The organism is Streptomyces sp. NPDC056452 (assembly GCF_042796085.1).
Taxonomy (GTDB): domain Bacteria; phylum Actinomycetota; class Actinomycetes; order Streptomycetales; family Streptomycetaceae; genus Streptomyces.
On record NZ_JBHTRI010000051.1, the window covers coordinates 1 to 40,557 of the forward strand.

Sequence of the window (40,557 nt, forward strand, 5' to 3'; positions counted from 1 at the left end):
GTGGGCGGGGTACGGGTTGGAGGTGGCGCTTTTGGCGGGGGGGGGGGACGGGGGGCCTGTGGCGGGTGTCCCCGCCCGCCTCGGCGTGTGGGGCTGCGCCGGGGACGGGAGAGACTCCGGAAGCCCGGCATTCTCGTAACGGCTGCAGGTTCTGCCCAGGTCATGGGCTTCGTCGTGACGGAGGGCCGCCCGGCACCCGGCCACCACCCGGGGGATGGACAGTGCTCAGCGGTAGTACCCCTCGACCACGGCCCGTACCTCGTCGAGCAGCGCGGGACCGTGCTGTGGCACGGGAGGCTGGCCACTCCCCGGCCTGATGTCCAGGAGCTGGTCGTTGGACAGGGCGTACACCACCCTCCGTAGCCCGGCCCGCTGGATGGCTGCCTCGCACATCCCGCACGGCTGACAGCTGGTGTACATCGTGGTGCCCGCCGCCGTGGCCGGGTCCAGCTCCCGCGCGGCCCACCTCGCGAGCTTCAGCTCCGGGTGCGCCGTGATGTCCTTGTCGGTCAGGGTCGTGTTGTGTTCCTCGGCCAACACGGTGCCGTCCGGGCCCGCCAGCAGCGACCCGAACGGCGGGTCACCGCCCTCGCGTGCCGTGGCCGCGAGCGCGATGGCCTGTCTCAGGAGGGCGTGGTCGTCGGGTGTGGTCATGACTGCTCCGTCGCAGGGAGGGGTCGGTGGAAGTGCGCGGCCACTGTGGCGAGTGCTTGTCGCGCCGCCTGCGGGTGGCAGGTCTCGCGGGGGTCGCCGTTGTAGGGGTCGAGGACAACGGTCTCGGCTCCCAGCAACCGCAGCTGTTCGAGGTCGTCCATGATCTGGTCGATCGTGCCCTCCCCGGCGAGTCGTTGCGGTCCGCTGACCGGAGCCGCAGTGGGTCTGAGAGCAATCCGGGGTGCCAGGGCGGGCACGGGAAGGTTCTGCTCCTCGGCTGACGCCTTCAGCCTGACCGCGGCTTCGGACAGCCACGGCATGGTGCAGCGCAGCGGGTGCCATGCGTCCCCGAGTTGCACGGCGCGGCGCAGTCCCGCGTCGCTGTTGCCGCCTACCCACACCGGGATCCTCCGCTTCCCGTAGTCGGCGGTGTCCGCCCAGGCCGCCCGCATGTCCCGTAGGTGACTGTCGGTCAGTCGCCCACGGCGTTCGAAGGGAATCCCGAGGGCGGCGAACTCCTGCCGTGCCCAGCCCACCCCCATGCCGAGGACCAGACGGCCACCGCTCAGTTCGTCCAGGTTGGCCGCCATCCGGGCGGTGAGCAGCGGATGCCGGTAAGGAGCGATGAGGACTGTCGTACCGAGCCGCACCCGGGTGGTGAGGCCGGCCAGCCAGGACAAGGTGGTGAAGGGCTCGTAGAAGGGCGCCGGATACTGCGCGGCGACGTCGGGCGTGATGGCGATGTGGTCAGAGACCATCAGCAGGTCGAAGCCCAGGCCCTCCACGGTCTGAGCCCAGTTCCGCAGGGCTCCCGGGTCGGTACCGGGCCCGAAATTGAGGACGTTGACCCCGATCTTCATGCAGATCAGCCTAGCCAGGCCACCGGGGCCGCCAGAAGAGATTCCTGCCTGTTCAGGGACAGTTGGCCCGTGGATACGCCGGTAATCTGGACGGATGACCGAGAATCTTGACTCCACGGACTGGGCGATCCTGGATGAGCTTCAGCGGGACGGCCGGATCGCGTTCACGGAGCTGGCCCGGCGGGTGAACCTCAGCGCGTCGGCGACGACGGAGCGGGTGCGGCGCCTGGAGGCGACCGAGGTGATCACGGGCTACCGGGCGCAGGTGCACCTGGAGAGGGCCGGCTATGCGGTGCTGGCAGTGGTACGGCTGAAGTACCCGGGGAACCGCCACGAACCGCTACGCAGGCTGCTCGGGGAGCGCCAGGAGATCCTGGAGTGCCTGCGCACCACCGGGGACGACTGCTACGTCCTGAAGGTGGCAGCCACGTCGATGGCCCACCTCGAGGAGATCGTCGACGCGCTGGCCGAGTTCGGGAGCACGACCACCAACCTCGTCCTCAGCCGGACGCTGGAGGCCCGCGGCCCGCATGAGCCTCGGGCGAGTATCCAGGCCATCCTTTGAGCGATCACCATCCGTCCGGCCTCGCTGGTTAGTGACCGCCTGGAACAGACGCCGAACGGCGGCCCTCCGTCGGCCACGCTCAGCCGCTGCCCACCGGGCGGCGAAGCTGCCCGAGGCGCCCGGAGTTCCTGACCGGCCGGGCCTGGATACCTCTCTGCACCGCACCGGCAGTGGCCGTGGCAGTGGCCGTGGCAGTGGCAGTGGCCTCACGACACAGGTCAGGGTGGGCACCTCCCGTGCGTGCCCACCCTGACCTGTTTGTTCTCTGCTGCGAGTCCTACTCGAAGTTGGCCCGCGCCCGCTTGTCACCGGCCTGGTAGGCGGTACCGGCGTCGCGCACCTTGCGGGAGATCTCGGCCAGGGCCGTCTGAATCCCGGTGGCGTCGCGGTCCCAGCCGGCCTGCGCGGTGTCGTACGCCGACTTGGCCTCGCCCACCCAGAGCTCGGAAACGCTGGCAACCATCCGCTTGATGGAGGCAAGGTCTTCCTGAAGCTGCCTGCCCTGCCTGTCGATGTCCGACGCGGCCAGTTCCAGGCTCGCGTAAGTGACAACCATCGTGCCGTCGTTGGTCGACATACGGTCCTCCAGTTCAATCTAGTTAGGTGTGATGGCCCGTACGCGGTACGGGTAAGAAGGCTTAGAAGTTGTTCATTGCCGAGGTCCTGGCCTCGGTACCCCCGGAGTGGCCGGCGACGACGTCCACGCCCTGGAGGGCCTGCTTGATCTCGTCTTCGGTGTTGCCCGAGATGGTCCGGGCCGCCTTGATCGCTTCCTGGAAGTTGACCAACCGGGTGGCGATGTTGCCCATCTTGAGGTTGATGTCAGCCTGCTTGGCGTTGAAGGCGGTGGCGCCGATTCCCTTCCACGCGCCTTCCAGGCTGTCGATCGTCGCCTGCAGCGTCTTCAGCTGGCCCCTGACGGACTCGAACCGCTTGGTGAGCTCGCCCTCGAGCTTGAGGAGGCTGTCATCTGAAAGCTTCTGATCTGCCATAGTTCTGGCTTCCTTCCTGGTTCTCTTGTTCGACCCGGCAATCTCACCGGGCGGTGCGTATGAGGAACTACGGTCAGTCAGGCGGTACGGCGCTTGCGCACGAGCGCGAAGGCGCCGCCGCCGAGCACGAGCACGACCGCCACTCCGCCGAGGATCAGGCCCAGTTGGCTGTCGTCGTTCTCGGAGCTGGAGCCTGCCAGGGCAGCGTCGTCAGCCTTCTTTTTCTTGTCAGGCTGTGACGAAGCTGGTGCAGACGGGGCGGCTGAGCCCGCGGAACCGGACGTCTTCTCCTTGGTGAGAGGGCTGATGTCCGGGGCGCCGGGAGTTCCCTTGCCCTTCAGGATGTTCATGGAGGGGCGGATCAGGCCGTGACCGAGGTACTTGCTGAGCGTGCCCTTTTCCCAGTCCCGGCCAGCGGTGTCAAAAAGTACATTGAGGACCTGGTTTGCAGTCCAGTCCGGGTGGGCGGACCACACCAGGGCTGCGGAAGCGGAAGCGATGGCGGTCGCTGCACTCGTTCCGCCGTCTCCGTCGCAGTATTTCCGGAAGGTCTCGTCGCACCAGTACGGGATGTCGTTACCTGGGGCAGCGATATCTACGATGTTCCCGTTTTGGGAGTACTCGGCGACCTTGCCATCCCGATCTGCCGAGGAGACACCAACAACCTGCGGGTACGCGGCTGGATATTGATCCTTATTACTTTCCTCGGCGTTGTTCCCCACGCCCGCAAAAAACAACTTCCCCTTGCCCTGCGCGTACTCGACAGCTTCTCGTTCTTTTCGGCCTGCAAAATCACTGGCGAATGACATATTAATGATCTGCGCATCACTATCTGCTGCAGCTCGGATAGCATCTGCAGTGTCATTCGCATTCACCGAATGCTCATTCTGGAATTCGGTATCGGTGATCCGCACCGGAATAATCTTCACATCTGGAGCGAGGCCTCGAAGGCCCCCGCCTGCTCCTGTTCCAGCAATCAGCTCAGCCATGGTGGTGCCATGCCCGCGATAGTCGTCGTACTCGTCACCCTCAGCGCCTGTAGCGTCAAATCCCTTGAGGACCTGACCCTTCAGGGACGCCGTCGACGAGTTCACGCCGGAGTCAATGACAGCAACTTTCACGCCTTCGCCCGTGGAGATCTTCCACATCTCCTCGGCCTGCATTGCGCTGAGGTACCACTGCTTGGACTGCGCGTCTGCGGCGACAGCAGATGGAGCAGCCCCCGCGAATCCCACACCCCAGACGGCGGCCACAGCCATCGTGCCGAGCAGGCGTCCTCTCGTTCCGAGAGGCGTACGGCGCTTCCGGGTCTGGCTCATTCCTGCTGTCATCCTGACTTCCGAACCTTCCCTGTACCTACTCGATCACCGGCGGTGCGACTCCACGCCGGCCGGCCTCCCACGTCTCTCTGTCTTCCGTCAGGTAGTCCGGGCGCGGGGTGCCCCCGTCCTGGTCCTCATCCTCGGAATCCCTCCGACCCGCCGGGCCACGCACGAGGCCCGCGCCACCGGCCGTGAAGCCCTTCGAACCTGCACCAGATCCCACAGCGCCGCCGCGGGGTGTACCCACAACTCCGTTGGTGCTGGGAGTACCTCGCCCACCAGGGCGGGAGGCGCTGCTCGACCCACCGGCTCCGACGACACCACGCTGGCCGACGCCGCCGACCGGACCGCCCGGTCGTGGCGCACCCCCGGCTCCGATGACCGTGCCGCGCGGGACACCACGAGCGCCCCCTGGCGTAGCACCGCCCGGGACGGCGCGCTGCGGGGTCCCGCCGACGATGCCGGTCGCTGCCCGGCCGACACGCGGTCCGGTAGCTCCGGACGTACCCCCATGGCCTGCAGCCATGGGCCTGCCGCCAGTGACACCGGACCGACCGGCAGTGGGGGGCTGCGGCCCTCCACGTCCGGAGGCTGGGCCCCCGCTCACAGGTGCAGGACGCCCCACCGGAGGCCCGCTACGACCGTTCGTCGCAGGGCCGCCGACCGTGGGGCCACTTGCTCTTGGCCCGCCGAACCCGGTCTGGCCAACGGCTTTGGGCGCGCCTGTTGCTGCCTGGGGCACCCTGGAGCTGTTGGTCACCGGGTTCACGAAACCGGTCGCCATGGGCGGTGTCAGATTCGGACCTCCCACCGGGCCGACAGGACCCGTGGGAGCAGGAGTTGGAGAGGGACCTGAAGTGGTCACGGGGGCTGGCGGTGTGGCCACACTGTTGATCTCCGTAGAGATGCTGTTGCCAACCACCGGAGACACCGAACCGGGTGCCTCACGAGGCACACCGGCTGAGCTAGAGCCCAGGCCACCGGTAGCCGGACGCTCCGCTACGGCTTGGGCGCTTCCGGAGCCTGAGCCTTCCGAGGAGCTTCCCGATGCCGGGCCGCTTCCCTCACCGACGTAGCCCTGCGGCTTGGGCATCGCAACATCAAGTTGCTTGTCGAACCGCGGCGGTTCCTGTGCCGCCAGCGTCTCCTCCGAGACCGCGTAGTACGAGGCCAGCCGGTTCGCCTGGTTGATGGCCTCCTGGCGGTCCTTCTCGACCTTCAGCGCCGCCGCGTACTCCGGGTTGCCATCGATCCGCTTCGGGGTCTCGATCTCGTCGGGGGACTTGCGGTTCAGGCGGGTGTCGCGGGGCGGGAGGGAGTTGCGTACCGAGGCGAGGCCCGTGCCCGCGACCGTGATCTGCGTGCCGGCCGTCTGCGCGAACTCGCCCAGCTTCGTGGCGTGGGCGACCAGGCCGTTGCCCCAGTCGCGGAAGGCGGTTCCCGACTCGCCCTCCCAGTCGACGGCCTTGATGAAGTCGCTCAGCTCCTTGGCCGCGTCGTTGATCGCGGTCCTTGCCTTCAGGAGTGCCTGACCCGCCTCCTCGAGGTGCTCCGGGTTGGAGTTCTCGATCAGGTCGATCATCGCGTTGAGCTCATGGCCCTCGAAGGAGGTCCGGCCTGAGGAGCCGGAGCCCCCGAAGCCGAACGCCTCCATCACGCCCTGCATCTGGCGCGTCACGTCCGTGACGATCAACTGCCCCTGGACGCGCTCCTGGTCCTGCTGCGCCTGCTCCGCGGGAGTCAGTTCCGGCTTTGCCTCGGAACCCGGTTCCGGCTTCTTCGGTTCGCTCATTCGGCTGCCCATCCCGCGTCGTACTGCTTGTCGGCGTTCTGCTCAGGCTTGGCCGTCTTCTCGGCCGCGGCCTTCTCGCGCTCCGTGTCCAGGCGTGTCTGGATCTCGTAGAACCGCCGCCGCGTGTCATCGTCCACGTTGTCGAAGCCCACGGCCGCCGCGTGCACGCCGAGGCTCAGGTACTCGATCTGGTCGCCCAGCGACTTCGAGAGCGTGACGAGCGACTCGTGGACGCGGTTGTACTGGCTGTAGAGCCCATCCGCCTCCGCGAAGCATGCGTTCTGGCCACTCAAGGAGGTACGCGACACCGTCTGTGCCGCAACCTTCGACTTGCCGGCCGCCGAGCCTTCCAGGTCCGTCAGCAACGCGTTCACACGCTTCTGGAACTGCTCGAGGGCTCCTACTCCACGCCGGAGGTCCCCGTTGCCTTCGCTCACGTTGCTGCCCTTCCCCGATTCCCCGTTTGCTCAGTCCGTTTCGCGTTGCTATCGCACCCACGTGAACAGCACTGGCCCCACAACATCACTCTAACCAATGGCACTGACAGGTCCAACTGTCTTGTCCATCACGTAACTTCCCTCACGTAACCGGCCGCCCGGACGTCACACGGCGCCCGGTCGGCCCTGCCGTCGTCGTCTGTCGCGTACGGCAACTGCGGCACCCGCGATGGCCGCGACCAGGACTCCTCCGCCCACCACGACATAGGTCGCCAGCCGGGCGTTGCGTTCGTCCGCCGTCTCGCCCAGGTGGAGTGCGGCAGGGACGGGTGCCTCGCCCTTGCTCACGCCCTCGTGTGCCACCGGCTGCTCGATGGGCTTGTCGTCCTCGGTCAGGGCGCGCACCGGGTCGACGACGCCCCAGCCGACCAGGCGGTCGTGGCCCGCGATCGAGCGTTCCGCCGTCTGCTCGATCTGGGCGACGATTTGCTCCTGCGTCCAGTCCTGGTGCTTGGCCTTGATGAGGGCCGCGACTCCGGCGACGTACGGGGCCGAGAAGCTGGTGCCGTTGTCGGCGCAGTGTCCGCCGCCGGGAACCGTCGAGATCATGTCGACGCCGGGGGCCGCGATGCCCACGAACTCTCCGGACTGGGAGAAGGCGGCCCGTTCGTTGTTGCGGTCCGAGGCGGCCACGGCCAGGACACCGTCGTAGGAGGCCGGGTAGGTCTCCTTGACGTTGCCGCCCAGTCCGTCGTTGCCCGCGGAGGCGACGATCACGATCTCCTTGGCGAGGGCGGCGTTCACCGCCTGTTCGAGGAGGGCTGTCGGCTTCACCGCGTTGGCGGTGTCCTGGGAGATGTTGATGACGTCCGCGTTCGCCTCGTCGGCCGCGTAACGGATGGCGGCAGCCAGGGTTTCCGCGGTCCCGTGGCCCTCGGCGTCGTTCTGCTGGATCGGGATGATCGTCGCGTCCGGGGCCAGGCCGGTGAAGCCCGTACCCTTCGCCTCGCGTGCGGCGATGATGCCGGCGACCTTGGTGCCGTGGCCGACGATGTCGGTGGTGCCGTTCTCCTTGCCGCGCTCGAGCTTGTTGCCGCTCTCGTCCTTGAGGTTCTTGTCCAGCAGGTTGCGGCCGCTCCCGGTGTCCACGGCCTTCGTGAGCTGGGGGTTCTTGACGTCGACGCCCGTGTCGATGACCGCCACCCGTACGCCCTTGCCGGTGGACTGCTCCCACAGTTCGTCCATCAGCACGCGTTGCAGTGCCCAGGGACGGCCCACGTACTTCTTCGCGGGGAAGGTGCACTGGGTGGAGTCGTCCGCGGCGGCGGGCAGCGCCGGCAGTGTGACGAGGAGTACGGCAGTGGCGGCCGCGGCTGTCAGCAGGCGCCGGCGGCAGGAGGGGTGCGTGGTCACGTGGTCGCTCCTCACGAACCCTGCGGCTGGCGGGCGGCACCGGTCGACAACCGGGGGCCCGTCGGCAGGAAGGTGGACCAGGCGGCGGGAACGGGGGCGGGATCGACGTCCTTGTACCCGAGCCGGTTCTGCGCCTGCTGTGCCTCCTGCTGCCTCTGCTTCTCCTCCTTCGTACCGGACTCACCGATGCCGGAGTCGTCCTGCACGCTGTCGCCGTTGGACTGCATGGCGTAGCGCAGACCGGTGTCGGTCACCAGGAAGAGGGGCCCGGAGTCGGGGCTGGAGCCCTTGAACTGCCGGAAGAGCAGGCCGGATCCGGGGGTGACGTAGGCGCTGCTGGAGCCGGAGGGGAGCGTGGCGGGAAAGCCCGTGCCCGCCCAGGTGCTGAGCGTGCTGGCACCGTCCTTGTCCGAGACGCCGCGCAGCACGTTGCACACGGTGTTGCGGCTTCCGCTCTCCGTGCTCGCGGAGTTGACGGGTGTCGGCTCGCTCGTGGGCCAGTTCCTCTCCTGCCCGAACGCCGCTCCGGGCTCGAACGCGCCGGCGCTGACGTGCTTCGCCTTGCCGTCCTGACCGAGGTTGACCAGGGCACGGCTGCTGAGCAGGAGCTTGGCGACGAAGTCGGACACCGGGGCGACCCGGCCCCGCAGGACCACGTACTGCTGGGTCCTCGTGCCGGACGTCGCCGCGAGGACCATGCCCACCTTGTTGTCCTCGGGCTGCAGCTTCCCCGGAACACCCGCGTCGGTACCGGGAGTTCCCTCGATGGCCGGGAAGGTGACCTCGTCCCCCTTGTGCAGGGTCTCCAGCCAGTCGGCGGACACCCGCTGGGGGTCGCGGTCCTGGCCGACGAGGGTGCGCAGCAGCAGCTCGTCCTTCTCCACCGCGTACGCGGTGCCCGTGGCGTCGGCGATGTAGCGGGTCCTGTCCGGTCCCGGGCCCTCGACGTACATCAGCTCGCCGCCCTGCAGCTTGCCCGCGCCCTCGGTCTTCTTCTGCTCGCGCTCCGCGAAGAGGAACGCCGCCTTCTGGATGGCCCTGCCGCCCTCTCCGGGCCGCTCGCAGACCGCCCAGCGCTTCATGGAGCCGGCTTCGGCCTTGTCGGGCAGCCGGTCCGGGGCGTACGGGATGCCGAGGGTCGCCCCGTGCGGGATCTTGCCGCTGTCGAGGACCGATTCGTCGACGTTGATGACGGTGCCCTTGTCCGGGGCGAGGAGGAGCTTGGCGCTGGACATGTTCAGCACGGGGTGGAGCTGTGTCTTGCCGTCGGTCTTCAACACCACATAGCGGGTGGTGGACTTGCTGGCGATGATGACGTTCTCGTAAGGGGTGTCCCATTTCTGGGGGGCCACGGGCTTGAACATCCCCCAGGCCCCGAACACCGCAAGGGTGACCGCGCCGACGATCACTCCGGGCACCACCGCGCGAAGAGGGCGAGGTGCACCCTCCTCCGAGCCGGACGGGTGGGGCTGCAGGAACTGTGCGACCAACCTCCGCTTCGCGAAGGTGTAGGCATTGAGTTCGTCCCGCCGTGATGCCATGTGCGCGCTGCCCCTTCTCCCCAGTGGGCGACCAGGTTCCCACACCCGCCGTGGACCGCTGCCGCCGACCGGGACCCCTACTATGCCTGTTGGTACTTGGCTCTCACTGCTCAGGTAGGGTGATCGCCCGATCAACGCCCGTGAAAAAAACGGTAAATACGGACACGAGGGGGCAACGCGGCGATGGGTGCAGCGACGGGGGAGCGCACGAGGCGGTCTGCCCACCGAACGCCCGGCCCTTCCCGGCGGCAACGCAGCAACGGGTCGGACGGCACAGCTCCCCATCAGTCGGCGGACGCCCCCGCTGCGGCCACACTCCACTCGATCTCGAGGACCAGCCGAGTCGGGCCCGCGCTGCGGCAGATGGTCCTCGTCGAGGCAGCCCTGGCCGTCGCCGTCGTGGGTGCCGCGCTCGGCGGCGCGTGGCTGATCCCCGCCGGCGTGATCGCCTGTCTGCTGATCCTTCTCGCGGTGGTACGCCGCCGGGGCCGGGCCGTGCAGGACTGGCTGTCGACCGTGTCGTCCCTCCGCCGACGCAGGCGGACCGCCGCGGCGCCCCCCGCCGAGACGGAGCCGCAGCTGGCTCCGGTCGCGGAGAACGTGCCGGGATTCGCTCCGTACATCTATGTGGACGGCGCACGCCGCACGGTGGGCATGGTCGGGGACGGCACGTTCCTGACCGCGGTCGTACGGGTCGAGGCGAGCGGTGAATCGCTCCGCCAGGCGATGGGCGCGCGAGCGCTGCCGCTGTCCCTCCTGGGCGACGCGCTCTCGGTGGACGACATCGTGCTGGAGTCCGCGCAGCTCGTGCAGCAGGTGCGCCCCGCTCCGGCGCCGCACCTGCCGGAGCGGTCGGTGGCCAGGCTCTCGTACGGCCCCCTCCAGGACCGGACCGGGGCGCCCGCGCTGCGGATGACCTGGGTGGCGGTGAAGCTGGATCCGGAGCTGTGCCGGGAGGCCGTGGAGGCACGCGGTGGCGGGATCGGAGGAGCGCAGCGCTGCCTGGTGCGGGCCGCGGACCACGTGGCGAGCCGTATCACCGGCGCCGGGTTCCGGGCCTCGGTACTGGACCAGGACGAGCTCAACTCCGCCGTGGCGACGTCCGCTTGTGCCAGCCCCATCCTGTCGGCCCGTGCGGGCCGCCCGGACGTGCAGGCGCAGCGGCGGACGATGGAGACCCCACGGGTCTGGCGCTGCGACGACCGCTGGCACACCACGTACGCCGTGGACCGGTGGCCCGAACTGGGCCGCGGAGCCACTCCGCTGCCGCGGCTGGTCTCGCTGCTGACCTCGGTCCCGGCGTATGCGACGACGTTCAGCCTGACGGTGCGCCGCGGTACGCACCAGGGGCATGTGTCCGTACGCGGCCACGTACGGATCACCGGCGGCTCCGACACCGAACTGGTCGGGGTCCGAAGGACATTGGAGCAAGCCGCCCGGCATGCCGGGGTCGGCCTCGTACGGCTGGACCGCGAACAGCTGCCGGGCGTCCTGGCCACGCTCCCGCTGGGAGGCGCGCAGTGACGAAGCACATCGCTCCGAGGCGCGGGCTGCTGGGTCCCCGTCATGCCGGCCACACCCTTGCGGCGGACCACCTGGGCGCGCTGTCGTTGCCGGTGGGCGACGACGGGGTGATCATCGGCGACGACGCCGAGGGCCGCCCGCAGATGATCGGGTTCCATCGGCCGGCACCGTACGACGTCCTGCTGATCGGCGGTCTGTGGACCGCGCAGGTGCTGGCACTTCGCGCTGCCGGTACGGGTGCGCGGGTGGCGGTCGAGACGGGGCGTACCCAGGCGTGGACCACGCTGGCGCAGGCCGCGGGTGCCGGTCTCGAGTGCATCTCCCTTCATGACGTGGGCCAGGTCCCGCCGACCGGAGCGACCGTGGGCAGCCCGGTGCTCGTCGTGCGGGACTGCGGTATGCGCCCGCCCCGTGGCCGTGTGGTGTCCTCGCCGTGGCAGTCGGTGCTGACGCTGCTGCCCTATCTGAGCCCCGTGGCACCCCGGTTGCTGCGTGCGTCCACGCTCGTGGGCATCCAGCGGGTCTCGCCGGCCGAGGCGGAGCAGATCGGCAGGATTCTGGGGCTCGCACGCGCCGAGAGCGAGGCCCTGCCCACCCTGGCGGACGGTGTCACGCTCTGGGTGGCGGGCCGCGAGCGCCACTGGGTGATGACCAGCGCGACGGACGTGGAGAGCGGACTGCTGGGCTCTGCTCGCAGGATGGACTGATTCCTGGCTCGTTCGCACCCCCTGCTCGCCGCTTTTCAGGATCATGGCGAGGGAACGACACAGTTCGACCGAAGGGACGTGCGCATGGGCACCCAGCAGGAAAAGGACGAGCTCTACGCTCTCGACATCTCGGATGTGGAGTGGCTGAGCGCACCCGGCACCGAGGACGTCGAGGAACGGGTCGAGATCGCGCACCTCCCGAAGGGTGCGGTCGCGATGCGCTCCTCGCTGGATCCGGACACCGTGCTGCGGTACACGGAAGCCGAGTGGCGTGCTTTCGTACTGGGCGCACGGGACGGTGAGTTCGACCTCACGTAGGCGATGGCGCGGGTGGAGGGAGGCTGTCCGCACCGGGCCGCCACCCTCTCGCCAGGTCGCTCCGTGTCCTGTTGTGTGACGAATCGACCGCTTCTTCCTTCGCTTTCCGCCGTACTTGTTTCACTTGATGGCGGGGCGTGACCTACCGGACAGTTCTTCCCGTGCGGTACGGCCTGCCGTAGTGCGCCCGATGGCGATTAGGGTGGGTGGGGGCGTGACAGAGGAACCTGAGGGCAGGCACTGCGCGTCGCAAGGGGGAGAGCCGGGCGGATCGGACAACGGGAACGGTCGCCCCCACCCCCACGGCACAAGGGTGCTCGACCACACCAGGAGGCAAAGTGAACGGCGATCGGGACGAGATCCGCGGGGGATGGAACACACCCGTCGACGAGTCGTCCGACGCGGAGCCCGCCGAGATGACGGGTGAGTTCACCATCGACTACACCCCGCCCGCCTGGTACACCCAGAACGCGGCGGGTGACTCGTCCGGCGGGGCGGGGTCGCACCTTGCGCCGCCTCCCCCGCCGCAGGGGGCGCCGGTGTCCGTGCCCGGACTGCCGTCCGGCGGCGGATTCGAGCCCAACTGGTCGCCGGGTCCGCCCGCGCCGGCCGAGCCCGCGCCGGCCACGGCGCCCGCACCGTCCTCCTCACCCTCCGAGCCCGGTCCGGTGGCTTCCGCCTCCGCTTCGGCGGGCCCCGAGGGTACGGACGGCGCGAGCGGTGCCCCCGACCCGTTCGGGGGCGGCGACCTGGAGAGCGGTTCGACGATGCGGTTCTCCGCCGCTTCGCTGAAGCGTGAGATCGCGGAGCGCGAGGCGGCGGCCGAGGCCGAAGCCGCGGCTTCGGGTGCTTCCCATGCCGAGGGCTCCGGCAGTGCGGCGGAGCCCGCGGCTCCTGCCGCCTCGTCGGAATCGGCGGACGCGGCCGGGGACGACTCAGGGCACACCGCCGCTGAACCGTCTTTGGTGAGCGGCACGGGCACGGGGGACTCCGGGGAGTACGTGGAGCCTGGCGCTGACGCGTCCGCCCCGGCTTCCGGCGCCTCGTCCGACCCGGACACCGACCCGGCCCCTGTCGCGGACTCCGCGTCGGCCTCCGACGACGTACAGGCGACGGATCCGACGCAGACCGACGGGCCCTCTGACGCCGTTACGGACGCGGTGCCCGAGGACGCGCCGTCCGCCGCAGCCCTGCCCGCCGCGGAGCCCCAGGACGCGCCGCCGTCGAACGTGCCGGCTCCCTGGTCCCCCGCGCCGCCCCCGCAGGGCGCCCTCCCGCCGCTGCCGCCCGCGTTCCAGCCGGCCACACCGCAGCCCGGTACGCCCCAGCCGGCGTCGCAGTGGCCCGCGCAGGCGTCCGCGCCCGCGCCCACGCCCACGCCCACGCCCACGCCCGCCAACGAGGCGCCCGGCGGATACGGATTCCCGCAGGCGCCCGCGCCCCAGCAGCCCGCTCAACCGGTTCAGCCGCTGCAGCCCAACGCCCCCGCACCACAGGGCGGTTACGGGTTCCCGCAGACGCCGCAGCAGCAGTACCCGGGACAGGGCGCACCCCAACTGCCCCCGGGCCAGGGCGAGGCCCAGGCAGCCCAGGGCGGCTACGGATTCCCGCCCCAGGCCCCTCAGGCACCCCAAGCTCCCCAGCCGCAGCAGTTCCCCGCGCAGGGCGCCCCTCTCCCGCCACAGATCCCTCAGCACCCGCAGATCCCGCAGCAGCCGGTCCAGGGCACGCCGAATCTTCCGGCCCCTGTGGTGACCCCGCAGCCGCCCGAGCCCTACCGGCCGCAGGCCCAGCACCAGGCCTACCCGCCCCAGCAGCCCGGCCCCCAGGCCCCGCCCGTCGACCCGCGCGCCGGAGCCGCCTGGCCCACGCCGGTCACCCACGACCAGCGCGAGCGCTCCGTGCCCGGCGCCCCGCTCGGTTACACGGCCGCCGTGGAGCTCTCCTCCGACCGGCTGGTCCGGGGCAAGCAGAAGGCCAAGAGCAGCCGCAACCCCTCCAGCGCCGCCCGCTTCAAGCTGGGCGGCAAGAAGGAGGAGCTGGAGCGTCAGCGCAAGCTGGACCTGATCCGCACACCGGTGCTCTCCTGCTACCGGATCGCGGTCATCAGCCTCAAGGGCGGTGTCGGCAAGACCACGACGACCACCGCGCTCGGCTCGACCCTGGCCACCGAGCGGCAGGACAAGATCCTCGCCATCGACGCCAACCCGGACGCCGGTACGCTCGGCCGCCGGGTGCGCCGCGAGACCGGGGCCACGATCCGCGACCTGGTCCAGGCGATCCCGTACCTCAACTCGTACATGGACATCCGCCGCTTCACGTCGCAGGCGCCCTCCGGCCTGGAGATCATCGCCAACGACGTGGACCCGGCCGTCTCCACCGCCTTCAACGACGAGGACTACCGCCGGGCGATCGAGGTCCTCGGCAAGCAGTACCCGATCATCCTCACCGACTCGGGCACCGGCCTGCTCTACAGCGCGATGCGCGGTGTGCTGGACCTCGCCGATCAGCTGATCATCATTTCGACGCCGTCCGTCGACGGCGCGTCCAGCGCGTCCACCACGCTGGACTGGCTCTCGGCGCACGGATACGCGGACCTGGTGCAGCGGTCCCTCACGGTCATCTCCGGGGTCCGCGAGACCGGAAAGATGATCAAGGTCGATGACATCGTGCAGCACTTCGAGACGCGCTGCCGCGGTGTCGTGGTCGTGCCCTTCGACGAGCACCTGTCGGCGGGCGCCGAGGTCGACCTCGACATGATGCGTCCGAAGACCCGCGAGGCGTACTTCCACCTCTCCGCGCTCGTCGCGGAGGACTTCCAGCGGGCCCAGCAGCAGCAGGGGCTGTGGACGTCGGACGGCAGCAACCCGCCGCCGCAGTACGCCCCGCCGATGCCCGGTCACCAGACGCCCGGTCAGCAGGCGCCGGGACAGCAGCAGTACGCACCCCAGCAGCCCCAGCAGCCGTACCCCGGACAGCCGTATCCCGGACAGTCCGCACAGCCGTACCCCGCGCAGCCCCAGCCCGGCCAGTCCCAGCCGCCCTACCCCCAGCAGCCGTACGGCGGCCAGCAGCCTCCGCACCAGCAGAGCGCCGCGCCCCAGCAGCCGTACCCGCCGCAGCCCGGCCCGGCCGTGCAGCAGAACGGCTGGCAGCAGTCGCTGCCGTCCCAGGCGCAGTCGGGGGCGAACCCGGCCGGCCCGCCTCCGGCACCCGCGCACGCCGATGGCCAGGCAAGTCAGCCCGGTCAGCCCGAACTGCAAGGTCCCGTTCCACCGGCCGGCTGGCAGCAGTACCCGCCGCAGCCTCCGCCAGCGCCTCAGCAGTAAGGCAGTAGAGGTCTAAACCAATGAGGGCTCGCACCGTTCCCACGGTGCGGGCCCTTCTTGCATTCCCGCAGCCCACACGCGGTTTGACCCACCGTTGACGCGACTCGACCGCCGCTGATAAACCTTCGCTTCACCAGCTGGCGAACCAGAGATCTGCCCGCCTTCACCGTGCGAGTCATGACGCGAGGTCCACGTCCATGGTCACAAGATTCCCACCACGCTCCTCCCGCCCACGCGGCCGCCTGCGTATCCTTCTCGCCTCCGGGGCCGCCGCCTTCGCGCTGGCCGCCGGATCGGTCGTCCCCGGTAACCCGCTCGGCCTCGCCCCGCAGGAGGCGCAGGCCGCCGACGGCAACTCGACCCTCACGGTCGCGGTCGCACAGAGCGTCGACTCCCTGAGCCCGTTCCTCGCTCAGCGGCTGCTCTCCACGAGCATCCACCGGCTGATGTACGACTACCTCACCAACTACGACGCCAAGGACAGCCACACGATCCCCGGGCTCGCCACCAAGTGGGAGGCCTCGGCGGACAAGCTGACGTGGACGTACACCATCCGGGACGACTCGAAGTGGTCGGACGGCAAGAAGGCGACCGCCGAGGACGCGGCCTGGACCTTCAACAAGATGATGACCGACGAGGGCGCCGCCACCTCGAACGGCAGCTTCGTCGGCAACTTCAAGACGGTGACCGCACCGAGTCCGGACAAGCTGGTCATAGAGCTGAAGCAGCCTCAGGCCACGATGACGGCGCTGGATGTGCCGATCGTCCCCAAGCACGTCTGGGAGAAGGTCGGCGACTTCTCGAAGTTCAACAACGACACGAAGTTCCCGATCGTCGGCAACGGGCCGTTCATCCTGACGGACTACAAGGTCGACAGCTATGTGAAGCTGAAGGCCAACAAGGACTTCTGGCGGGGCGCGCCCAAGTTCGACGAGCTCGTCTTCCGGTACTACAAGGACCAGGACGCAGCCGTCGCCGCCCTCCGAAAGGGTGAAGTTTCCTTCGTCGCCGGCAGCCCGAGCCTGACGCCCGCGCAGGCCGACTCGCTGAAGACCGCCGAGAACATCAAGGTGAACGACGCCCCCGGCCGACGCTTCTACGCACTGGCCACCAACCCCGGCGCGCAGACCAAGGACGGCAAGAAGTTCGGCGACGGGCATCCGGCGCTGCTGGACCAGAAGGTCCGTCAGGCGCTCTTCATGGCCGTCGACCGCACGACCATCATCGACAAGGTCTTCCAGGGCCACGCCATAGAGGGTGAGGGCTACATCCCGCCCCGCTACGGCTCCTACTTCTGGAAGCCGACGGCCGAGCAGAAGCTCGCCTACGACCCGGCGAAGGCCGGTGCCCTCCTCGACCAGGCGGGCTACAAGAAGAACAAGGCGGGCAAGCGGGCCGGCAAGGACGGCAAGCCGCTCGACTTCCGCATCCTGTGCCACGCCACGGACCCGAACGACAAGGCGATCGGCAAGTACCTCCAGGAGTGGTGGGGCGACCTCGGGGTCGGTCTGAAGGTCGACTGCCGCGACAACGTCTCCGACCCCTGGTACGCGGGCGAGTACGACCTCGCCTTCGACGGCTGGTCCGTCAACCCGGACCCCGACTTCGTGATGTCGATCCACACCTGCGCGGCGCTCCCGTCCAAGGCGAAGGAGTCGGCGGCGACCGACAACTTCATCTGCGACAAGCAGTACGACGCGCTCTACGCGAAGCAGCTCGCGGAGTACGACCCCGCCAAACGGGCTGACCTCGTCAAGCAGATGGAGTCGCGGCTGTACGACACGGGGTACATGAATGTCATGGCGTACCCGAATGCTGTCGAGGCCTACCGCACCGACCAGATCAAGTCCATCACGACGATGCCCTCCGACGCGGGGAACATCTTCGGCCAGGACGGTTACTGGAGCTGGTGGTCGGCGGTCCCGGCCTCCGGTGCGTCGGGCGATTCGTCCGGCGACAGCGGCAGCTCCACCGGAGTCCTCATCGGTGTCGGAATCGCCGTAGTCGTCCTCGCCGGTGGCGGGCTGCTGTTCGCCATGCGTCGTCGTTCCACCGCGGAAGACCGTGAATAGTCCATGAGCACAGAAAGCACTCCCGCGCTCCTGAAGAGCGCGGCGGGCGTGGACGCTGTGCAGACCGACGGCCCGGCTCCGGCCGGGCCGTCGGCCCGCAGTCCGCGTGCCCGCAGCACGACCGCCTATCTCCGTTATGCGGCGGGCAAGCTGGCCGGTGCGGCCGTTTCGCTGTTCGCCGTGCTCGTCACCAGCTTCTTCCTCTTCCGTCTGATTCCCGGCGACCCCGTCAAGCAGATGACGGGCGGCCGGCAGGTCTCCACCGAGCAGATCGCCGCGATGCGCCGGGAATTCGGGCTGGACCTGCCGCTCTGGCAGCAGTTCACCGAATACTGCGGCAAGGCCCTGACCGGGGACTTCGGCACGTCCTACCAGTTCCGCGCGCCCGTCATGGACAAGATCTCCGAGGCGCTGCCCGCGACGCTGCTGCTCACCGGCACCGCCTTCGTGATCTACACGGCGATCGGCATCTGGCTGGGCGCCAGATCCGCCTGGCGCAACGGCTCGGCCGGGGACCGCTTCCACACCGCCTTCGCCCTGACGCTGTACTCGGTGCCCTCGTTCTGGCTCGGCCTGCTCCTGATCGTCACCCTGTCGGTGGGTATCGGCCCGATCCCGGGCCTCTTCCCGACGGGCGGCATGGAATCGGGCAACTCGAGCGGCTTCGGCTACGTCCTCGACGTGGCCCACCACCTGGTGCTGCCGGTCGTCACCCTCGTCGCCGTCGAGTACGCGCGCACCCTGCTGGTGATGCGCTCCTCGCTGCTCGACGAGATGGGCAGCGACTACCTGACGACGGCACGGGCGAAGGGGCTGCGCGACGATCTCGTACGCCGCCGTCATGCCGTGCCGAACGCAATGCTGCCGACCGTGACCCTGCTCTTCGTCAACCTGGGCAACACGGTGGCGGGAGCGATCCTGGTGGAGACGGTGTTCTCCTGGCCCGGCCTCGGCGGGCTCTTCTACCAGGCGCTGAGCGTGCCCGACCTGCCACTGGTGCAGGCGCTGTTCTTCGTCTTCGCCGCCGCGGTGATCCTGATGAACACGCTCGCCGATGTGATCTATCCGCTCCTCGATCCCCGGGTGGGCCGATGACGACCACGACCGACGCGGTGAAGACCATCAGCCCGCGCGCCCTCACCTGGACCCGCAGGCGTGTCGCCACCGCCCGCTTCTGGCGCGAGTACCGCAGCCACCGGGCGGGCCTCGCCGGCCTTGCCGTACTCGCGGTCATCGCGCTCATCGCACTGTTCGCCCCGCTGCTGGTGGGAGCGGACTCGCAGAGCGTCACCCAGGCACCGGGCGGTCCTCTGGAGTCGCCGAGCGCCGAGTTCCCGCTCGGCACCGACCAGTTCGGCCGCAGTCTGCTGGCCCTGCTCGTATGGGGGACGCGGGTCTCGCTGACCGTCGGCCTCCTCGCGGCGTTCCTCTCGGTGGCCATCGGGACCCTGGTGGGCATCACGGCCGGTCACTTCAAGGGCTGGTACGGGAACGTCGTCATGCGGATCACCGACTGGTTCCTGGTGATGCCGACCCTGGTGCTGGCCATCGCGCTGGCCACGGTGCTGTCGCGGTCGGTCTGGACGACGATCCTCGCCATCGGCGTGACGACCTGGCCGACGACCGCGCGGCTGGTCCGTGCGCAGACGCTGTCCGTGGAGTCCCGTCCCTACATCGAGCGCTCCAAGGCGCTCGGCGGGGGCCACGGCCACATCATGTCCCGTCATGTCCTGCCCAACGTGATGCCGCTGGTGCTCGCACAGACCACGCTGGTGATCTCCACGGCCATCCTCACCGAGGCGACCCTCGCCTTCCTCGGGCTCGGCGATCCGACGATCGTCTCCTGGGGCGGGCTGCTCCAGGACGCCCGTGAGGCCGGAGCGGTCAGCTCCGGCAACTGGTGGTACCTCGCTCCGCCCGGACTCGCCATCGCGGTCGTCGCCCTCGCGTTCACGCTGTGCGGCCGCACGATCGAGACCGTGCTCAACCCCAAGCTGGGGGTGACCCGTTGACCGCTGTGAAGACAGAGACCGTTACGGAGCCGGAGACCCGGCAGCCGTTGCTCGACGTCAGGAACCTCCACATCACCTACGGCACGGGAGACTCGGCCGTCCCCGCCGTACGCGGCGTCGACCTGCGGGTCGAGGCGGGCCAGAAACTCGGCATCGCCGGGGAGTCCGGCTGCGGGAAGTCGACGCTGGCGCTCGCGCTGCTGCGGCTGCTGCCGGCGTCCGCGACCCTGAGCGGTGAGATCCTGCTGGACGGCGAGGACATCCTCACCATGAAGTGGGGCCGGCTGCGCGCCGTGCGCTGGGCGGGGGCGTCGATCGTCTTCCAGGGCGCGATGCACTCGCTGAACGCCGTGCACCGGATCGGGGACCAGATCGCCGAGCCGATCCTGCTGCACAAGAAGGCCACCCCGGCCGCCGCGCACAAGCGGGCGGGCGAACTGCTGGAGCAGGTGGGGCTTCCCGCCGCGCGGGCCGACGCCTACCCCCACGAGCTGTCCGGCGGGCAGCGCCAGCGCGTGATGATCGCCATGGCACTGGCCTGCGACCCGCGGCTGATCATCGCCGACGAGCCGACCACCGCACTCGACGTGATGATCCAGGCGCAGATCCTGCGGCTGATCGAGCAGCTCGTCGCCGACCAGGACCTCGGGCTCATCATGATCAGCCATGACCTGGCGGTGCTCTCCGACACCTGCGACCGCCTGTCGGTGATGTACGCGGGCCGGATCGTCGAGGAGGGGCCCGCCAAGCAGGTGTACGAGAACGCCAGGCACCCCTACGGCAACGCGCTGTCGGCCGCCTTCCCGCGCATCGGCGACCTCTCCTCCCGGCACGCGCCGCGCGGTCTGCCGGGCGACCCGCCGGACCCGTCGGCGCTGCCGTCCGGCTGTACGTTCCATCCGCGCTGCCCGGTGGCACTGGACTCCTGCGCCACCGAGGACCAGGAGCTGCGGGACGCCGGGCAGGACCGGCGTGCGGCCTGTGTGCTGGTGGAGCCGGGTGCCGTCACGGCGCCCGGTCCGCAGGACGGCGCCGACAAGGCAAGGAGCACGTCATGACCACCACTCCCCCGGCTCCGCTGCTCAGTGCGGAGGCCCTGAAGGTCACCTTCCCGGGCCGGCGCGGGGCGGCGACGGCACGCGCCGTCGACGGGGTCGACCTCGACATCCGGCCCGGCGAGATCGTCGCCCTGGTCGGCGAGTCGGGCTGCGGCAAGACGACGCTGGCCCGCTCACTGCTGGGCCTCGTACCGCCCACGTCGGGCCGGGTCACGTTCGGCGGCAAGCCGCTGGACTACGCGGGCCGCGCCCTCAAGGCGTACCGCAAGCGGGTGCAGCTGGTGCTGCAGGATCCCAGCGGCTCCCTCAATCCGCGCCACACGGTGTACGACGCGGTGGCGGAGGGCCTGCGCATCCACGGGTACGCGGGGGACGAACAGGCGGCCGTGGCAGGGGCGCTGGCCCGGGCGGGGCTGCGGCCCCCGGAGCGGTTCTTCCTCCGCTACCCGCACGAACTGTCCGGCGGCCAGCGCCAGCGCGTCGTGATCGCGGGCGCACTGGTGCTGGAGCCGGAGCTCATCGTCGCGGACGAGCCCGTGGCCTCACTGGACGCGTCCGTGCGCGGCGAGATCCTGGCCCTGCTGCTGCGGCTGCGCGACGAGCTGGGTCTGTCGGCGCTGGTGGTCACGCACGATCTGGGTCTGGCGTGGAACATCGCGGACCGGGTGGCGGTGATGTATCTGGGCCGCATCGTCGAGACGGGCGACGTGGAGCAGATCCTCACGGCACCCCGGCACCCGTACACCCAGGCGCTGCTGTCGGTGCTGCCGGAGGCCGACGGCGAGCCGGTGATCCTGACCGGGGAGCCGCCGGACCCGTCGAAGGTCCCCTCGGGCTGCCGGTTCCATGCGCGCTGCCAGGTCCTCGCCTCCGGCGAGGCGGAGCGTGCGGGGGTCGCGGACGCGTGCCGTACGAAGGATCTGCCGGTGCTGGAGGGCGGCGACCGGACGCAGGTCGCGTGCCACTGGGCGGCGGCGACCGCGGCGAGCCCGGCCGGCGTGTGACGGCATGCCCGGGAGCGGGGTCAGGGCCGGTGGTGGTGGATCGTCCCGGTCAGCTCGCCCAGCGGGCGCCCCGTTCCGCCCCAGCGGTGCTGGATGATCTCGGCGGCGATGGAGACGGCCGTCTCCTCCGGCGTACGGGCTCCGAGGTCCAGGCCCACGGGTGAGGCGAGGCGGGCCAGTCCCGCCTCGTCCACCCCGGCCTCGCGCAGCCGGGCGATCCGGTCCTCGTGGGTACGCCTGCTGCCCATCACGCCGATGTACGCGGCGGGCGTGCGCAGCGCCGCGGCCAGCAGGGGCACGTCGAACTTCGGGTCGTGCGTCAGCACGCAGACGACCGTGCGCGCGTCCACGGCGGTCGACTCCAGATAGGTGTGCGGCCAGGCGCAGACGACCTCGTCGGCCGTGGGGAAGCGTTCCCGGGTGGCGAAGGCCGGACGGGCGTCGCACACCGTCACCCGGTAGCCGAGGAAGGAACCGATCCTCGCGGTGGCAGCCGCGTGGTCGATGGCCCCGAAGACGAGCATGCGGGGTGCGGGCGCGTACGTCTGGACGAAGACGGTCACGTCCTCCATGCGGCGCTCGCCGTGCGCGCCGTAGCGGTGGCTTCCCGTGGCTCCCTGGGCGAGCAGTCCGCGCGCGTCGTCGGTGACGGCCGCGTCGAGCCCCTCGCTGCCGAGCGAGCCCGTGACACGGTCGGCCAGGACCACCCGGCGGGCGCCGGTGGGTGCCGCTCCGGACACCACGGTCGCGACCGCGACCCGTTCTCCGGCGGCGACGGTGTCGACGAGCTCGCGCAGCCGGTCCCTGTCGTCCGCCGTGGTGTAGGGCTGGACCAGGACGTCGATCGTGCCGCCGCAGGTCAGTCCGACGCCGAAGGCCTCGTCGTCGCTGATGCCGTAGGTCCGCAGCCGGGGGCTGCCGGTGGCAAGTGTCTCGGTGGCCACCTCGTACACATCGCTCTCGACACACCCGCCGGAGACGCTGCCCACCACTCTTCCGTCGGCGGTGACCGCCATCACCGCGCCGGGGGCACGCGGCGCGCTGCCCCGTACCGCCACGACCGTGGCCAGGGCGAAGGGCGTGCCCGAGTCGTGCCAGTCACGCAGTTCCGACAGCAGTTCACGCACGGTGCGGACGTCCTCCCGGCTCGACGGGTCCTACCCCGACGATGCCTCGGTGGGACGGCGCGCGCACCGCAGGAGGTGGGTCTCAGGCCCGTTCGTACGCTGCGGTCAGCTCGCTGGAGCGCTTCACGTCGGCGGCCATCGCCACGAGCAGGTCGTCGATGGAGTCGAACTTCAGCATGCCGCGTACGTACGCGAGGAAGTCCACCGCCACGTGCAGCCCGTACAGGTCGAGGCCGACCCTGTCGATCGCGTACGCCTCGACGGTCCGCTCCGTGCCGTTGAACTGCGGGTTCGTGCCGACGGAGATCGCGGCGGGCATGGCCTCGCCGTTCACCGTCAGCCAGCCCGCGTAGACGCCGTCGGCGGGGATCGCGGTGTGCGGCAGGGTCTCCACGTTCGCCGTCGGGAAGCCGAGCTCGCGGCCGCGCTGCGCGCCGCGCACGACGATGCCCTCGACACGGTGCGGACGGCCGAGGATCTCGGCGGCCCCCGCCACATCGCCCTCGGCGATCAGCCGGCGGGTCAGGGTCGAGGAGAACGGCTCGCCGCCGCCCGCCTCGCCGCTCACGAAGAGATCGATGACCTCGACGCTGTAGTCGTACGTGGCACCGAGCTCGGTGAGCAGAGCGACGTTGCCGGCCGCCCGGTGTCCGAAGCGGAAGTTCGGGCCCTCGATGACCAGCTGCGCGTGCAGCTTGTCGACGAGGACCTTCACGATGAAGTCGGCGGGTGCCAGCTTCGAGAAGTCGGTGGTGAACGGCAGGATCAGCACCGCGTCCACACCCAGGTCCGCCATCAGCTCGGCACGCCGGTCGTGCGGGGCGAGCAGCGGCGGGTGGCTGCCGGGGCGTACGACCTCGCTGGGATGCGGGTCGAAGGTGACGACGACGGACGGCACGCCGAGCGCGCGCGCCTGCTCCACGGCCCGGCCGATGATCAGCTGGTGTCCGCGGTGCACCCCGTCGTAGGAGCCGATGGTGACGACGCTGCGTCCCCAGTCCTCGGGGATGTCCTCCAAGCCACGCCAGCGCTGCACTGTGACCGCTCCTCGCCCGAACCTGTGTACGTGTGTATGTCCATTACGCAGGTCTAAGACTGCCATGCTCACGTCCCACGGCCTGCATCGGCATCGGCATCCCGGGCTGTGATCTCTCCAGGCCCTCCACCGTCCGCCGGGCGCTGGGTCCCACGACGGCGGCCCACTCCTGGGGGGCGTCGGCCAGCCACCGGGTGACGAGCCCGGCGAATCCGGGCACCTCGCGGGCGAGCTCGACCAGCCCGCGGTCGAAGCGGGCGGCCCCCTCGGGCGTCCGCACCAGGAGCATCCCGGTGCGGTGCACCAGCGCCCTCGTACGGGCCTCGGGGCGCCGGCCGGAACCCGCTGCCGCGGCCCGCAGCAGGGCCTCGAGCACCGCGGGGTCCCTCCCGGTGTCCTGCTCGAAGTCCAGCAGCACCTCCAGCAGCTCGGACCGCAGGGGCCGGGAGCCGGCGCTGCCCGGTGCGGCGAGCACCCGGGCCAGCGCGGCGCGTACCGGCGCGGGCGCGGGGCGGTCCCGCAGCAGCCCGGTCACCAGGGGCAGCAGCAGCGCGCGGGCGGCCGGGCTGTGCTCCAGCCTGCGCTCCACATAGGCGGCGGCCTGTGCCCCGCGTCCGGGGTGGTTGTCGATGTACTGCCGTACGAGGCCGGGGGCGTGCAGGGCGAGGGCAGGGGTGTCCAGGCCGGCCAGCGCTCCCAGGACCTCGTCGGCCGCGTCCCCGGGCACCGCCAGGCGCGCGCGCAGCGCGGCGAGCACCGGCTCCGGATACTCGGGGAACACCTCGGCCAGCAGTGTCACGGGCAGCCTGGGGTCCCCGGCGGCGAAGACCCGCAGGGCCTGTGGCAGGTAGCGGATCCGGGTCTGCGGATCCCTGACGAGCAGGGTGAGCGCCGGAGCGTGCAGGGCGGTGTCGCCCGCGCGGGCGAGCAGGGTGAGCGCGGCTCCGCGCAGCAGGGCCCGGTCGGCGTCCGAGGTGGCCAGGGGGGCGGTGAGCGTGGCGTGGACCGCCGCGGCCGCCCGGCGCGCGGGCCGCTCCTCGTCGCGCGCCCAGCGGTCGACGGCCCTGCAGAGCGAGGACGGCTCGTCCTCGGCGAGGGCGGTGAGCAGTTCGGCGGCGCGCGGGTGGGCGGTGTCCACCAGTGCTTCGGTCAGGTCGTCGACGGCGAGGTCGCGGCGGGCGTACAGAAGGGCCTGTGCGGCCGCGGCCACGGTGAGCCGCATCGGCATGCCCTCCTCGGCGGGCAGCGGGCTCTCGTCGGTGAACCAGCGGCACAGCAGTGCCTGCACCGTCCGCGGGTTCGCGGTGAGCCGCCGGGCCACGGCGTCCAGATACCGTTCGTCCCCGTCGGCGCGCGGGGCGCCGTCGGCCGGTACGAGGCGGCGGAGCAGGTCGATCCGGTCCTCCTCCGGCAGCCGGAGCCTCCGCCAGAACCACGGCCCGAATCCGGCGTAGGTACCTGCGGCCGGGGACCGCCGGGTGATCCGTCCGGTGAGGACGCGCAGCACCCCGAGGTACGGCCGGGCGTCGGGAACTCTGAGCAGGCTCTCCCCGAGCAGGTGGGCCGCCCACCACACGGCGTCGGCATGCCGGGCGGACGCGGCGCCGCCGGGCTCGTTGCCGGCCGTCAGACGGTCCGTCGCCTCGATCAGATCGGCCATCCGGTGCGCCAGCGCCGCGCTCCCCTGGCGGCGTCCCAGCAGGAGCATCGCCTGGATCACCGGGCCGATGCGATGGCGCGGTACGGGGAGGTTGCGGGGTTCGGCGGCCCCGGACGGCTCCGGCGGCGCCGCGGACCGCTGTGCGTCCGCCCGGGAGGGTGCGGGCACCTCCGGAGTGTGCCAGCGGTGGACCAGGGAGCGCAGTGCGGCGTCCAGGTCCAGGTGGGCGCCCTGCACCCAGTCGCCCAGCTCCTCGTGGGCGAAGCGGTACCCCGCGCCCGCCGGTACGAGGAGTCCCTCGGTGAGGACCGCCGAGGCCCACCCCGTTCGCCACGGGAAGATCTCCTCGAACGTGGCACGGTCCAGCTCCCCCTGCCCCGGCCCGAGGCAGCGCCGGGCCGCTTCGTGGACCTGTCCCGCCACCTTCGCGGCCAGCCTGCGGACCGCCGTGCCCCGGAGCCTCGGCTCGGCCTCCGCCCCGATGCGGACGGCGATCCGGACGCAGGCGAGGTCCAGCCAGGCCGCGAAGACCTCTTCGGTGCCGGGCCTGCCCGGTACGTCGGGCGGCAGCGCGCCCCGTACCTCGGCGAGCAGCCGCAGGGTCAGCGGGTGCCGGTCGTGTCCCGGTGCGATCGCGTCCGGCGGGATGTCGTATCGGTCCCTGGCCCGCTCCGCCTGGTCGGCGGTCAGGTCACCCAGCCGGACGGCGGGCGGCAGGCGGCGGGCGGGCCGCTGCGGGCGGTGCAGGACGTCCGGCGGGTACAGCGCGCCTGCGGTCTCCCAGTGCTCGGGGCGGCAGGCGACGACCATCCGCACCCCGTGGCAGCACAGCCAGTCCACCGTCCCGCGGGTCCACTCGGCGAGCCGGTGGGCCAGCAGGGGCGGCATCTCCTCGGGACCGTCCACGACGACCAGCAGCGGGTTGCCGGACGCCCCGGCGAGGCGGGCCACCCGCTCGGGCGTTGCCGTCGTCATGTCGCCCCGGGCCCCGGCCGCCGAGACGATCCGTCCGGAACGCCGGAGCGCGCGGGTGATCGCGTCCGCGACCGAGGTGTCCTCGGCCAGCAGATCGGCGCCGCGCAGCCAGATGGTCAGGGCGGGGACCTGACCGCGGGAACGGCGGGCGGCGAGGGCCGCCAGCTCCGTGGTCCGCCCCGTACCGGGGGCCCCGACGACGCCGAGTACCGGTCCCGTACCGGACTCGAAGGCGGTGAACTCGTCGGTGATGTGCGGACGTTCGACGGCCTCCGTACCGTCCGGACGTCCCGCGGAGCCGAGCGAGGTCGCGGTCAGCTGCAGTGCCCCCGCCAGGTTGAGGTCGCACCCGTATCCGGGGACACCGCTGGCGTTGCGCCGCAGCAGTTCGTCCAGCGGTCCGCCCCGGCCGTGGTCCGGGCCGGGGAGGAGCACCGCGAGCCCCGCCGCCTCGTGCTCGGCCCGCAGCGCGGTGGAGAGCACGCCGAGGACGGCACCGGTGTCCGGGTCGGTGACGGGCCCGCCCACGGCGGCGCCGCCCGACCGCAGGGCGTCGCGCCCGTCCGTGCCGAGGGCCAGCTCCATCGCGGCGGTCAGCCGGTGGCTGCGTCCGCCCTCGTCGTACGTCGCCGGGGTCGTGCCGAGTACGCGCGCCTCCCGCCAGCCGTGGGCGGCGATCCGCACGTAGGTGCCTGTCCCGACGCGGTCGCGTGCGGCGATGGGGAGTGGTTCGACACCGAGGACTTCGGGCCCGCCGGTGCGCAGCAGGGCGAGACCGAGGCCGGGCAGAGAGGTGATGTCGCCGGTGCCTGCGGGGCAGGTCCGGCCGTCCGCCCCGTGCAGCACCAGGGGTTCGCGGGAGGCGACGGCCTGATGTCCGGTGACGACCGTGCCGCGGTCGTCCGCGACGAATCCGGTCCCCCGCGGCCGGCCGGCCTGATCGCAGATTCTTACCAGTTTCGACCGGTCCCCGCTGCCCATGGTCCGACGGTAGGTCTCGGGTGATCAGGACGAGAAGCGCAGGGGGCGAAAGCGCCCCCCTCACACCCCTCAGTCACTCCGAGCGCCCGTCCATTGGGGTGAATCCACGGGTTCGGTTGGACAGGGATGGTCCCTGGAGGGGGATCGTGGAGCGGGCACCGGGGGGCCTGCCCGCTCCACGATGGGACCGACCGGTCCTCATGCCCTGTCACCGGACCTCATGCGCTGTCAGGCGAAGACGGCGAGGCTCTTGGCCTTGCCCTTCTGCTCCTCGACGAGCACCAGGAACGTCCCGTCGGGCCCGAAGACCCCGACCGGACCCGGCGGATACGCGGGCATGTCGACCCGCACGCCGTTGAGCAGCAGCCTGGCCCGCTTCTCGTCCACGTCCCAGCGGGGGAACGCCGAAGCGGCCGCCTCGGCGACCGGCATGACGACCAGTTCCTCCTGGTGCTGGTCGAGCGTCCTGGCCGCGTCGATCCCGTACGGGCCGACCCGGGTGCGCCGCAGCGCCGTCAGGTGCCCGCCGACGCCGAGTCCGGCACCGAGGTCACGCGCCAGGGCCCGGATGTACGTGCCCGAGGAGCAGACGACCGAGACGACCAGGTCGACCACGGGTGTCCCGTCCTCGGCCACCGCCTCGCGCACGTCGTAGACGCGGAAGGACGAGATGGTCACCGGGCGGGCCGGGATCTCGAACTCCTCGCCGCCGCGCACCCGGGCGTACGAGCGCTTGCCGTCGATCTTGATGGCGCTGACCTTGGACGGCACCTGCATGATCGGGCCGCTCAGTGCGGCGACACCGGCGTCGATGCCCTCGCGGGTCACGCCCGAGGCGTCGGTGGACGAGGTGATCTCGCCCTCCGCGTCATCGGTGACGGTGTCCTGGCCGAGCCGGATCGTACCGAGGTACTCCTTCTCGGTCAGTGCGAGATGGCCGAGGAGCTTGGTGGCCTTCTCGACGCCGAGCACGAGGACGCCTGTCGCCATCGGGTCCAGGGTGCCGGCATGGCCGACCCGTCGGGTGCGGGCGATGCCGCGCATCTTGGCCACGACGTCGTGCGAAGTGAAGCCGGACGGCTTGTCGACGATGACAAGGCCGTCCGGCGTTTTGTTCTGCGTCATGCGGAAGGTGAGCCCTCGCCGTTCTCGCCGGACTCGTCGTCCTCGTCCTCCGGCTTGCGGTACGGGTCCGCGTCACCGGCGTACGTGGCGCCGGAGGATGCCTCGCGGACCTTGGCGTCCGAGGCCCGTGCCCGGTCGAGCAGGTCCTCGATCGCCTTGGCGTTGTCCGGCAGGGCGTCGGCCACGAAGGCCAGGGTCGGGGTGAACTTCGTCCCCGCCGCCGCGCCGACCGCCGAGCGAAGGATGCCCTTGGCGCTCTCCAGCCCGGCCGCCGCGGACGCCCGCTCCTCGTCGTCGCCGTAGACCGTGTAGAAGACCGTGGCCTCCCGCAGGTCGCCGGTGACGCGGGTGTCCGTGATGGTCACGTGCGTGCCCAGACGCGGGTCCTTGATACCGCGCTGCAGTTTCTCGGCGACCACCACCTGGATGAGGTCCGCCAGCTTCTTTGCCCGCGCGTTGTCGGCCACTGGTCCGTCTCCTTCTTGAACGTGCTCAATCGTCTTCGTCGTTGTGCAGCCGCCGTCGTACGGACAGCAGCTCCACTTCCGGCCGGCCGGCGACCATGCGCTCGCACCGGTCCAGTACGTCTGTGAGGTGTCCGGTGTCCCCGGAGACCACGGCAAGGCCGATCTCGGCCCTGCGATGGAGGTCCTGGCCGCCCGTCTCCGCGACACTCACCCCGAACTTGCGGTGGATCTCGGCAACGATCGGCCGGACGATGGAGCGTTTCTCCTTCAGCGACCGTACGTCGCCGAGGAGAAGGTCGAAGGACAGTGTCCCCACATACATGTATGTCCGGATGTCCCGCCGGTTCGGGTTCGCGCCCCGCCATCGCTTGGCAGGGACACAAGAACCGTACACGGAACGGCCGGGGCCGATCGACGGAAATACGACCCGTCGACCGGCCCCGACCGTGCGGGATGCCCGGGGGTCTCCCCCCGGGAATCCCTGTGGATCAGCCTCGCGGCTTCTCGCGCATCTCGTACGTCGCGATGACGTCGTCGATCTTGATGTCGTTGAAGTTTCCGAGGTTGATACCGCCCTCGAAGCCTTCGCGGATCTCGGTGACGTCGTCCTTGAAGCGGCGCAGACCGGAGATGTTGAGGCTCTCCGCGATGACCTTGCCATCACGCAGCAGGCGCGCCTTCGTGTTGCGCTTGACCTCGCCGGACCGGACCAGCACACCGGCGATGTTGCCCAGCTTGGACGAGCGGAAGATCTCGCGGATCTCCGCCGTACCGAGCTCGACCTCTTCGTACTCCGGCTTGAGCATGCCCTTGAGGGCCGCTTCGATCTCTTCGATCGCCTGGTAGATGACCGAGTAGTACCGGACGTCCACACCTTCGCGGTCGGCCATCTGCGCGGCACGCCCTGCGGCGCGCACGTTGAAGCCGATCACGATGGCGTCGGAGCCGGTCGCCAGGTCGATGTCCGACTCGGTGACCGCACCCACACCGCGGTGCAGGACCCGGATGTCGACCTCTTCACCGACGTCGAGCTGGAGCAGCGAGGACTCGAGAGCCTCCACCGAACCGGACGCGTCGCCCTTGATGATGAGGTTGAGCTCCTGGACCAGACCGGCCTTGAGCGCCTCGTCCAGGTTCTCCAGGGAGAACCGGACACCCTTGCGGGCGAAGTTGGCGTTGCGCTCACGAGCGGCACGCTTCTCGGCGATCTGACGGGCCGTACGGTCCTCGTCGACGACCAGGAAGTTGTCGCCGGCACCCGGGACATTGGTGAGACCCAGCACGAGGACGGGGGTCGAGGGACCCGCTTCCTCGACGTTCTCGCCCTTGTCGTCGAGCATCGCGCGGACTCGGCCGTACGCGTCGCCGACCACCATCGTGTCGCCGACCCGCAGCGTGCCTCGCTGGACCAGGACGGTCGCAACGGCACCGCGGCCGCGGTCGAGGTGGGACTCGATCGCAATACCCTGCGCGTCCTGCTCCGGGTTGGCCCGCAGGTCGAGCGAGGCGTCGGCGGTGAGGACGACGGCCTCCAGAAGAGCCTCGATGTTGAGGCCCTGCTTGGCGGAGATGTCGACGAACATCGTGTCGCCGCCGTACTCCTCGGCCACCAGACCGAACTCGGTGAGCTGACCGCGCACCTTGGTCGGGTCCGCACCCTCGACGTCGATCTTGTTGACCGCGACCACGATCGGCACGTCGGCCGCCTTGGCGTGGTTCAGCGCCTCGATCGTCTGGGGCATCACACCGTCGTTCGCCGCCACCACGAGGATCGCGATGTCGGTGGACTTCGCACCACGTGCACGCATGGCGGTGAACGCCTCGTGACCCGGGGTGTCGATGAAGGTGATCCTGCGGTCCTCGCCATTGACCTCGGCGCCGACCTGGTACGCACCGATGTGCTGCGTAATGCCGCCGGCCTCGCCCGCAATGACGTTCGTCTTGCGGATCGCGTCCAGCAGTCGGGTCTTACCGTGGTCGACGTGACCCATGACGGTCACGACCGGCGGACGGGAGACCAGGGCCTCTTCGCCGCCCTCGTCCTCGCCGAACTCGATATCGAAGGACTCGAGCAGCTCGCGGTCCTCCTCCTCGGGGCTGACGATCTCCAGGACGAAGTTCATCTCGTCCGCGAGCATCTTCAGCGTCTCGTCGGAGACGGACTGCGTGGCAGTGACCATCTCGCCGAGGTTCATCATCACGCCGACGAGCGACGCCGGGTTGGCGTTGATCTTCTCGGCGAAGTCGGTGAGGGAAGCACCGCGCGACAGCCGGACAGCCTGTCCGTTGCCACGGGGCAGCATGACGCCGCCCACCGACGGGGCCTGCATGGCCTCGTACTCCTGGCGCCTCTGCCTCTTCGACTTACGGCCACGACGCGCGGGACCGCCGGGACGGCCGAACGCACCCTGTGTGCCACCACGGGCACCCGGGCCGCCGGGACGTCCACCGAAGCCGGGACGACCGCCGAAGCCGCCGCCACCACCGGGACGGCCTGCGCCGCCACCGCCACCGGGACCACCGGGACGGCCGGCGAAGCCGCCGCCGCCACCACCGGGACCGGCCGGACGGCCTGCGAAGCCGCCGCCACCGGGACGACCTGCGCCGCCACCGCCACCGGGACGACCGCCACCGGCACCGGGACCACGCCCGCCGCCGCCGGGGCCACCGCCGGGACGCGGTGCGGCAGCGGGACGCTGCGGCATCATGCCCGGGTTCGGACGGTTACCCGCGGGGGCACCGCCGGGACGCGGGGACTGCGGACGGGGCATGCCGCCCGGAGACGGACGGGCACCACCCTGACCCTGCGGGCGCGGTGCGCCACCGGGGCCGCCGGAGCCGCCCTGCGGACGCGGAGCGCCGGGGCGCTCCTGACCGCCGCCGGGACGCGGGGCGCCGCCGGGACGGGGCGCGCCGGGGCGCGCCATGCCGGTGGAGCCACCGGAGGTGAACGGGTTGTTACCCGGACGGGGACCCGCCGGACGCGCGCCACCGGGGCGGGGTGCGCCCTGGCCTGCGGGACGTGCCGGACGGTCGCCGCCGCGCTCGCCGCCACGCTCGCCACCGCGGCCGCCGTCACGCTGACCGCCGGCCGGAGCCGGACGGGCGGGGCGGGGACCGGGGGTGGCACCCGCGGGACGCGGGGCCTGCGGCTGCTGGGGTGCGGCCGGCTGGGCCGGTGCCGGAGCCGAGAACTCGGCGGCGGGCACCGGGGTGACCGGGGCAGCCTTGGGCGCGGGCTTCGGACCCGGACGCGGGCCCGCAGACGGCGCGGAAGGTGCTGCGGGGGTGCTGCTCGCCGGGGCCTCGGCAGCGGCCGGCTTGGGGGCCGGTGCGCCGGGCTTGGGGCCAGCAGGACGTGCCGCAGCGGCCGGGGAGGGCGCTGCGGGCTTCACGGGGGCGGCCTTGCGGGGCGCGCCAGGCTTTGCAGCGGACTTGCCGGCGTTGCCGCCGGGACCCTGCAGTGCGTCAGTCAATTTGCGTACAACCGGCGCCTCGATCGTCGAGGACGCCGAACGGACGAATTCACCGAGTTCTTGGAGCTTGGCCATGACGACCTTGCTCTCAACCCCGAACTCCTTGGCGAGTTCGTATACCCGGACCTTAGCCACTTCGCTCCTTTTAGGTCCGGGTTACCGCCGGACCGTCGCTACTTCATGGGCGTACTCATCGCGTACTCATCGAGTGCTCATCGCAATCTCGACCTACTTCCAACTCGCGAGGTACCTGACCGCACGGGGACCCGTGCCGTTCACTTTTCTTACGGTGTCACCCGCTCGACGAACCGCTGCAGTGCCGCGGAATCGAACGGCCCCTTGGCCTTGAAGGCCCGGGGGAATGCCCGGCGGCGGACCGCCAGGTCGAGACAGACAGAGACCGGGTGCACGTACGCACCCCGGCCGGGCAGCGTACCGCGTGGATCAGGGACAACTTCACCCTCGTCCACCACGATGCGCAGCAGCTCGCTCTTGGCCGCTCGCTCCCGGCATCCCACACAGGTTCGTTCGGGGCAAGCGCGGGCGTGCGTCCGGCCAGACACGTTTAAGTCTACCTCCCCGTACCGACCTCACCCCTTTGGGGCAAAAATCGAACGGATGTTGTCGTGATCTCAGCGACGGAACGCCTTGATCTATTCCTTCGGACCGCCCCGGACCCCCGGGGCGGAACGGATCAGCCGCGCTCGGACCGCTCCCGGGCGCGCTCGGCGCGCTCACGGTCGGCGACGTCCCGCTCGGCGTCGGTCTCGGTGTCCGGACGGATGTCGATGCGCCAGCCGGTGAGGCGTGCCGCCAGGCGGGCGTTCTGCCCCTCCTTGCCGATCGCCAGCGACAGCTGGTAGTCGGGCACGGTGACCCGGGCGGAGCGCGCGGCGAGGTCCACGACCTCGACCTGGCTCACCCGAGCGGGTGACAGCGCGTTGGCGACCATCTCGGCCGGATCGTCCGACCAGTCCACGATGTCGATCTTCTCGCCGTGCAGCTCGGCCATGACATTGCGCACACGGCTGCCCATCGGGCCGATGCAGGCACCCTTGGGGTTCAGCCCGGCCCGGGTGGACCGCACGGCGATCTTGCTGCGGTGACCGGCCTCGCGGGCGATGGCCTCGATGACCACCGAACCGTCCGCGATCTCCGGGACCTCCAGCGCGAAGAGCTTCTTCACCAGGTTGGGGTGGGTCCGCGACAGGGTCACCGACGGACCGCGCACACCCTTGGCCACCCGTACGACGTACGTGCGCAGCCGCAGACCGTGCTTGTACTCCTCGCCCGGCACCTGCTCCTGCACCGGCAGGATCGCTTCCATCTTGCCGATGTCGACGAGGACGTTCTTCGGGTCCTTGCCCTGCTGGACCAGGCCGGTGACGACATCGCCCTCGTGGCCCGCGTACTCGCCGAACGTCTTGTCGTCCTCGGCGTCGCGCAGGCGCTGCAGGATGACCTGCTTGGCGGTGGTCGCCGCGATGCGGCCGAAGCCGGACGGGGTGTCGTCGAACTCCTTGGGCTCCTGGCCCTCTTCGAGGTCGGCCGGGTCCTCCTTGGCCCACACCGTCACGTGGCCGCGCTCGTTCAGCTCGACCCGCGCCCGGCGGTGGCTGCCGTCGGTGCGGTGGTACGCGATGAGGAGGGCCGCCTCGATCGCCCCGACGAGCACGTCGAAGGGGATCTCCTTGTCCTGCGCCAAGCCCTTCAAAAGCTTCACATCGATGTCCACGGCTACGCCTCCTCTTCCTTCTTGTCCTTGCGGTTGAATTCGATCTCCACGCGCGCCTTGGCGATCTCGTCGAAGGCGACACGGCGCGACGTGGGCTTACGGCCCTTGACGCCCGGCACTTCGAGATCGAGCCCCTCGTCGTCGACTGCGAGGATGCGGGCCACCAGCTCTTCGCCGTCGTTCAGGCCCAGCTTCGCCAGCCTGCCGATGGCGCGTACGTAGTGGCGGTGCTCGGTCAACGGGCGGTCGGCGCCCGGAGAGCTCACTTCGAGGACGTACTCGCCCTCACCCATCGCGTCGGTCTCGTCGAGCGTCTCGGAGATCGCGCGGCTCAGCTCGGCGCAGGTGTCGAGCTCCACGCCGTCCTCGGAATCCACGATGACCCGCAGAACCCGGCGGCGGCCGGCCTTGGACACCTCGATCTCCTCGAGGTCCAGCTCCTTGGCGCCGACGAGCGGATCGATCAGTGCGCGCAGCCTATCGCTCTGGGTGGTGCTCATCCGGGTGACTCCTCGGCCGCGTGTGCTGTTGTGGGGATCGTCGCGTGTCTGGTCAAAGGGTATCCGGTCCGCAGGGGTGTTGCCGTCCGCCTCCCGCCTGTGCGCGGGTACGCTCGCCTGCAGTGATCACTTCAGGACAGAATCGGTCACAAACCAGGCCCGAAGGAGACAAGTGCGGCGCACGGGGACGACGCGCAGGAGTGCGCTCACCGCTACCGGAGCGCTCGCACTGGGTGCGGTGCTGACCGGCTGCGGGTCCGACGAGGAGTCCGGCGGGCAACGGGGGAACGCGAGTGCCGACGCCCGGGCCGCGGCGGCCCGGACACAGACGGCGCTGCGGGCGGCTGCCGCCCGCGCCAGTGCCTCGCTGCTCGCCCGGTACGACCAGGTCGTGACCGCCCACCCGGTGACCGCGGCCGGGCTCGCCCCGCTGCGGTCCGCGGTGCAGGAGCACACATCGGCCCTGGGCGGCCCGCCGAAGAGCACCGCCCAGCCGGCACCGACGGCTCCCGCCACCGACGCGAAGGCCGCGCTGCAGGCGCTGGCGGCCGAGGAGCGGCGGGTGGCCGACGCCCACGCCAAGACCCTGCTGACGGCCGGGCCGGAGCTGGCCAGGCTGCTGGCCTCGGTCGCCGCAGCCGGTGCGGCCCACGCGTATCTGCTGACCGAACTGGCCAAGGAGCCCTCGTCATGACCGAAGGGGCCGGGCAGGAAGCCGGGCGGACGGACGAGGCAGGGCAGACTGCCCTGCCGGCGGCGCAGGCCGCGCTCGCAGCCGAGCACGCCGCCGTGTACGGGTACGGGGTGCTGGGCGGCCGGCTGGAGGGCCGCCGCCGTACCGAGGCCACGGCGGCGTACGACGCCCACCGGGCCCGGCGCGACGCGCTGGTACGCAGGGTCCGCGACCTGGGCGGTGCTCCGGTGGCGGCCGACGCCGCGTACGCTCTGCCGTTCGCGGTACGGGATCCGGCGGCGGCGGTGCGCCTCGCCGCCCTGCTGGAGGACCGGATCGCGGGCGTCTACTCCGATCTCGTACGCGCCGCCCTCGGGCCCCTGCGGCAGGAGGCCGCGACCGCTCTGCGGGAGGCCGCAGTGCGGTCGGTGCGCTGGCGCGGCACCGGCGTAGCCTTTCCGGGGCTCGCCGAGAAGGCCGCCGCACGCCCGTCGGACAAGACCGCCGAGGCCGGCGCCGCGGCTGTCACGCACTGAGGAAGCTCTGAAAGGGAACTGGGCACGTATGGGTTTCGAACCGCCGCAGCGGCTGGTGCGAGCGCTCGGCGAGACGTACGGGAAAGCGGCCGCCGCCGAATGGCTCGGGCAGCTTCCCGCACTCACCGAGGAGGCGCTGTCCGCGGCGGGTCACCATGTCTCGCCGGAGCGGGTCGTGGCCCCGGGCGGCCGCAGCAGCCTCGCTCTCCTCGTGCACCGTCCGGACGGCACGCCCGCCGTGCTGAAGATCGCGCCGCCCGGTGCCGAGCCCTCGCTGGAGCGGGCCGCGCTCGCCCATTGGAACGGCTGGGGTGCGGTGGAGCTCCTGGCCCCCGAAGGCGGCGCGGCGGCGGGTGACAGCCTGCTGCTGGAGCGGCTGCACCACGAGGTGTCCCTGCGTTCGCTTCCTGAGGCGAAGGCTCTGCTGGAGGCCTCGGGGACGGTACGGCGGCTGTGGATCGACCCGCCGGCCGGGCACCCCTTCGAGACCGTCGCGGAGCGTACCGCCCGGCAGACGGAACCGATGCGGGCGGCCGCAGCGGCGGAACCGGAGCTCGCGGGGCTGGTCTCCGCGGCACTGGCGGCCCGCGAGGAGCTGGTCGCGCACTCCCCCGAACTCCTTCTGCTGCACGGCAACTTCCGGCAGAGCAAGGTGCTGTCCGGTGAGCGTGCCCCGTGGCTTGCGGTGGGTCCCGAGCCGCTGGTGGGCGAGCGCGCCTACGACCTCGCACGGCTGGTGCGCGACCGGGTCGAGGACCTGATCGCCTCGCCCGGCGGTGCGGTGACGGCCCGTCGGCGGATCAAGAAGCTCGCGGAGTCGCTGGAACTGGACCAGGCACGGCTGCACGGCTGGACGCTGTTCCGGGCCGTGGAGTCGGGCACCCGTGCGCTGACGTCGGGGCGTCGGCAGGACGGCGAGCTGACCCTGGAGTTCGCGGGCTGGCTGTAGGGACCCGAACGCACGCGAGAGGCCCCCACGCGGTGGGGGCCTCTCGTGTGTCTGCGGGGTGCGGTGCGGATCAGCCCTGGTCGGTCAGGCGGGCGATCGCCTCGTCGACGGTGAGCTCCTCGCGCTCGCCCGTGCGGCGGTCCTTCAGCTCCAGGACGCCCTCGGCCGAACGGCGGCCTGCGACAAGGATCTTCGGGACACCGATGAGCTCGGAGTCGGTGAACTTGACGCCGGGCGAGACTCCCGCGCGGTCGTCGACCAGGACGCGCAGACCCGCGGCGTTCAGCTTCTCGGAGACCTCGAGGGCCAGTTCGGTCTGGAGCGCCTTGCCCGCGGCGACGACGTGCACGTCGGCCGGGGCGATCTCGCGGGGCCAGCACAGGCCCTTGTCGTCGGCGGTCTGCTCGGCGAGTGCGGCCACCGCGCGGGAGACGCCGATGCCGTACGAGCCCATCGTGACGCGGACGGGCTTGCCCTGCTGGCCGAGGACGTCGAGGTTGAAGATGTCGGCGTACTTGCGGCCGAGCTGGAAGATGTGGCCGATCTCGATGGCGCGGTCCACCTGGAGGCCGGTGCCGCACTCGGGGCAGGGGTCGCCCGCCTCGACGACGACGACGTCGAGGTAGTCGTCGACCTCGAAGTCGCGGCCCGCGACGACGTTCTTCGCGTGCTTGCCCTCCTTGTTGGCGCCCGTGATCCACGCGGTGCCGGAGGTGATGCGCGGGTCGGCGATGTAGCGGACCTTCTCCAGGCCCTGCGGGCCGACGTAGCCGCGCACCAGGTCGGGGCGGCCCACGAAGTCCTCGGCGGTGACGAGCTCGACGACGGCGGGGGCGAGGTGCTCGCCGAGCTTGCCGAGGTCGACCTCGCGGTCGCCGGGGACGCCCACGGCCACGATCTCGCCGTCGACCTTGACCAGGAGGTTCTTCAGGGTGGCGGAGGCCGGGACGCCGAGGTGGGCGGCGAGGGTCTCGATGGTCGGGGTGTCGGGGGTGTCCAGCTCCTCGACGGGGGCGACCGCGGAACCGTCGCCGGGCGTGGCCTTGAAGGTCACTGCCTCCGTGTTGGCGGCGTAGTCGCAGTTCGGGCAGTCGACGAAGGTGTCCTCGCCGGCCGGGGCGGGCGCCAGGAACTCCTCGGACGCCGAGCCGCCCATGGCTCCGGAGACCGCCGAGACGATGCGGTGGTCGAGGCCGAGGCGCTCGAAGATCCGGATGTACGCGGCGCGGTGGAGCCGGTACGCCTCGGCGAGGCCCTCGTCGGTGGTGTCGAAGGAGTACGAGTCCTTCATCTGGAACTCACGGCCGCGCAGCACACCGGCGCGGGGGCGGGCCTCGTCGCGGTACTTGGTCTGGATCTGGTACAGGATCACGGGCAGGTCCTTGTAGGACGAGCACATGTCCTTGACGATCTGGGTGAAGATCTCCTCGTGGGTGGGGCCGAGGAGGTAGTCGGCACCCTTGCGGTCCTTGAGCCGGAACAGCAGGTCGCCGTACTCGTCGTACCGGCCGCTCGCCTCGTACGCCTCCTTGGGCAGGAGCGCGGGCAGCAGGACCTCCTGGCCGCCGATGGCGTCCATCTCCTCGCGGACGACGCGGGTGATGTTCTCCAGGACCTTCTTGCCGAGCGGGAGCCAGGACCAGATTCCGGCGGCGGTGCGACGTACGTATCCGGCCCGGACGAGGAGCTTGTGGTTGAGCGTCTCGGCGTCGGCCGGGTCATCGCGCAGTGTCTTGATCATCAATCGGGACATGCGCTGGACCTGGGCCATGATGAACTCCTGCTCGGAAGGGTGATGAGGCCGAGGTTAGCGGGGCGGTACGCGCGGGCGGAAATCGATTCGCTATCGGCGGCGCAGCGGAAGGGGCGCGCCCATCACCGCGTAGGGCTTGGGCGCGCTGGGGAAGAGCACCTGCCTGGCCAGGTCCTGGTAGCCGAGGGCGCGGTAGAGGCCGCGTGCGGGGCTCTCCGTGTCGATCGCCGAGAGGATGGAGCGGGGCAGGTCGACGGCGTCCGTGATGGTGGTGATCAGGCTGCGGCCGAGTCCGCGCTGCTGGAACTCCGGGTGGACATGGAGTTCGGTGATCACGAAGGAGTCGTCGAGCCATTCCGAGGAGCCCGTGGCGCGCAGGTACGGCTCGACGACGGTGGACCACCAGTGGGCCCGGTTGTTCGGCAGGCCGTAGACGAATCCGACGAGCCGCCCGGCAGGGGTCGTGGCGCCGAGGGCGCGGGCCTGCGGGTGGTCGAGGTGTCTGAGCACGATGTGGCGGCGTACGTCGATCTCGTCCTGGGAGAGCCCGAAGGCGAGGGCCTGCACGGCCAGGGCCTCATCGACACGTGCGGCGAGGTCGAGCGGTCCGACCACGATGCCGGGGGCCCCGGAGCCCCGGGGGGATGCGGGGTGTGCTGCTGCCATGCGGGAACCCTACTGGCCGTACCGCCCGGTCAGAACAGCACGCTCATGAACGCACCGGTCTCACGGAAGCCGACGCGGCTGTAGGCCCTGCGTGCGGCGGTGTTGTAGTCGTTCACGTACAGGCTGACGATCGGTGCCACGTCGGCCAGCGCGTACCGCAGGACGGCCGCCATGCCTGTCTCGGAGAGACCGCGGCCCCTGAATTCGGGGGCGACCCAGACGCCCTGGATCTGGCAGGCCCGTGAGGTGGCAGCGCCGATCTCCGCCTTGAAGACGACCTTGCCGTCGTCGATACGGGCGTAGGAGCGGCCGGTGGTGATCAGCTCGGCGACGCGTGCCTGGTAGAGCAGCCCGCCGTCACCGGCCAGCGGGGAGATGCCGACCTCCTCGGTGAACATCGCCACGCACGCCGGCATGAGGACGTCGATGTCCTCCTTGTGGATACGGCGCACGAGCGGGTCCGGCGCCACCTCGGCGGACGGGCTCTCGGTGACCATGAGGGGCTGGTTGGGCCGGACTTCCCTGGCGGGACCCCAGCTCGGTTCCAGCAGGCGCCACAGCTGGGCGGTGGGCCCGGCGGGGCCCACGATCGAGGAGCAGCGCCGACCGGCTCTCCGGGCGCGGTCGGCGAAGGCCCTGATGGCCTCGGGAGTCGCGCAGATGGGCACCAGGTTGGCGCCGGAGTAGCAGAGCGAGCGCAGCCTGCCGTCGGCGTACCAGCCCCACATCTCGCCGCCGAGGCGCCAGGGGTCGAGTCCCGCGACCTGGACGCGGGACGTCACGAACGCGTTGTCGACAGGTTCGCTCTCGAGGATGGCGAGCGCGGCAGGGAGCTCGCCGGGGTCGAGGACCCGGGTAGTGGTCTGCGTCAACACTGGGGGCCTCACCATACTGTCTGCTGATTTCCGCACTGTACCCAACAAGGCTGCGGGGCGCCCCCCGCACGGGACGGGACGGCCGGATGCGAGGCCCTGCGGGGCCGGGCGCTGCAAGGGGAGCGGACACGGCTGTGCCCCGCAGGGCGGGCCCTGCGGGGCACAGTGCGAGTGGTGGGGTCAGCCCGCGATGGAGACCTGGGGCTCGCCGGAGGCGATGCCGTCCTTCTCCATCTGCTCGGCGATCTTCATGGCTTCCTCGATGAGGGTCTCCACGATCTTCGACTCCGGGACGGTCTTGATGACCTCGCCCTTCACGAAGATCTGGCCCTTGCCGTTGCCGGACGCCACACCCAGGTCCGCCTCACGCGCCTCACCCGGACCGTTCACCACACAGCCCATCACCGCGACACGCAGCGGAAC

The 40,557-nt window shown here is 70.8% G+C and carries 36 protein-coding genes; 13 read left to right on the forward strand and 23 right to left on the reverse strand.

What is annotated here, in order from left to right; genetic code table 11:
- Positions 1–225: 225 nt before the first annotated feature.
- Together ACFQ6X_RS33390 and ACFQ6X_RS33395 are read right to left on the reverse strand one after the other, a co-directional pair.
- Positions 226–654 carry a nucleoside deaminase gene (locus ACFQ6X_RS33390; protein WP_383187259.1) on the reverse strand — a complete coding sequence of 143 codons (429 nt, stop codon included), beginning with the start codon at positions 652–654 and terminating at the stop codon, positions 226–228.
- A complete protein-coding gene (locus ACFQ6X_RS33395; protein ID WP_383187260.1) occupies positions 651–1,514 on the reverse strand; it encodes a TIGR03619 family F420-dependent LLM class oxidoreductase in 864 nt (287 codons plus the stop codon). The genes ACFQ6X_RS33390 and ACFQ6X_RS33395 overlap by 4 nt, the downstream gene beginning before the upstream one ends.
- A gap of 94 nt (positions 1,515–1,608) precedes the next feature.
- On the opposite strand from ACFQ6X_RS33395, the gene ACFQ6X_RS33400 reads away from it, so the two are divergent.
- Entirely contained in the window at positions 1,609–2,079 is a 471-nt protein-coding gene (locus ACFQ6X_RS33400) for an Lrp/AsnC family transcriptional regulator (RefSeq protein WP_383187263.1), read from the forward strand.
- A 277-nt stretch (positions 2,080–2,356) separates the two neighbouring features.
- Here ACFQ6X_RS33400 and ACFQ6X_RS33405 read toward each other — a convergent pair whose 3' ends face one another.
- The 7 genes from ACFQ6X_RS33405 to eccB all read right to left on the reverse strand — a co-directional run bounded on the left by ACFQ6X_RS33405 (position 2,357) and on the right by eccB (position 9,576).
- Positions 2,357–2,656: a WXG100 family type VII secretion target gene (locus ACFQ6X_RS33405; protein WP_329206812.1), complete on the reverse strand. Its 300-nt coding sequence runs from the start codon at positions 2,654–2,656 to the stop codon at positions 2,357–2,359.
- Between the two features lie 61 nt (positions 2,657–2,717).
- On the reverse strand, positions 2,718–3,071 hold the full coding sequence (locus ACFQ6X_RS33410) for a WXG100 family type VII secretion target (RefSeq protein WP_383187266.1): 354 nt from the start codon (positions 3,069–3,071) through the stop codon (positions 2,718–2,720).
- A 77-nt stretch (positions 3,072–3,148) separates the two neighbouring features.
- Positions 3,149–4,402, reverse strand: a complete 1,254-nt coding sequence (locus tag ACFQ6X_RS33415) for a S8 family serine peptidase (RefSeq protein ID WP_383187269.1) — start codon at positions 4,400–4,402, stop codon at positions 3,149–3,151.
- A 25-nt stretch (positions 4,403–4,427) separates the two neighbouring features.
- Positions 4,428–6,185: a hypothetical protein gene (locus tag ACFQ6X_RS33420; RefSeq protein ID WP_383187271.1), complete on the reverse strand. Its 1,758-nt coding sequence runs from the start codon at positions 6,183–6,185 to the stop codon at positions 4,428–4,430.
- Positions 6,182–6,622, reverse strand: coding sequence for a hypothetical protein (locus ACFQ6X_RS33425; RefSeq protein WP_383187273.1), 441 nt, complete (start codon positions 6,620–6,622; stop codon positions 6,182–6,184). Before ACFQ6X_RS33425 ends, ACFQ6X_RS33420 begins: the two co-directional genes overlap by 4 nt.
- A 165-nt stretch (positions 6,623–6,787) precedes the next feature.
- On the reverse strand, positions 6,788–8,035 hold the full coding sequence (gene mycP, locus ACFQ6X_RS33430; RefSeq protein WP_383187275.1) for a type VII secretion-associated serine protease mycosin: 1,248 nt from the start codon (positions 8,033–8,035) through the stop codon (positions 6,788–6,790).
- An 11-nt stretch (positions 8,036–8,046) separates the two neighbouring features.
- Complete coding sequence (gene eccB / locus ACFQ6X_RS33435; protein ID WP_383187278.1) at positions 8,047–9,576, reverse strand: type VII secretion protein EccB; 1,530 nt, start codon at positions 9,574–9,576, stop codon at positions 8,047–8,049.
- Between the two features lie 183 nt (positions 9,577–9,759).
- On the opposite strand from eccB, the gene eccE reads away from it, so the two are divergent.
- From eccE to ACFQ6X_RS33480, 9 genes are all read left to right on the forward strand, one after another.
- On the forward strand, positions 9,760–11,100 hold the full coding sequence (gene eccE / locus ACFQ6X_RS33440) for a type VII secretion protein EccE (protein WP_383187281.1): 1,341 nt from the start codon (positions 9,760–9,762) through the stop codon (positions 11,098–11,100).
- Positions 11,097–11,807, forward strand: a complete 711-nt coding sequence (locus ACFQ6X_RS33445) for a hypothetical protein (RefSeq protein ID WP_383187283.1) — start codon at positions 11,097–11,099, stop codon at positions 11,805–11,807. The genes eccE and ACFQ6X_RS33445 overlap by 4 nt, the downstream gene beginning before the upstream one ends.
- Positions 11,808–11,891: 84 nt before the next feature.
- Positions 11,892–12,125, forward strand: coding sequence for a DUF397 domain-containing protein (locus tag ACFQ6X_RS33450; protein ID WP_383187286.1), 234 nt, complete (start codon positions 11,892–11,894; stop codon positions 12,123–12,125).
- A gap of 338 nt (positions 12,126–12,463) precedes the next feature.
- Positions 12,464–15,454 carry an SCO5717 family growth-regulating ATPase gene (locus tag ACFQ6X_RS33455; protein ID WP_383187288.1) on the forward strand — a complete coding sequence of 997 codons (2,991 nt, stop codon included), beginning with the start codon at positions 12,464–12,466 and terminating at the stop codon, positions 15,452–15,454.
- 197 nt (positions 15,455–15,651) lie between these two features.
- On the forward strand, positions 15,652–17,526 hold the full coding sequence (locus ACFQ6X_RS33460) for an ABC transporter substrate-binding protein (protein ID WP_383187291.1): 1,875 nt from the start codon (positions 15,652–15,654) through the stop codon (positions 17,524–17,526).
- Positions 17,527–17,529: 3 nt separating this feature from the next.
- Positions 17,530–18,621 (forward strand): ABC transporter permease, encoded by a 1,092-nt coding sequence (locus ACFQ6X_RS33465; RefSeq protein WP_383187294.1) that lies wholly within the window; start codon positions 17,530–17,532, stop codon positions 18,619–18,621.
- Positions 18,618–19,538 (forward strand): ABC transporter permease, encoded by a 921-nt coding sequence (locus ACFQ6X_RS33470; protein ID WP_383187297.1) that lies wholly within the window; start codon positions 18,618–18,620, stop codon positions 19,536–19,538. Before ACFQ6X_RS33465 ends, ACFQ6X_RS33470 begins: the two co-directional genes overlap by 4 nt.
- Positions 19,535–20,596, forward strand: coding sequence for an ABC transporter ATP-binding protein (locus ACFQ6X_RS33475; protein WP_383187300.1), 1,062 nt, complete (start codon positions 19,535–19,537; stop codon positions 20,594–20,596). The genes ACFQ6X_RS33470 and ACFQ6X_RS33475 overlap by 4 nt, the downstream gene beginning before the upstream one ends.
- Positions 20,593–21,600 carry an oligopeptide/dipeptide ABC transporter ATP-binding protein gene (locus tag ACFQ6X_RS33480; protein WP_383187302.1) on the forward strand — a complete coding sequence of 336 codons (1,008 nt, stop codon included), beginning with the start codon at positions 20,593–20,595 and terminating at the stop codon, positions 21,598–21,600. The genes ACFQ6X_RS33475 and ACFQ6X_RS33480 overlap by 4 nt, the downstream gene beginning before the upstream one ends.
- Positions 21,601–21,620: 20 nt before the next feature.
- On the opposite strand, the gene ACFQ6X_RS33485 is transcribed toward ACFQ6X_RS33480, so the two are convergent.
- The 10 genes from ACFQ6X_RS33485 to rimP all read right to left on the reverse strand — a co-directional run bounded on the left by ACFQ6X_RS33485 (position 21,621) and on the right by rimP (position 34,682).
- The gene (locus ACFQ6X_RS33485; protein WP_383187304.1) at positions 21,621–22,727 is read right to left on the reverse strand and encodes an XdhC family protein; all 1,107 of its coding nucleotides are present in this window, start codon (positions 22,725–22,727) and stop codon (positions 21,621–21,623) included.
- Between the two features lie 82 nt (positions 22,728–22,809).
- Positions 22,810–23,763, reverse strand: a complete 954-nt coding sequence (locus ACFQ6X_RS33490; RefSeq protein WP_383187307.1) for a bifunctional riboflavin kinase/FAD synthetase — start codon at positions 23,761–23,763, stop codon at positions 22,810–22,812.
- A gap of 43 nt (positions 23,764–23,806) precedes the next feature.
- Positions 23,807–27,379, reverse strand: a complete 3,573-nt coding sequence (locus tag ACFQ6X_RS33495) for a trypsin-like peptidase domain-containing protein (RefSeq protein ID WP_383187310.1) — start codon at positions 27,377–27,379, stop codon at positions 23,807–23,809.
- Positions 27,380–27,607: 228 nt separating this feature from the next.
- A complete protein-coding gene (truB, locus tag ACFQ6X_RS33500; protein WP_383187313.1) occupies positions 27,608–28,504 on the reverse strand; it encodes a tRNA pseudouridine(55) synthase TruB in 897 nt (298 codons plus the stop codon).
- Positions 28,501–28,971 (reverse strand): 30S ribosome-binding factor RbfA, encoded by a 471-nt coding sequence (gene rbfA, locus ACFQ6X_RS33505; protein ID WP_329206843.1) that lies wholly within the window; start codon positions 28,969–28,971, stop codon positions 28,501–28,503. The genes truB and rbfA overlap by 4 nt, the downstream gene beginning before the upstream one ends.
- Before the next feature lie 25 nt (positions 28,972–28,996).
- On the reverse strand, positions 28,997–29,293 hold the full coding sequence (locus ACFQ6X_RS33510) for a DUF503 domain-containing protein (protein ID WP_329206844.1): 297 nt from the start codon (positions 29,291–29,293) through the stop codon (positions 28,997–28,999).
- A 166-nt stretch (positions 29,294–29,459) separates the two neighbouring features.
- Positions 29,460–32,582 (reverse strand): translation initiation factor IF-2, encoded by a 3,123-nt coding sequence (infB, locus tag ACFQ6X_RS33515; protein WP_383187316.1) that lies wholly within the window; start codon positions 32,580–32,582, stop codon positions 29,460–29,462.
- 149 nt (positions 32,583–32,731) lie between these two features.
- Positions 32,732–33,010: a YlxR family protein gene (locus ACFQ6X_RS33520; protein WP_329206847.1), complete on the reverse strand. Its 279-nt coding sequence runs from the start codon at positions 33,008–33,010 to the stop codon at positions 32,732–32,734.
- A 131-nt stretch (positions 33,011–33,141) separates the two neighbouring features.
- Entirely contained in the window at positions 33,142–34,182 is a 1,041-nt protein-coding gene (nusA, locus tag ACFQ6X_RS33525) for a transcription termination factor NusA (protein ID WP_329206849.1), read from the reverse strand.
- 2 nt (positions 34,183–34,184) lie between these two features.
- A complete protein-coding gene (rimP, locus tag ACFQ6X_RS33530) occupies positions 34,185–34,682 on the reverse strand; it encodes a ribosome maturation factor RimP (RefSeq protein ID WP_383187319.1) in 498 nt (165 codons plus the stop codon).
- A 172-nt stretch (positions 34,683–34,854) separates the two neighbouring features.
- Between rimP and ACFQ6X_RS33535 the strand changes: the two genes are divergently transcribed.
- The 3 genes from ACFQ6X_RS33535 to ACFQ6X_RS33545 are packed head-to-tail and all read left to right on the forward strand — an operon-like array spanning position 34,855 to position 36,840.
- On the forward strand, positions 34,855–35,376 hold the full coding sequence (locus ACFQ6X_RS33535) for a hypothetical protein (protein WP_383187322.1): 522 nt from the start codon (positions 34,855–34,857) through the stop codon (positions 35,374–35,376).
- On the forward strand, positions 35,373–35,891 hold the full coding sequence (locus tag ACFQ6X_RS33540) for a ferritin-like domain-containing protein (RefSeq protein ID WP_383187325.1): 519 nt from the start codon (positions 35,373–35,375) through the stop codon (positions 35,889–35,891). The genes ACFQ6X_RS33535 and ACFQ6X_RS33540 overlap by 4 nt, the downstream gene beginning before the upstream one ends.
- A 28-nt stretch (positions 35,892–35,919) precedes the next feature.
- Complete coding sequence (locus tag ACFQ6X_RS33545) at positions 35,920–36,840, forward strand: aminoglycoside phosphotransferase family protein (RefSeq protein ID WP_383187328.1); 921 nt, start codon at positions 35,920–35,922, stop codon at positions 36,838–36,840.
- A gap of 70 nt (positions 36,841–36,910) precedes the next feature.
- Here ACFQ6X_RS33545 and ACFQ6X_RS33550 read toward each other — a convergent pair whose 3' ends face one another.
- From ACFQ6X_RS33550 to ACFQ6X_RS33565, 4 genes are all read right to left on the reverse strand, one after another.
- Positions 36,911–38,611, reverse strand: a complete 1,701-nt coding sequence (locus ACFQ6X_RS33550) for a proline--tRNA ligase (RefSeq protein ID WP_383187331.1) — start codon at positions 38,609–38,611, stop codon at positions 36,911–36,913.
- 72 nt (positions 38,612–38,683) lie between these two features.
- Positions 38,684–39,259, reverse strand: a complete 576-nt coding sequence (locus ACFQ6X_RS33555; RefSeq protein WP_383187334.1) for a GNAT family N-acetyltransferase — start codon at positions 39,257–39,259, stop codon at positions 38,684–38,686.
- Between the two features lie 29 nt (positions 39,260–39,288).
- Positions 39,289–40,149, reverse strand: a complete 861-nt coding sequence (locus tag ACFQ6X_RS33560; protein WP_383187337.1) for a GNAT family N-acetyltransferase — start codon at positions 40,147–40,149, stop codon at positions 39,289–39,291.
- 165 nt (positions 40,150–40,314) lie between these two features.
- Positions 40,315–40,557 (reverse strand): flavodoxin-dependent (E)-4-hydroxy-3-methylbut-2-enyl-diphosphate synthase (locus ACFQ6X_RS33565; RefSeq protein ID WP_383187339.1); only part of this gene is annotated, 243 nt, incomplete at its 5' end.

Bases quoted from the DNA above. Each gene is read 5' to 3' on its own strand.
- ACFQ6X_RS33410 (WP_383187266.1), bottom strand. From the start codon at position 3,071: ATGGCAGATCAGAAGCTTTCAGATGACAGCCTCCTCAAGCTCGAGGGC.
- eccB (WP_383187278.1), bottom strand. From the start codon at position 9,576: ATGGCATCACGGCGGGACGAACTCAATGCCTACACCTTCGCGAAGCGG.
- ACFQ6X_RS33450 (WP_383187286.1), top strand. From the start codon at position 11,892: ATGGGCACCCAGCAGGAAAAGGACGAGCTCTACGCTCTCGACATCTCG.
- ACFQ6X_RS33560 (WP_383187337.1), bottom strand. From the start codon at position 40,149: ATGGTGAGGCCCCCAGTGTTGACGCAGACCACTACCCGGGTCCTCGAC.
- ACFQ6X_RS33420 (WP_383187271.1), bottom strand. From the start codon at position 6,185: ATGAGCGAACCGAAGAAGCCGGAACCGGGTTCCGAGGCAAAGCCGGAA.
- ACFQ6X_RS33550 (WP_383187331.1), bottom strand. From the start codon at position 38,611: ATGGCCCAGGTCCAGCGCATGTCCCGATTGATGATCAAGACACTGCGC.
- ACFQ6X_RS33510 (WP_329206844.1), bottom strand. From the start codon at position 29,293: ATGTATGTGGGGACACTGTCCTTCGACCTTCTCCTCGGCGACGTACGG.
- ACFQ6X_RS33395 (WP_383187260.1), bottom strand. From the start codon at position 1,514: ATGAAGATCGGGGTCAACGTCCTCAATTTCGGGCCCGGTACCGACCCG.
- ACFQ6X_RS33480 (WP_383187302.1), top strand. From the start codon at position 20,593: ATGACCACCACTCCCCCGGCTCCGCTGCTCAGTGCGGAGGCCCTGAAG.
- ACFQ6X_RS33470 (WP_383187297.1), top strand. From the start codon at position 18,618: ATGACGACCACGACCGACGCGGTGAAGACCATCAGCCCGCGCGCCCTC.
- ACFQ6X_RS33415 (WP_383187269.1), bottom strand. From the start codon at position 4,402: ATGACAGCAGGAATGAGCCAGACCCGGAAGCGCCGTACGCCTCTCGGA.
- ACFQ6X_RS33555 (WP_383187334.1), bottom strand. From the start codon at position 39,259: ATGGCAGCAGCACACCCCGCATCCCCCCGGGGCTCCGGGGCCCCCGGC.
- ACFQ6X_RS33465 (WP_383187294.1), top strand. From the start codon at position 17,530: ATGAGCACAGAAAGCACTCCCGCGCTCCTGAAGAGCGCGGCGGGCGTG.
- truB (WP_383187313.1), bottom strand. From the start codon at position 28,504: ATGACGCAGAACAAAACGCCGGACGGCCTTGTCATCGTCGACAAGCCG.
- rimP (WP_383187319.1), bottom strand. From the start codon at position 34,682: ATGAGCACCACCCAGAGCGATAGGCTGCGCGCACTGATCGATCCGCTC.
- ACFQ6X_RS33460 (WP_383187291.1), top strand. From the start codon at position 15,652: ATGGTCACAAGATTCCCACCACGCTCCTCCCGCCCACGCGGCCGCCTG.
- ACFQ6X_RS33540 (WP_383187325.1), top strand. From the start codon at position 35,373: ATGACCGAAGGGGCCGGGCAGGAAGCCGGGCGGACGGACGAGGCAGGG.
- ACFQ6X_RS33390 (WP_383187259.1), bottom strand. From the start codon at position 654: ATGACCACACCCGACGACCACGCCCTCCTGAGACAGGCCATCGCGCTC.
- ACFQ6X_RS33545 (WP_383187328.1), top strand. From the start codon at position 35,920: ATGGGTTTCGAACCGCCGCAGCGGCTGGTGCGAGCGCTCGGCGAGACG.
- ACFQ6X_RS33400 (WP_383187263.1), top strand. From the start codon at position 1,609: ATGACCGAGAATCTTGACTCCACGGACTGGGCGATCCTGGATGAGCTT.
- ACFQ6X_RS33405 (WP_329206812.1), bottom strand. From the start codon at position 2,656: ATGTCGACCAACGACGGCACGATGGTTGTCACTTACGCGAGCCTGGAA.
- eccE (WP_383187281.1), top strand. From the start codon at position 9,760: ATGGGTGCAGCGACGGGGGAGCGCACGAGGCGGTCTGCCCACCGAACG.
- ACFQ6X_RS33495 (WP_383187310.1), bottom strand. From the start codon at position 27,379: ATGGGCAGCGGGGACCGGTCGAAACTGGTAAGAATCTGCGATCAGGCC.